Raw genomic sequence first — 54,481 nt, 5'->3', positions numbered from 1 at the left:
GCCGACCGGAACGCCCTTGTAGGGCACGCCACGCAGCTCGGCCCATGCGGTCAGCGTGGCCATGAGGCCGCCGTAGATGTGGCTCGCGTCGGTGCCCGCGTGGCGGCGGACTTCCTCGAACCAGATCGCGGCGACGGGCCCGGACAGCCGGTCGATCTCGGTCAGCCAGTTGGTGAAGCGCAGGTAGCGCATGCCGCCGCCATCGAAGCGGCCCGGGCGCAGCGAGACGGTCCCGCTGATGATCAGACCGTCGTGGCCGCGGATCGCCCAGCCGGTCGAGGTGCCGAGGTCGAGCGCGAGGATGCAGCGGTTGCGGGGGGCGTCGAGCGGCAGAGATTCAAACCTTGCGCCGTCGCAATTCGGGATCAGAGTCGGCTGAGCCATGATGGGTCTCCTTTGCCGGGGGCCTGTGGTGGTGGAAGACGACGGCGGTCTGGTGCTTGGCGGTACGGGGCCGCCGTCGTCGGATCGGAAAGCACAAGGGAGCGTCACGGCGGCCCGCGAGGCTGGCCCGGACGTATGGGAGGAGTGGCCACCCCAGTGGGGTGGCCCTCCCATACGTAGTATGGGGGTTTGACACCTAACTGTTCCAAGGAGGACAAGTGGCTGAAATCATTGCGGAATAAGACTTCATGAAGTCTTCGGGCATGAGTCAGGGACCTAACTCTTACTTGCCCGTAACCCGTTGATTTCGTTGAGTGCACAGTTGGCGCTGTCATATGAGTCAGGCCTCACTCATATGAGTTAGGTCGTCTTCCAGCCCCTCCGGGTAGACCCAGACGGCGGGGTTTTCGACCTGCAGGCAGAGCCCGGATTGGGGGCATTTGAAGTGGCTGGGCAGGACCGGACGGACCTCGGTGGTGACCTCGCCGGTGGCCGGATCGATCTCCTCGACGGGCGCGCCGAACTGCATGCCTTCCACGCAGAGATAGCCGAACCGCGACCGGGTGACGGGGAAGCCGAACCCCGAGGGGTCGCGCAGGAACTTCACAAAGCCCTTGGTCGCCAGCACGCTGAGGCGCTCGCGGATCGTGTGCTTGCTGCCCAGACCTCCCCGGTTCTCGAAGGTCTCGGCGAACTGCATGGCGGTGTAGAGGCGCTCGCTCGCCGCCTCATCCAGCAGCATACCGAGGATGACGTCGTGCTTGCGGAGCCGTTCGGCATCGAGTTTGGCGCCGACCTCCTTGCGCACCAGGCGCTCGTTCAGCGGGTTCAGCTCGACCCATTCGCCCTTCACCTTGTCGATCAGCTTGCCCGGCAGCGCGGGGCCGTTCCGAAGCTCGATCTCCAGTCTGCGGACGCTGCTGTCCTCGTCGGGTCGGTGCATGAGCAGCCCCGAGGTGTAGAAGCCGCGCAGCGCGCTGGCGCCGGAGAGGGCCAAGAAAGGATCGTCCTTGACCTGATGCTTGGTGGCTTTGCGGGTGTGGTGGGCGAGGATCACGCCCGCGTCCGGATTTACCGCCTCGCGGAGAAGCTCCACCCGGTCCTTCAGGAAGAACATCATGGCGGTGTTGTCGTTCTCGCCCCCGCCCTCGGGGCCGCCGTCGAACAGGTTGCGGATCGGGTCGATGACGATGATGTCGGGCGGCGCGTCGGGGAATGCGGCCCGGATCGCCTCGGCCACACGGGCGACGCCCTCCGCGTCCAGCAGCAGCTTCAGCTTCGGGGTGGCGATGAAGGTGTCGCGCGCGGCCGCGATCACGGCGGCAGGCAGCGCGATCTGCTGCAGGCGCTCGCGCAGGTAGTGATACTGGATCTCCGCCTGCAGATAGAAGATCCGCAGCGGTCGCGGCGGGGTGAAGCCGAGGAACGGCACGCCTGCCGCCATGTGGACGAGCCAGGAGATCAGGAAGTCGCTCTTGCCGACCTTCGGCGCGCCGCCCAGCACCAGGAGCCCGCCCGGGGTCAGCACGCGCGGCCCGATGATGTCCTCGGGCATCGGGCTCGTGTCGTCGAGCAGTGCGCCGAGGCTGAAGGTCGGCAATGGGCTGGCCGAGGCATCGGCGTGGGCCGCGCGCAGGAGCGGCGGGCCGTTGCGCTTCACATGCAGCGCCCAGAGGCGTTCGGACTCGGCCTGTAGCCGATCGAGCGGCCAGGACGGGCGTAGCATGGCGGCGTTGTAGCCGCAGATTGCCTCCCAGCCCGCGAAAGGGTCGAGGCGGCCCTCGTGCACGAGCCGGATGTAATGGCCGATGGCGGCGCTGGCCCCCTGGAACCGGGACCAGTCGTCGACCGCGCCCTCCCTCACCGGCGTGGTGAGCACCGCGTCGATACCGGGCTTCGAGGCGGGCGCGGCAGCGACGCTGGCGAAGCCGACGCCGGGCAGCGGCGGCATCTCGGCGACCTGTTCGGCGAAATCCGCAAGATCCACCTCGACGTCGCGATGCTCGCGGATCTGCACGAGACGTTGATGGCCGTGCTTGTGATAGACCGTGCCAGGCACCCGGATCGGCTGGTGCGCCGAGCGGAAATGCGTGTCGCCGCCGACCTTCACGGCAATATCGCCGCGCAAGCGGCAGAGGGTGGCCAGGTCGTCGCCCTCGGCCGGTTCGGTCAGTTTCCACCAGACATGGAGCTTCGCCGCGCCCTCGGGCGTCCGACCGCCGCTTTCGATGATCAGCGTGGGCGCGCCGAGATGGCGGGTGACATGGTCCAGCTTGGCCGGGATGTCGCCCGCGTCGAGATCGACGACGATGGCCTGCATCTGCAGCACGTCGGCGGCGCGGGCCTCGCCCTGTTCCTCGACCGTGCCGGGGATGACATAGACGGCCGCCCCCTCGCGGTTCGCCCACGCGGCGAAGGTTGCGAGTTTCCCCGGCGCGGTGTCATCGGCGGGGATCCAGATGTTGTGCGGCTTGCCGTCCCGGCCCTGACCCTTGTCGACGAAGCCGCGGAGCGGGATCAGCCCCTCGCACCAGCTGAACACGGTGTCGAGGAAGGCGGCGATCTGCTCGGGGTCGGGGTCGCAGCCGAAGGGGTTCTCGGACGGTGGCCCGTCGTTGAAGTCCGTCCACGGGTTGAAGTGCAGGATGCCGTCGTCGCTCATGCCGGCAGCCCCCAGCAACGCTCGGACCACGGGCAGAAGCGGCATTCGAAGAAGTCGGGCGTGGTGGCGACGCGCGGCAGAAGCTCGCCCGCATCGGTCGCCTGCAAGATCCGCACGCCCCGGTCGGACATGCGCTGCGCGAGGTCGGCATCGAAGGGCACCAGTTCGTGGTGCAGTTCTGCCGTGTCCTTGTTGATCGCAGTGAAGAGCGCCGGCGCGGCCGAGATGCCCGGCACCGTCCCTTCCATGTAGGCCTGGTAGAGCGCGATCTGGGCGGCGTAGACCGGCTTCGACTTGGTCACGCCGTCCTTCACGCAGGCGCGCCAGTTCTTGGCGTTCATCGTCTTGCATTCCCAGAGGGCGGGAACGGCCAGACCGAAGCCTTCGGGGCCCGCAGCGATGATGCCGTCGACATGGCCGCGGATGCGCCCGTTCGCGACGGAGAAGCCGAACTGGCCGCCATCGGGCCGGTTGCCCTTGCGGGTGTAGAGGTCGAAACCCGCGCCGCGCAGCCAGGCGACGGCCAGATCCTCGAGCGCGTGGCCGATGGCGAAGATGCGCAGCGACTGGCCCGAGAAGTCCTGGCCCTCGTCCTTCGGCGTCGCCGTGAACTCGAACTGCAGGGCCCGCTCGCAGGCATGGCCGAGGCGCGAGCCACCGAGGTAGTCGCGGGGCGGCCGCGTGGCCTGATCGGCGGTGAGCGCCCGATCGACGGCGGCGTTGACTTGCTCCGCGAAACTGGGCCGATGATTGTAATCGAGGGTCAAAACGGCACCTCCGGCGTCTGCGCCCGGGCGATGTCGGACATGGCCTCGCGGAAGCCCTCGACGGCTTCCTCGATCAGCGCGCGCACCTGAGCCTCGGTCAGCTCGGCCAGCGGGGTGGCCCAGCCGATCTCGTCCATCAGCAGCGCCACGCGCTTCATGGTGGCGGTGATCGCGGCGCGCTCTTCCTTGGTCAGGTCAACCATGGCGAAACGCTCCCTGGCCAAGCGCGTCCAGAAGGACTGGCAGGGCATCGAGCAGAACCAGACCGAGGGCCGGGGCCGCTTCGACCGGTGCGGATCGAACCAGCCAAAACCACGGGTGGGTTGCCGGCAAACAGCACAGAGCGTTCCACGCGGATGCCACAGTCGCCGCCGGTCCTCGGCCGGGATGGGGGTGGATGCGGACATGGGTCATGCCGCCCTCCGTTCGGGAGAGGCCGCCGTGTCGATCAGCTGGCGGATGGCGCGCTTGTTGAAGCCGAAGGTCATCAGCGCCGAGGCGCGGTAGCGCGTCAGGCCGAAGTCGTGGCGGCACTCGGGCGGCAGGTACTGGAGCTGCTTTTCGGTCGGCGGCTGGCGCAGCCAGGAACGGGTCTTGAAGGCGCTCTCGTCAGTCTCGTGGGTGTTCAGCCAGTCGTCGGCCTGCGCGAGACAGACGGTTCGCTCGCCGACACCCAGCAGGTGGGGACGTTCGCCCTTCGCCCCGCCGATTGCGTACCAGACCCCGTCCAGCCAGAAGATGCCGCCCCAGGCTGCGAAGCCCGTGGCCATCAGCGCGTCGTCCGTGCCGTAGAGGTCGACCCACGCGAAGCTGGACCGCTTCAGCAGGTCGATCTCGGTCATCATGAAGCCCGAGAGCGGCGCGGCGGCCCCGCCTTCGCCCGCATCCAGATCCTCGCGCGGGAACTCCTCGCCGCAGAGCGGACATTCGGTGGCGGCCAGTGGGATCTCTGCCTCGCAGGTCGGGCAGGTCTTGGTCGGCGCTTCGCCGGTTTCGGTCTTGCCGTCGAGATCGACATCTTGTTCCAGCGTGCCGTGGATCAGGCTCGAGGTGCCGAAATCCAGCACGACGCAGTCGGTCTTGACGATGCCTGGATGTTCCTCGGGATCGACGGTGCGCAGACCGCGCCCGACCATCTGGATCATGGTGGACTTGTAGGAGCTGGGCCGCAGCAGCACGACGCAGGAGGTGGGCGGATGGTCCCAGCCCTCGGTCAGCACCGCCACGTTGACGATGACGCGGATGCTGCCCGCCGCATAGTCGGCGAGGATCGCCTTCCGCGTCTCGGCCGCCAGATCGCCGTGGATCAGGGCGGCGGAAACGCCCGCCGCCCTGAAGGCGTCGGTGACGTGTTCGGCGTGCGCGACGGTGGAGCAGAACACCACGGTCTGCCGGTCGCCTGCCTTCTCCTTCCAGTGCCGGATCACCTCGTCGGTGACGGGAGCGCGGTCCATGATGCCCGCCACCTCCGCCATGTCGAAATCCGACATGGTCTTGCGGACCGAGCGCAGTTCCTCCTGCACGCCCACGTCGATGACGAAGGTGCGCGGCGGCACGAGGTGGCCCGAGGCGATCAGCTCGCCCAGCCGAACCTGATCGGCCACGTTGTCGAAGACCTCGCGCAGGCCCTTTCTGTCGCCCCTGTTCGGCGTCGCCGTGACCCCGAAGATGCGGGCGTCGGGATTGGCCTCGCGCACGCGGTCGATGATGCGGCGGTAGCTGTCGGCGACGGCATGGTGCGCCTCGTCGACGACAAGCAGGTCGAGACGCGGCATGTCGGCGAGGTTCGAGGCCCGCGCCAGCGTCGGCACCATGGCGAAGGCGACCTGGCCGCCCCAGGACTTCTCCGTGGCGTCGATCACCGAGGTGGCGACGCCCGGCACCACGCGCTGGAACTTGGCGCGGTTCTGCGCCGTCAACTCGTCGCGATGCGCCAGTACGCAGGCCTTGGCCCCGTCGCCGATCATCTCGCCGGTGACCGCCGAGAGCATGATGGTCTTGCCCGCGCCGGTGGGCGCCACGCCCAGCGTGTTGCCGTGGGAAGCGAGCGCAGCGACGCTGCGCTCGACGAAGGTCTTCTGGCGGGGGCGCAGGCGCATGGCCGGTCTCCCCCTTACTGCGCCCAGCTCGGCCGACCGGCGGCGCCGGGGGCGGACGCGGGCTGGCTGGGCTGGGTGGCCGTGGTGGGCTGCTGCGGGGTGTGGCCCTGCGCCGGGGCGGCGGTGAACTGCGGCGCGACCGTGCCCATCAGCGCGGCGTAGTCCCGATGGTCGGGGGTGACCGCGGCGCGGATCTCGTTCTTGTCCTCGCCGTTGGTGTCGGTGCCGATGTCGATGCGGGCGATGAACTCGACGCCGTCGAGATCGCCGAACCCGTTGATGCGGCGGCGCGCCTGCGCCTCGGGCGAGTTGTCCTTGTCGGACACGCCGCGCGCGGAGTTGAGGATGCCGCGGATCAGGCCGCGCCCCATGTTCGCCCAGTCGGGGCCCTTGGGGCTGTAGAGGCCGATCAGCGACCAGACCTTGCGCCGGGCATAGGGCCCCTCGAGCACCGTGTATTCGGCGTCGAGATAGACGGCGCCGGTGGCGGCGCGGCGCGCCCAGCCGCCGGTCCAGCCCTGCGAGGGGTCGTCGAAGCCGCCGGGGCGGAGCGTCAGACGCACCTTGGCGAGCGTGCCTTTCGGGATGACGTTGGTGTTGGATTGGGCGGAGTTGAAGTCGTTCCAGGGTCCGGACATTGCGCGGCTCCTTTCAGTTGGAGGATGGGACGCGCAGCGGCGTCAGAGGGGAAAAGCCACCCCGGCGACCGGATCGGGACACCGGGCGTGGCGAGAGGCGCTCAGCCATGGCCAGGCTCATGCGCGGGGACGGGTTCGGCTGGGGTCACCGGCGGCCAGGTCAGGCGTTCGGACGCAGGCGCTGCAGGGCGCTGGATCTTCTCCATCAGCCGGCCGAGATGCGGGGCCTCGACCCTGTCGAGGCGGCCCGAGCGGTCCTTGGCCGGAAAGCCCCACGGATTCAGCGTCTGGCAGACGAAGGCGCGCTGCGGCTGACCGCCCGGGTCCGGGATGTCGGCCATGGTGATGACCTGATCGACGATCCCCGGCAGCTCGAGCCCGGTCTTCGAGCCGTCGATCTGCGGCTGGAAGACCTTGCGGTTGAAGTCGTCGAGCCGCTCGTCGAGGATGCCCACGAACCAGACATGCTTGCCGCGCGTGTGCTGCAGGTGGGTCAGCCAGCCGATCATCTCGCGGCCGTGCAGCCCGTAGGCGCCGCGGATGTCGGGCTTGCCGGTTTTCTCGGAGAAGGCGTCAGGCTGGCCGCGGCACCACTGGAAGCAGAGCCGCCCGGCCACGGTGATCGAGTCGATGAAGACGGTCTCGTATTTCCCGATCACCGCCGGATCGCCGTAGCGCCCGCAGACCTCGTCGAAATGCGCCATGCTGTAGGGCTGGTCCTCGCGCAGCGCCGGGTTCGGCCCGCCGATGAACACCGCGAAATCCCGGCATTCCTTCCAGGTGCGGGGCCGGAGCGTGTCGATCTCCAGCCCCTCGACCGCCAGATCGCCGGCCTCGAGATCGAGGAAGAGCGTGGTCGAGGCGTTCAGCGTCCAGAGCAGGCTGGTCTTGCCGATGCCGGACCGGCCGAAGATGACGCCCTTGATGCCCTTGCGCTGCGCGAGCCGCTCATCGGCGCCGATGATGGGAAGGGCCATCACTTGCCCTCCTTCTTCATCACCGCCGTGGCGGCGCGATCTGCGCCGATGCACCCCGCCTCGCGGGCGAGCTTGTAGAGGCGCTTCAGCGCGTCGGCGCGGCGGTAGGCGGCCGTGCTCTCGCGCTCCGCTTCCACGATCGCGAAGGCGATCTCGTCGACGGTCGCCTCGACGACCGGCAGCGGCTCGCGCGGTTCGTCTCCGGGACGCTGCGGGAAGGCGATGGTTTCGGGGAGGTCTTCAAGGGCGTAGCTCGCCTTGCGAAGACGGGTGATGTCGTCCGGCTGGTCCGGCATGGCTGTTCTCCGTGGGATGATGTGATCGAGGAGGCGCATCACGCGGCCTCGCGGACGTCGGGCGCGGGCTCGGCGACGTAGATCGCCAGCAGCGGCGTCCCGTCGGCATGGGCGCCGGCGTCCTCGATCTGATAGTTGCGGTTGGGCTCGCAGACCTCGGTCAGTTCCCAGCGGCGATAGAGCCCCGGAAGACGCCTGAAATCCTCGAGCGACAGATCGGCAGTGCGGTTCATGCGTGTCTGCTTTCGGTTGGAGGGAAGGCGCTCGGGGCGCTCGAATGGGAAAAGCCACCCGCAGGACCGGATCGGGACATCGGTTCAGGGGATTTCCTGAAGGGCGTCGTGCAGCCGGCGCATCGCGCGCTGGTACCGCTTGCGGGCGGCGACCTCGGTCAGGCCGAGTTCGACGGCGACCTCGGCCTGGGAGAAGCCCTCGATCGCCACGCGGATCACCAGCAGGGCATCATCGCCGAGCAGCCTCCGCACGGCACCGTTCAGCCGTGCGTACCCGTCCGCGCCGATGCCGCTTTCGCCGCTGTCCGCCACCTCGTCAGGATCGGCGCTGCGGGCGAGATGCTCGCGCGTGTGGTCGCGCTGGCGCACGCGGATCATGTCGCGCTCGACGTTGCGCAACACCGTGGCCGCGATCCAGTTGACGCGGCCAAGGTCGAGGCCGCGGACCGCCTCGGTGGTGCGCGCAAGGACGTCGGACGCGATCTCGTCGGCGGTGCCGAGCCTGCGCCAGAGCGACCGGCGCCGGATGGCGTCGAGGCCGGGCCAGAGCGCCAGCAACAGCAGCGTCAGGGCGCAGTCGGACGCTGGCCCGTCGCCCTGCGCCGCGCTAACGAGCGTGGAGAGGATCACGTTCTTCTGGCCCTGATCGCCGGGCGTGCGGTGCAGACCGTCCAACAGAGCCGCCGGATCCCGGAACGGTGCGAGGGCGGCCTGCGCACGCCTGACGGCGTCGAAACTGCGCTGGAAGTGAAGGTTCGTGGATGAATGCATGAGGTGATCACGGATCTCGTGCCACGCGAAGGACATCGGACGCCTGCCTTGCGGCCAGGCGTCCGGCGCCTTCTCGTGGCCAGGTCAGGACGTCGCGCGTCTCTGCGATTTCAGGGGGTTGGGTGAATGCGCGCGTCAGCGCGCGGGCGCGGTCGCGTGGTTCAGCGTGCCGCAGCCCCGACAGGTGGCCTGAACCGGGAAGCCCACGAGATACTCGTGCCCCCGCGCGAAGCGCAGGTGCATCCGGCCGTCCCGGCAGACGCCGAGCAGCTTCTCACAGCGCGTGCAGCGCCATTCCGAGTTGGAGGTGGTGGGCTTGGTCTTCGCGGCGCCGGACCAGTTCGTCTGGGCTGCCTGGCGCGGGGGGAAGGGAGTCGGCATGGAAGTGCTCCTCTATGTGGAGCCCTTCCAGTAATCAGCGGTTTGTTAGACCGTCTCCCGCCGCATGTTAGACCGCTGTTAGACGGTCGCTTCCTCGGTTGGCTCGGCCACGGCTTCGGTCGGCTGCGCAGTGAGTAGCAGTCGCCAATATCCGTTCTTCGCACCCTTGCCGATATAGACGTCCCGGATGCTGTCCCAGGTCTCCTTCCGGAACGCCTGCTGGGGGCTTCTGGACTCGAAGCCTTCCATCAGCGCCTTTACCTGAACGTCGGGACTGCCTTTCGCGGCTGCGACCACCAGGCGCTCGAAGATCGTAAGTTGATCGTTCCCAGCGAGGTGAAGGGGCTCCCTGCCGGGAATGAACAGCGTGCCGGACTGCTTGCCTGTCCGAACCACCCGCGGCGACACGCCCCCGCGCGCGAGGGAAAGACCGTCTCGGTACGCGAGTTCTATTCCGTCGCGCGCGAACAGCATTTCCTCGTCAGCCGATGCGAGATGGGACAGCAGCGGCATGACGACGTTCGGCCCAAGATGTGACGGCATCTCCTCGCTCGCGGCGAAGACGATGCCCACCCCAGCGGTGTCCCGCGCGCGCAACATCAGATCCAGTCTCTGCGCCGTTTTCGGATCATTGAGCCGCCGGGCGAAATAGACGGGCACATCTGCCTCATCGATCTGGATCGCGCCGACGAGGGTTAGGTCCGGGTCCAGGATCTGGGCCGCCCGCTTGCTCAGCAGCGGCTTCATCAGGCGCATGAGCGTCTCGTGAAGCCACTGAGCGTTGACCGCGAACATCTCGACATCCGACGCGGGGCGCTTGCCGACATCTTCGCCAAAAGGACCTACAGCCTTTACCATTCCTTGGGTCACTGATGGTTTGACGGCGCCTTCCCCGTCGACGTCGTCGTCCTCGATGAGAACCACATCCTGACGGTCGCGGCGCTCGAGCAGGCCACCTTCGATCAGACGCTTCGGGTCAAGCCCGAGTTCCAGCAGATAACTTCCGCTGACCTCGTCCTCGATGCGGTCGTGAAGTTGAACAAGCTGGGGGAATATCGCACGAAGGTCATCATGCGCGATCTGCCTGAACGCGCTCAGGATTCCCCATTCCTTGAGTAGCGCGAAGCCGAGGCTGCGTTCTTCCGGATCGGGCTTGCTCTGCAGGTTGCAGCTCTTCGTGCCTGCAATGGTGATATTGAGCGTCCGCTGCTTCTCATCGCCGATCAGGTTGTAGGCCACCGCGATCGTGATCCGGCTGAACGCTTCGGCGCGCCGAAAGATGTTCCGCGCCCCGAGATATCGGTCGGCAACCTCCTGGATGTCATCGTCGACCGTCACCTTGAGCTGAAGCTTGCGGCGCCAGGTTCCCAGCCGGATCTCGGCTTCGATGACGCGCGCGAACTCGAACGCGTACCCTTCGATCTCAGGGGGCTGCAGAAGAAGCGAAGAGCGGAAGCGCGAAAGATTATAGCGCTTCCAGGTCAGAGGTTTCTGGGAGATGTCGTGACCTAGCGCAACTTCGGCGAAGGAGTCGCTGACCGACTGGCGCACCACGGGGCTGTCCGCGCAGACCTCGATCTGCCGCATTGAGGGCGTGTAGATCAGCGTCGCCTCGTTCGGCGGTCGGTAGTAGATGGTTCCCCGCCTTCCGTCTTGCCGGTGATCGTAGACGCTCGAAAGCGGGCCACCGTGCCGGACGATCAGCATGATGGACGCAGGGTGCGTATCGGTGGCAGGCAGATCGAGCGCCTTGACCGTGCAGGATATCTCGGGCTTCAGCTCGAGCATGCCCTTGATCTTTGACGCCAGCGCCTTTTCGTCGATGGCCGCCGCGTCGAGGGCTACCTGGTTCTCCAGTTCGACCTCGAAGGCGTCGTAGAGCTTGCCGTGGTCGCGGAACTGTCGGGCGAAGTGAAAGCTCTCCGCATCCTCGAAGGTTTCGCGTTCATGGAGATATGCCCAGATGCTTCTGCAGAGCTCATCTGGCTGCCGGTGAAACTCCTGCGACCGTGTCTCATCGAGTTGTTGCTCGACAATGGTGGTGAGCGAGGTGACGCCCTTTTTCTCGGCGAGGGCCCGGATCCTTCGTGATCGCTGCTCCGCAGGTCGCAGGTCATCGCGGTCGAAATCCGACAGCGTCTCGACAAGTGCTTGCCGAAACGCCTCGACTGCTTCTTCGTCGGCGAGGTCGGGAACGTCCTCGGGCAGCTTGAATTCCGGCTCATTGTCGCCCTCGCGCACGGCAAGGGCAGCTCGGGCGAGGTCGACGCGCGCATCCTCGATCAGCGCCAGAACATGCGGACCGATCGGGGATGCTTTGCGCGCCATGAACTCACCTCAATGAACTACTGCTCTCGAATGATTCAACCTGCGATAATCATGGACAAATCCGTGATCGGCAAGCCCTGATGTTCTCTCCCTGTTCGCATTTCCGCATCCCGTTCCGCTGAGATGTCCCACCTCGGACGGCTGGGTGGCTTTTGATCGGTAGCACACCATCAAACACGGCCACCGAGACATGAACCGCCCCAATCCGCTACCTCCCGACCAGATGACCGCCGCCGAACGCCGGGCCGAACTGTGTGGCCTGCTGGCGCTCGGGCTGGTTCGGCTGCTCGGGCAGGATAGGCGTGAAGTATCTGACAATACTGGAGAACGTTGCCTACACTATCCCGACGACCAATGCCGTCATGCAACTCCAACTCACCGGAGAAACGCATGACGAAGCCTGATCCCATCCCCGCGCGCCTGGCCGCGCTGAAGTCCATGTCCGTCCCCCAGTTGAAGTCGGAGTGGCAGACGATTTTTGCCACGACGGCGCCGAACAACAGCCGAGCGTTCCTTGAGGGCCGGTTGGCCTACCGCATCCAGGAGCTGACGTATGGCGGTCCTGATCGCGAAACCCGGCGCATGCTGGACCTTCTGGCCGACGAGGTCAGCGGCACCCTGACACGCAAGAGCCAGATCGCCGATCCTCGCAATCCCGTGGTCGGCACGAGGTTGATCCGCGAATGGAACGGGGTCGAGCACACGATCACCGTCTTGCGGGACGGGTTCGAGTGGCAGGGGAGACCGTACAAATCCTTGTCCGCGATTGCGCGGGCGATCACCGGAACGCGCTGGAATGGCTACCGCTTCTTCGGGTTGCGCGAACGAAAGCGGGGGAATGATTGATGGATCAACGCGCAAATCCCGTCCGCCGCCAGCGCTGCGCCATCTACACGCGCAAGTCCTCCGAGGAAGGGCTGGAGCAGGAGTTCAACAGCCTGCACGCACAGCGAGAAGCCTGCGAGGCCTATATCGCCAGCCAACGTTCCGAGGGCTGGGTGCTGGTCCGCGATCAGTATGACGACGGCGGCATCTCGGGCGGAACGCTGGAACGGCCCGGCCTCAAGCAGCTTCTGGCCGACATCGAGGACGGCCTGATCAATGTGGTGGTCGTCTACAAAATCGACCGCCTGTCACGGTCGCTGATGGACTTCTCGAAGCTGGTCGAGGTCTTCGATCGCAACGGCGTGACCTTCGTCTCGGTAACGCAGTCCTTCAACACCACCACCTCCATGGGGCGGCTGACGCTGAACATCCTGCTCAGCTTCGCTCAGTTCGAGCGCGAGGTCACAGCCGAGCGCATCCGCGACAAGGTCCGCGCCTCCCGCATGAAGGGCATGTGGATGGGCGGCTACGTCCCGCTCGGGTACGATGTGAAGGACCGCAAGCTCGTGGTGAATGAAGACGAGGCTGCCACCGTGCGGGGCATCTTCGAGAGGTTCGTCGAGGTCGGATCAGCGACCGTGCTGGCCCGCGAACTGCGCCGCAAAGGGCTCCGCAACAAGCAGGGCACGTTGGTCGACAAGGGATATCTCTACAGGGTGCTGATGAACCGCGTCTATCGCGGCGACGCCGTCCACAAGGGCAAGGCCTATCCCGGCGAGCATCAGGCCATCATCGACCAGCAGCTGTGGGATCAGGTCCATGCCATCTTGCGGCAGAACCCGCGAAAGCGCGCCAACAACACCCGCGCGCAGGCGCCTGCGTTGCTCAAGGGGCTGATCTTCACGGCTACGGGCGCCGCCATGACCCCGAGCAGCACGAAGAAGGGCGCGCGGCGATACCGGTATTACGTCTCGATGGACGTCATCAAGAATCGCGAACCCAGCGATGAAGGCATCCCGCGCCGCCTTCCGGCCGACCTCGTGGAAGCGGCCGTGGTGACCGAGTTGCGGCGGGTGATGCGCGCGCCCTCGATCACGGCACAGGTCATCGCCCACTTGGCGCGCGAGGGTCACGCCTTCGCTGAGGCCGACGTGATCTCCACGCTGCAGACGTTCGACGACGTCTGGGGCCAGCTGTTCCCTGCGGAGCAGACTCGGATCGTGCAGTTGCTGGTGCGCCGGGTCACCGTGACATCCGAGGGGCTGGTCATCGATGTCCGGACCGACGGCGTTTCGGGCGTCATGCGCGACATGATGGCGCCACGAAAGAAGGTGGTGACGGAATGATGAAACCCGACGAGTCCATCCAGATCTTCGTGCCGCTCAAGGTCCGCAAGCAGAACGGGCGGCCGAAGATTATGCCGCCCGCCACCTATCTGCCCAGCGAAGACCGGACACAGGATCCGCATATCCTGCGCGCCATCGGCAGGGCGTGGGGCTGGCGGCGGCGCATGGAAGCTGGCGAATTCGACACGGTCACCGATCTGGCGAAAGCCGTCGGGCTGGCCGAACGCCATGTCAGTCGACAGCTGCGGCTCGCCTATCTCGCGCCGGGGGTCCTCAAGCGCCTCGTCTACAAGCGTGAGGTGCCCGCCGTGACCCTGTTGAAACTGACCGATGTCGCGGCCCTGCCATGGCATGAACAGCTGGAGCGGGTGTTCGACTGAGGCTCAGTGAAAGCTCGCCTGAAACGTCGTCGCGGTCAGCGAGACATGCGCGTCCAGCGGCGGGTGCAGTTCGAACGCCTTCGGCTCGCGTGAGAAATTCCACAGCCGGAACAGGCGCCATTCCGACCGGCGCTCCTCGGCCACGGCCAGTTCGTTGCGGGTGATGTGGAAGGGCGTGCGCTCCCACCCGTTCGTCGTTTTGACCTCGATCAGCCGGGGGAGCCCGTCCGGGGCGAAACTCGCGATGTCGTAGCCCGCCCCGTCGCCATCCTCCTCCGACACCCAGCGCACCTTGCGCGCCAGATCGTCACGTCCTGCCGTCCGCAAGGCCGCGCGCTCATGCGCCAGCACGCGCTCCTCGCCCGCGCGGCCGAGGGCCCGGTTGCGCTCGTCCCGGCCCGCCACGTCGAACTTGCGGGCGATGTGCAGCATCTGGTCCAGCTCCTGTGGCGGCGGCTGGTTCGACAGCGTCGGCGGCGGCCCAATCCAGATATGCGCCGCCTCGCGTAGGCCAGCGGCGGTTTGCAGCCCCGGTTGGCGCCCGAGCCAGGCCGGGTTCAGCGCCAGCCACCGCGCCACGGCATCAACCAGCGTCATCTGAAAATTGAACGCGGGCTTGTAGCCGGGGATCCAGTCCTCGCCGAGGCCCTTCAGCACCGCGCTGATGTTCTGGTGCTTGAACTCGACGGACCCCTCGGACCGGTCGTTCAGTAGCGGGAGGAGCGCGCGCCGATGCTCGGCCTTGCTGTAGCGGTGCGCGGAGATGTCGTCGGCGAGCATCGCGAAGTAATCCGCGACGATCAGGTCGTTTTCCTCGTCTGTCCACGGCCCGTTCGACATTTCGCCAGGCTATGGGCGCGAAGTGTGTTTGTCATCAGAGACTTCCGGCAGGGCCTTGGCTCGCTTCGGACGCTTCCGCCGGACTTGGGGATCGGCCGCCACGGAGCCGTCCTTCTGGCCGCCTTGCGCCTTCGTGTCCGTCTCCGTCACCGGAATATTTCGCGAACGGGGCGAACCCATTAACGCGGCAACCCATTGGAAATGCAAGGATGATTTACGCCGTCCCGCCGCCATCGAGGGGCGTTCGAAGAGAGACACGGGCCATTCGGAGACCCATTCTTCGGCAAGCGCCCAGTCTCCGAAGGGCGGATGGCCCTGCCAACGCCCTTTGAAACAAAAAGAAAAAAGGCCCCAATCGGGGCCTTTGGACGGATTCAGTATCTGAATGTGGCGGAGGAGGTGGGATTCGAACCCACGGTACGCTTTCACGCACGCCGGTTTTCAAGACCGGTGCCTTCGACCGCTCGGCCACTCCTCCAGCAGTCGCTACCTCCTAGGTCAAGGATTGTGATTCTGAAAGACGCGCCGTGTGGGCAACAGTCTGGCGATCTCGCGCGAGGACTGTGTCAAACCAGTTTTCAGAACCGGCAGAACCCGCTATCTTCGCTCACAAATCAAACGGGTCCGCGTCCGCATGGCGGCGACGGCCCGATAAACCGAGGCGCCTTGCGGCGTCCATTGAGTGCGGACAGAGCAGAACATGACCCGAACGCCCACGATTCCGTCGCGTGCCAAGCTTTCCCTTGCCGCATGCACATTTCTCGCCCTGGCCGCATGCGGCGAAGAGTTTCAGCCCTTCGGCAATGCGGGCACCCGCAACGCCACCCAGGACGGGCCGGCGCCGATCGGCGCGACACGGCTGGTCGAGCGTGACATCGAGGCGCCCGATGTCTTCGACCTGACCGAAGAAGGTCTGTGGGATGGCCGCCCATCGCTGGGCGGGGTCTGGATCGCGCACCCGACCGCCAACGACCCCGAGCGGGTGATCATCCGCAACGAAGAAAACGGGCGCTTCGTGATCGGCGCCCTGTTCCGGCGCGAACATGACAATCCGGGCCCGGCACTGATGATCTCGTCGGATGCCGCCGCCGCGCTCAACATCCTTGCGGGCGATCCGACGCAGGTTCAGGTTACGGCCCTCAGGCGCGAAGAGGTGGCCGACCCGATCGTCACGCCCGCGGCAGGGGCAGAGATGACGCTGGCGGCGGCGGAAGGCACCTCCGTAGCGGCATCCGCGATCACAGCGAGCCCGCTTGGCGATCCGATCGCGGCGGCTGCAGCCGCTATTTCCGAGGCCGAGATCGCCGCCGGCATCGCCTCCGCCGGACCGGCTCCTGTCGCGCCGTCAGCCCCCGCCAGCACTGCCCCCGCCGCGCCTGCGGCCGTGGCGGCGTCAGCTCCCGCCCCGGGCGGCTCGACGCTCGACCGCGCCTATGTCCAGATCGGGATCTTTTCCGTACAGGAAAACGCCAACAACACCGGACAGGCCTTGCGCAACGCCGGTCTAGTGCCGACAATCTACGACCAGAGCACGAATGGTCGCCGCTTCTGGCGCGTGGTCGTCGGGCCGGCCCAGACAAGCGCGGATCGCGACGCCATGCTGCGCACGGTACGCGGTCTTGGCTTTGCCGATGCCTACGCGGTCACGAGGTGACACCCAAGACACGGGAACCGGAATGCAAGCTGCCCCCAGACCTTTGATCCTCACCGCCGTCGCCATGCTGGCGGCGGCCTGCCTTGTCCTGATTGCGCCCGTGGTCCGGGCGCAAGGCTTCGAGACCGAGGCGACAGCCGCTTATGTCATCGACCACGGCACCGGCCAGGTGCTGTTCTCGCACAATGCCGAGGTGCCCTTGCCGCCCGCCTCGATGTCGAAACTGATGCCGCTTCTGATGACCTTCGAAGCGATCGAGGAGGGCCGCCTGACGCTGGAGACGCGGCTGCCGGTCAGCGCCCATGCGATGAGTTTCGGCGGCTCGACCATGTTTCTCAACACCACTGACCGCCCCACCGTCGAGGAGCTGATCCGCGGCGTGATCATCGTATCGGGCAATGACGCCTCCGTTGTTCTGGCCGAAGCGCTCAGCCCAGATGGCACCGAGGCCGGATGGGCGCGGATCGCGACAGCGCGTGCGCGCGAATTGGGCATGACACAGACGACGCTGATGAACGCCTCGGGTTGGCCCGCCGCAGGACATGTGATGAGCATGCGCGATCTGGGCATCCTGGCCGAGCGGATCATAACCGAACACCCCGAGATGTATGCCTATTTCGCCGAGACGGAATTCGATTACGAAAACCGCTCGCCTGCCAACCGGTTCAACCGCAACCCGCTGCTGGCACTGGGGATCGGTGCCGACGGGCTCAAGACCGGCCACACCTCCGAGGCGGGATATGGGCTGGTCGGCTCGGCCACGCAGGGCAACCGGCGCGTCACCTTCGTCATAACCGGTCTGGCCAGCGGCGAGGCCCGCGCCCGCGAAGCCGAACGCATCGTGACATGGGGCCTGCGTCAGTTCGTTGAACGGCAAGTGGTCACAGGCGGCACCGAACTGGCCCGCGCGCCTGTATTTCTTGGGGCCGCGACCGATGTGGGGCTTGCGCCCGCCGAGGATCTGACGCTGCTCCTGCCTGCGACGGGCGCGCCGGGCCTGACGGCCGAGGTTACCTATACCGGCCCCTTCATGGCCCCGATCGCGACGGGTGACCAATTGGGCGAGCTGGTGGTGCGCATGGGCGCGGGCGTCGATGCCGTCGAACATCGCATCCCGATGCTGGCCACAGAGGATGTGGCGCAGGGTGGCATCGGCACCCGGCTGGGCGCGGCGACACGCGATGTACTGCACCGGCTGATTGGCCCGCCCCCCACGCTCGTGGGCGGGTGATGCCCTCCGACGGGACGGGCAAGGCCGGGCTGTTCGTCAGCCTCGAGGGGATCGACGGCTCGGGCAAATCTACGCAGGCCCGCAGGCTGGCCGAGGCCCTGCGCGCGCAAGGGCGCGATCCGGTCCTGACGCGCGAGCCCGGTGGCGCGCCCGGCGCCGAGGACATCCGCCGCCTGCTGGTAGAGGGCGATCCGGACCGCTGGTCGCCCGAGACCGAGATCTTGCTCTTCACCGCCGCCCGCCGCGACCATCTCGAACGCACGATCCGGCCCGCGCTGGCGGCGGGCCGTGATGTGATCACCGATCGCTTCGCGGATTCGACCCGCGTCTATCAGGGCGCGACGCGGGGCGATTTGCGCGGTCTGGTCGATGACGTCCACGCCCTTGTCATCGGGATCGAGCCCGACCTGACCCTGATCCTCGATATGGACCCGGAGGCGGCACTGACCCGCGGGCTTGCCCGCCGCTCGGGCGAGGACCGGTTCGAAGAGTTCGGCCTGCCCTTCCAACACAAGCTGCGCGACGGATTTCGCGCACTGGCCGAGAAAGCGCCGGACCGCTGCGTGCTGATCGACGCGGGCCGCGACGCGGATGCCATCGCCGCAGATATCGCCGCCGCCGTGGCGAAACATCTGGTGTGAACCGAAAACCTGCGGGGTTTCGGCAGGGACATCCGCAGCTGTCCCGGGCGGAAAACTCGAGTTTTCCGCCCCCCACCCCGCATGCTAGGACAGCGACCATGACCGAGGACGCCCTGCCAGACCCCGACCGCCTCGAGGGCGCCCCGCATCCGCGCGAAACCGCGCGCATTTTCGGCCAAACCGAGGCCGAGGCGACCTTCCTTGCGGCCCTCACCTCGGGCCGCCTGCCCCATGGCTGGCTGCTGACCGGGCCCGAAGGCGTGGGCAAAGCGACCTTCGCGTGGCGCGCGGCGCGCTACCTTCTTGCCACCCCGCCAGATCACGCAGACAGTCTCTTCGGCGCACCACCGCCCCCCGACAGCCTCGACATCGTGCCCGAACACCCGGTCGCGGCGCGGCTCAGGGCGCTCAGCGACCCGGGCCTGTGCCTGATCCGGCGCGGGCCGCGTCCCGATGGCAAGGCGCTGTCTGACGTGATCCGCGTCGACGAGGTGCGCCGGGTGAAATCCTTTTTCCATATGACCGCCAGCGGCGACGGGCGGCGCGTGGTGATCGTGGACTGCGCCGACGAGCTGAACGCCTCGGCCGCCAATGCGCTTCTCAAGGAACTGGAGGAACCGCCGCGCGATGCCGTCTTGTTCTTGATCTCGCACCGCCCATCGGGCCTTTTGCCGACGATCCGCTCGCGCTGCCGCACCTTGCGTTTCCACAGCCTCGGGGCCGAGGACTTGCAGGCGGCACTGGCGCAGGCGGGCCATCTTGTGCAGGACAATGCGCAGGGTCTGGCGGAACTGGCGGGCGGATCGGTGGGCGAGGCCGTGCGGCTCTTGTCCCATGACGGGCTGGGGCTGTACCGCGACCTGCTCGATCTGCTGGGCAGCCTGCCCCGGCTCGACCGGCCGCTTGCGCTGCGGCTGGCCGAGGCGACGGCGGGCAAGACCGGTGGGGCGCAGTTCGATCTGACGCTGTCCCTGCTCGACCGGGCGCTGGCGCGACTGGCGCGGCTTGGCACCAATGGCATTGCCTTGCCCGAGATCGTGCCGGGCGAGGCAAGGGTGCTGGCCCGCCTTGCGCCTTCGCCGCAAGCCGGGCGGGCGTGGGCCGATCTGTCCGCGACGCTGACCGCGCGGGCGCGGCGCGGGCGGGCGGTCAACCTTGACCCTGCCGCGCTCACGTTCGATATGTTCCTCGACCTTGATCGGACCGCCGCACAGCTTCCCGCGGCCTGACCCCCGCGAAAGCCGCCATGCCCGACACCGCCCTGCCCCAGATCGTCGACAGCCATTGCCATCTGGATTTCGACAGCCTCTCGGGCGAATTGCCCGAGGTGATGGCGCGCGCGCAGGCTGCCGGTGTCACCCGCATGGTGACGATCTGCACGCGGCTGAAGAATATCGCCGCGGTCCGCACCATCGCCGAGGCGCACACCCCCGTCTTCTGGGCCGCAGGCACGCACCCGATGAGCGCCGCCGAGGAACCCATGGCTACGGTCGCGGAGCTTATTGCGCTGGCGCGCCATCCGAAGTTCGTCGGCATCGGCGAGACCGGCCTCGACTACCACTACACCGCCGAGACCAAGGCCGTGCAGCAAGAAAGCCTGCGCCTCCACATCGAGGCGGCGCGCGCGACCTCCCTTCCCCTCATCATCCACGCCCGCGACGCAGATGACGACATGGCCCGCATCCTGACCGAGGAATACCGCGCCGGCCCCTACACCTGCGTCATGCACTGCTTTTCGTCGGGCGCCGACCTCGCCCGCGCGGCGCTCGATCTGGGATTCTACCTGTCGATGTCCGGCATCGCGGCCTTCCCGCGTTCGCAGGCGTTGCGCGACATCTTCGCCGCCGCCTCCCTCGACCGCATTCTCTTGGAAACCGACAGCCCCTACCTCGCCCCGCCCCCCCATCGCGGCAAGCGCAACGAACCCGCCTACACCGCCCATACGGCCCGCTTGGGCGCGGAGGTCTTCGGCCTCGACTACGCGGACTTCGCGCGCCAGACCTCCGCCAATTTCGACCGGCTGTTCTGGAAGGCCGCGGCCTGGGCAGAGGCCGCATAAGACATGGCGCAACTGATCTTCACCATCCTCGGTTGCGGTTCCTCGGGCGGCGTGCCGCGCCTTGGCGGTCATTGGGGGGATTGCGATCCCTTGAACCCGAAAAACACCCGCCGCCGCTGTTCGCTGCTCATCCGGCGGCGCGAGGGTGATGGCGAGACCGCCGTGCTGATCGACGCCTCACCCGACCTGCGCGCACAACTGCTCGACGCAGGCATCGGGCGGCTTGACGCCGTGGTCTTCACCCACGCCCACGCCGACCATACCCACGGCCTCGACGATCTGCGGATGATCGTCTTCAACATGCGCCAGCGCCTGCCCGTCTGGGCCGATGGCCCGACGCAGAACGACCTCATCTCGCGCTTTGGCTATGCCTTCGTGCAGCCGCCCAATTCTGACTACCCGCCGATCCTCGACCTCAATGCCATCAGGGGCGACGTGACGATCGAGGGCCCCGGCGGGCCGATCACGCTGACGCCCTTCGAGGTAGAACACGGCAATATCGACGCCTTGGGCTTCCGAATCGGCGATCTGGCCTACCTGCCCGACGTCTCTGACATTCCCGAGACCGTCTGGCCCAAGCTCGAAGGACTCGATTGCTGGATCCTCGACGCGCTGCGCCGCACGCCGCACCCCAGCCATGCCCATCTCGCCCGCTCGCTGGATTGGATTGCGCGCGCAAAGCCCCGGAAGGCTGTGCTGACCAACATGCACATCGACCTCGACTATGCAACTGTCGCCGCCGAAACTCCTGACAACGTCACGCCCGCCCATGACGGCCTGACCCTGACCTACGAGGTCTGAGGGCTTGCTCGAGATCCTCGCCATCGTCGTGCCCGTCTTCTTGGTCGTGGGTGCGGGCTACCTTGCCGTCTGGCGCAAGCTCTTCGCCGACAGCGCGGTCGACGGGCTGATGGTCTTCACCCAGAAATTCGCCATCCCCTGCCTGCTCTTCTCGGCCATCGCCACACTGGATCTGAGCGCGGATTTCGACGCGGCACTTCTGGCCAGCTACTACACCGGCTCCACCGTCAGCTTCTTTGCAGGGCTTCTGGGCGCGCGGCTGATCTTCAACCGGCCGATGGTCGACAGCGTGGTGATCGGGTTTTGCTGCCTCTTCGCCAATTCGGTCCTGCTGGGTCTGGCCATCGGCGAACGCGCCTATGGCGTCGAAAGCCTTGGGCCCAATTACGCGATCATCGCGCTGCATGCGCCGTTTTGCTACCTGCTGGGCATCGTCACGATGGAGATCGTGCGCGCCGAAGCAGGCGGGCTCCAGCTTGCCCGCACTGTCACCGGCGCAATCTTCAGCAATGCGCTGATGATCGGCATCGGTTTGGGCTTCGTGGTGAATTTCTCCGGCCTGCCGATCCCCGAGGTCGTCGATGACGCGCTGGCACTGATGATCCGCGCAGCACTGCCCGCCGCGCTGTTCGGGCTGGGCGGCGTGCTTTACCGCTACAAGCCCGAAGGCGACGCGGGCATCATCGCCATGATCTGCGCGGTGTCGCTGATCGTGCACCCGGCCATCGCCTGGACCCTGGGCAGCACCGTCGGTGGCTTGTCTGAGGGACAGATGCGCGCCGCCGTCGTCACCGCCGCCATGGCGCCGGGGGTCAACACCTATATCTTCGCCGACATGTACGGCGCGGCGCGGCGGGTCGTGGCCTCGTCGATCCTGATCGCCACGGCGCTCACGGTGGTGAGCGCCTCGGCGTGGATCTGGCTGCTGGGATAGGGCACGCGCGGATCAAGCCGCGCGCAGGACCAGTTCCTCGGCGTGCGACAGGATCGGCAAGGCAGCACGCAAACCGGCGTGATCGGCTGCCGACGGCATGGGCGGATGGTTCATCGTCAGCGCCTGTCCGGCCATGTCTTCGAGATGGCGCAAAGCATCGGGGCCGGTCTGCATCGTCTCGCAGGCCACATTCTCGGCCAGAACGACCTCGTGGCAGTCGAACATCAGATGGATGTAAGTGACCATCTCACAACTGTCGTCGACCACCACATCGCGGCCGTTCACGAAGCTTTTGGCGCTGGCCAGAACGGCATCGGCATCGAACAGCAACTCGGCCTGCCAGCCCGCGACGCGAACACGGTGGCCCTGCCCGAGGCGCAGGGGGCGGATATTATCCATCACCCCGGTGTCGAAACGCACCGGTGCTGCGGCACCCTTGGCCTCGACCTTTGTCAGACCGACCCAGACCAGAACGGCATGCCGCCCGTCGGCGGTCAGCACGCGATCACCGGACGACAGGCGCTCGACCGCCACATAACCCATGGGCGTGGCGACGCGGGTGCCGGCTACAAAGCCGATGGCCTCAACCGGGCGCACGAGCCCTGCATCCATCGGCCCGGAACCGATCCGGGCAAGCGTGGCGGGAAGGTCGTCGAAATCCTCGTGGCGCATCGGTGCAGACATGGCAGTTCCCCTGATGGCAGCGTCTTGACTGACACAGGGTTAACGCGAGTCTCCGGCAGGATTGCGGGGCGATTGGGGCTTCTTTACGGCCCCGTTCGCGGCCTGCCCCAATCTTGACACGTCCTGCACATGGCGTCGCCATGAGGGGCGGGTCAGACGCCCTCGACCACCAAGATCACGCTGTCGGCGGTGCGACGGCGGATGTCGGCGACCTCCTGATAGGCGGGATCGTTATAGGCCGCGAGCGCCGCCGCATAGCTCGGGAACTCGATCACCACATGGCGGTTGAGGGTCTCGCCCTCCATCACCTGCGATTGCCCGCCGCGCACGACGAACTGTCCGCCCAGCCCCAGAAGGATCGGCGTGTCACGCGTCACATATTCCTTGTAGGCCTCGGGATCGTTCACGGTGATATGGCCGATGATGTAACCTTTGGGCATCGCTGTCGTCCTTATTCGGGGTCTTTCGGCAACCTCTTATCGCCTCGGCCACCGCTTGTCTGCCCAAAGCGCCAAGGGCGCGGCTTGTCTGATGCAGGCACATGGCATAAGTCCCGACCTCGCCACATCTGCCCCCGCCGCGAGGCCATTGCCCTGCAAAGACCAGCCGACCCAAAGGCCACCGAGGCCGCCACCGCGCGCCACCTCCTGGGGCGGCTCTGGCGCGAGCATGTGCGCGGCCACCTGCCCCGGCTCTTGCTGGCCGCAGCCCTGATGTCGGTCGAGGGAGCGACGCTGGGCGTGCTGGCCTATATGGTCCAGCCGCTCTTCGACGACATGTTCGGGGCGGGCAGCATGGAGGGTGTGGGATGGATCGCCATCGCCATTGCCGTGATCTTCGTGGCGCGCGCCGTGGCGGGATTTGCGCAGCGGCTGATCATCGTGTCGATCGGCCTCAAGGTCACGACCGCGCTGCAGTCGCGGCTGGTCACCCACCTGCTGTCACTCGACCTGAGCTATTTCCGCGACAATCCGCCCGGCGCGCTGATCGAACGGGTGCGCGGGGACACGCTGGCGCTTCAGGGGCTGGCGTCGTCCACCGTGATGTCGCTGGGGCGCGATACGATCACGCTTGCGTCGCTCTTGACGGTGATGCTGGTCAACGACTGGATTTGGACGCTCTTGGCGCTGGTGGGCCTGCCGCTGCTGATCTTGCCGATCATCGCGGTGCAAGGCTATATCCGCACCACGACCAACGCCAGCCGAGAGGCGGCAGCGCGCCTGTCGACCCAGCTCGACGAGATGTTCCACGGCATCCAGTCGATCAAGCTCAACCGGCTGGAAACGCACGAGACCTCGCGTTTCGGCGCCGAGGTGCAGCGTTATTTGCGACAGGCCCTGCGCGCGCAACGCGGACTGGCCGCCAACCCTGCGATGATCGATGTGATCACGGCGGCAGGCTTTGTCGCCGTGCTCTATTATGGCGGAGCGCAGATCATCGCGGGCGACAAGACGGTGGGGCAATTCATGTCCTTCTTCACCGCGCTGGCGCTGCTCTTCGACCCGCTGCGCCGGCTGTCCAACATCGCCGGCCAGATCCAGGCCGGGATCGCCTCGCTCGACCGGCTCTATGCCGTGCTTGAGGCGCGGCCGACGATCCTGCCGCCTGCCGCGCCCCGGCCGGTGCAGCCCGGCGATATCCGATTCGACGAGGTGCGCTTTGCCTATGGTCATCTGCCCGTTCTGGCGGGTCTCAGCCTGACCGCCGCGGAGGGGCAGACCACCGCCCTCGTGGGACCGTCAGGGGCGGGCAAGACGACCGTCTTCGGCCTGTTGACGCGGCTGGTCGACCCCTCGGCCGGCACAATCAGCATCGGTGGCACGGACGTGCGCCATCTTGGCCTCGACGGCCTGCGCGACGCTATTGCCGTGGTGGGGCAGGAAACCGCGCTGTTCGACACCACCATTGCCGAAAACATCCGTCTGGGACGTCTCGACGCCACAGAGGCCGAGGTGCGCGCAGCGGCCGAGGCGGCCTCGGTGCTGGAGTTTGCCGAAGCCCTGCCCGAGGGGCTGGACACCGGCGTCGGCCCGCGCGGATCGGCCCTGTCGGGCGGGCAACGCCAGCGCGTGGCGATTGCCCGCGCGATGCTGAAATCGGCGCCCATCTTGCTTCTGGACGAACCGACCTCGGCGCTTGACGCCCGCTCGGAACAGCTGGTGCAGGACGCGCTGGCGCGGCTGTCGCAAGGGCGCACGACCTTGGTGATCGCACATCGCCTGTCGACGATCCGGGACGCCGACAAGATCGTGGTGCTGGACCGGGGCAGCGCGATCGAGGAAGGCACCCACGCCGAGTTGATGGCAGCCAATGGCGCCTACGCACGGCTTCACGATCTGCAATCAGCGGGTGTGACCACCACGCTCTAGGCAGACGGCGCCGGTGATCCATACACCGACGCCGCGCCTGACATCAGACCCGCGCGCGAACGGGCGAGCGATGCGCGCCCAAGCCCTCGATCGACATCTCGACGACATCGCCGTTCTGCAGGTAGCGCGGTGGCTTTTTCCCCATGCCCACGCCCGGCGGGGTGCCCGTCACGATCAGATCTCCGGCTTCGAGCAGCGCGAACCGGCTGAGGTACTCGACGATATGTGCGACACCGAAGATCATCGTTGCGGTGGTGCCAGTCTGCATCACCTCACCGTTCACCGACAGCTCCATCCCCAGCGCCTGCGGATCGGGGACCTCGTCGCGGGTGACCAGCCAAGGGCCGCAAGGGCAGAAAGACGGATAGCTCTTGCCCTTCATCCACTGCCCGCCGCGTTCCAGCTGCCAGACGCGCTCGGACACGTCATTGGCGGCGACATAGCCAAAGACATGGTCCATCGCCGTGCCCGGCGCGATATCCAGCGCAGGCGTGCCGATGACGATGCCCAGTTCGACCTCCCAGTCGATCTTGGACATGTTGGGCGATGTCAGGATCGGGTCGGTCGGACCGCACAACGTGCTTCCGGGCTTGCTGAAGATGATGGGCTCGGACGGCACCGGCATGCCCGCCTCGGCAGCATGGTCGGAGTAATTCAGCCCGATGCACCAGATGTTGCGCGGCCGCGCAAAGGGCGCGCCGATGCGCTGCCCTTCCACCGCCAGCGCAGGCAAGCCGGACAGGTCCACACCAGCCAGACGTTCGGTCAGGGTTTCGATCGTATCCGGGCCGATATCGGCCACGATCCCCGAGATGTCGCGCGCCGTTCCGGCCGCATCCAGCACCGCGGGGCGTTCCGCCCCGACATCGCCTATCCGCATGAATTTCATTCTGTCCTCCCTCCGTGACATGATCGGGGGCGACTAATCATGTTCGACGCGCGCTGTCACGGGGATAAGGGGGCCGAGGCAGGCCTATAGCCTGCCATACAGACCTGATTGGTGCGGTCGAGAAGACTCGAACTTCCACGGGAGTTACCCCACAGCGACCTCAACGCTGCGCGTCTACCAATTCCGCCACGACCGCACGTGATCAGGTAGTGGCAGGCGTTTAGCCGAGGGCAGCGCCCTTGTGAAGAGGGCGCGACGGGAAATTTTCATGGCAGCGTCATAGCGGGGCCGGATGCCATCCTGCGCCTTGTGCGAAAAAGAAAACCGGGCCCCGCGACAGGGCCCGGCGGTGATCGCGCCGATGCGCGGCGCTTATTGGGTGACGTTGAACATCGGCAGCGCGTTTTGCGGCACCGGCACGGGGACAGGCACTGGGACCTGCTGAGCGGCAGGCACTGGCGTGGGCATCGCGGGCGCGCCCTGCAACTGCATCGTAGCCGCGCGCAAAAGCTGCGTCCGCTCGGGCTGGCCGGGCATGAAGGCGGGCTGGGCGCCCTGCTCAAGCGCGCTCAGGCTGGTGTTGTACCATTGCATCGCCAGATCGGGGCGCGTCGTGGTGCCAAAGCCTTCGCGCAGGTGATGGCCAAGCAATTCGCCGTAGGCGGGCTCGCCCATGGCGGTCAACGCCAGCGCGGATCCAACGGCCATGCGCATGTTGTCCTGCGCGTAGCCCACCGACAGGCAGACCCGTGCCGTGGCCGACAGATCGGCGGGCGGCATGCCCGAGCCCAGCGCGATGGTTGTCACCTGCGGCGTCAGCTGCGTGGGTCCGGTCAACGAGGCCTGATCGATCTGGCTGCTGAAAAGCTGCGCGAACTGGCCGCACTGGTCCGTGATCTGCGCCGGGCTGAGCCCGTTGATGTTCTGCATCAGCTGCTCGCCCTGCGCCATGGCGTAGGTTCGGGCGACGCAGAACTGTTCGCTGAGCGTGAAATCGGGGTCGCGCATCGTCGCCAGCGTGACATAGCCGCCATTGGTCGAGGTCTGCAGCATCACGCCGTTACAGGTGTTGGCCAGCGATGCGGTCGGCGCGGAATTGGCGAACAGATTGGGCACAGCGGGTGCAGCGGCCAGAACGCCCGGCGCAGGTGCGACCGGCGCGATCTGCGGCTGCGGGTTGACGATCACGGTGGTTGCGGGCGGCTGTGGGGCGAATTGCGGCGCGGCGGCCGGCAGCGGGCGGCCTTCGCGGCTGTCACGGTAGGCGAAGAGCAGCGGCTGGCCCGACATGCCCGTCTGCTGCGCACCCCCGTTCTGGCCCCAATAATAGGCATCCATCAGGTATTCGAACTGGTAGTTGGAAAACTCGCGCCCGTTGACCGGATAGCCCATGGCGCGCTGGTAGCGTTCGATCGCGGCGCGGGTACCATTGCCGATCTGACCGTCGACGGAGCCCGCGTTGAAGCCGAAATAGTTGAGCGCAAGCTGCGTCTCGCGGCCCTGCTGGGTTGCAGGAATGCCGGGGCGCACGACGCGCGGGGCTGTCCCGGTCACCGGACGGGTATTGCGGTTGCCCTGCGCGAGAGCATGGCCGATGACACCGCCGATCAGCGCACCGCCGAGGAATTCAGCGGCATCTGCTTCGGCGCGCTCGGCAGGAACAAGGGCAATCGCCGCGATCAGGCTGGCCGAGGTAAGGAATTTAGCGAACATCTTTGGTCCCTCCAGATGAATTTTGACCCGGAATTGTACGGCAGGGGTCGTTGGCTGGCTAAAGACTAGCACAGGGTCGCGCGATGCTAAGTCCAAAAATCCTTGCCCTGCGGAAAACCCTACCCCGCCGCAGGGCGCGCACGCCGCCCCCGCACGATCCGCAGGGCAATAGCCAGGGCGATCCCCACGATCACGACCGCACCCAGCGAGGGACGATCCCCAAAGATCAGTGTGTTGAGCGTGCGACCGGGCAAGAGCGTGAAGGTGCCCGCCACGATCAGGGCCTGCCAATAGAGCCCGCGCATCCAGCCCGAATGGGCCGCGACATCGCCTGCGCGGGCCGCGGACACGCCCCGCCACAGACCATAAAGCACCAGCACCGACAGCGCGTGGATCGGACCGAAGCCAAAGGCCAGCGGCAAGATCGCCGCCTCGAGCCAGAAGGCGCTGGCCGCGGTCAGGGCCATCGCAGTGACCCAGATGTAGCCCGCCACCTTGTGCCGGACGTCGCGGCGGCGACGGGTGAGCGCCACAGGGCCCAGCAGCAGCGCGAGCAGCGCGGGCCATAGATGCAGGTGCAGGGCGGTTGGCAGGGCGGCGAGATCGGGCAGGGTCATCGGGCAGGTCCTTTCGTGGGGCGCGCACCGTCTTGTGGGCGGGGCATGGCTTTGGCAGGGTCTTCACCAATCCGCGCGCCGCCTTTCCAGCGCGCCTTCGCAAGGAGCGGATGAACTTCGTGACTGACCGCCCGCCGCAGTCCGCGCTTCGTGACCTGCGGGCCCATCTGGTCCGCCCCACGACCCTGGCCGCATTGGCGGGCGCCGTGGCCGTGCTGGTGCTGGCCGGTCCCTTCGGCACGCTCGACCGCCTCTCGCTTGGGGCGCGGGCGGGCTATTGGGGCGCCGTGGTGTTCAGCACCTATGCCATGGGCGCAGCCATCGACATCATGTTCAGGCCGCGTCTTGCCGGCCGGGGCCGGGCGTTGCGCGTGGCCGCCGTGACGTTGGCGACGGCGGTGGCGGTCACGGGGGTCGTGGCTGGTCTGAACCGTCTGCTCCTGGGCGCGTGGCCCGACACCGGCGGGATGATCTGGACCCTTGCAGCGATCTTCGCCGTGGCCGTCATCGCCACCTTGCTCCTGCAGGTTCAGGCGGAGTCCGGGCCTGCCACGCAAAACGCATCCGACGCCCCGCCACCCTTGCTGGACCGGGTGCCGCTCGACCGGCGCGGGGCGCTCGTGGCGCTGTCGGTCGAGGATCACTACGTCCGCATCCGCACCACGCGGGGCGAGACGATGCTGCTCATGCGCCTTGGCGACGCGATCCGCGAGGCCGCGCCCACGCCGGGCCTGCAGGTGCACCGCTCGCATTGGGTGGCGCTGGCGGCCGTCAGGGCCGTGCGCCGCGACGGCGACCGCGCGATCCTTGAAATGACGGTGGGGGGTGACATTCCCGCCTCGCGCTCGCATATCCCGGCGCTGAGAGAGGCGGGCCTCCTGCCCCGCTGAAGAGAGGGCAACATGGTGGAATGGATCACCTCGGACCGGCCGGTGGGCTATGCCGAGGCCGTCGCCTGGATGGAGGCGCGTGCGGATGCCATCGCGCAAGGCACGGCGGACGAGGCGATCTGGCTGCTCGAACACCCCGCCCTCTATACCGCGGGCACCTCGGCCCGGCCCGAAGACCTGACCGATCCCGACCGTTTCCCGGTGCATGTCACGCGCCGTGGCGGGCAATACACCTATCACGGTCCGGGCCAGCGCGTCGTCTATGTCATGCTCGACCTCAACCGGCGCGGCCGCGACGTGCGCGCCTTTGTCACCACGCTGGAGACATGGGTGATCGCCACGCTGGCCCAATTCAACGTCGCGGGAGAGGTGCGGGCGGGCCGCGTCGGCGTATGGGTGGCGAGGCCCGACAAGCCACCCCTGCCCGATGGTACCCCGCGCGAGGACAAGATCGCGGCCATCGGCGTGCGGCTGCGCAAATGGATCAGTTTTCACGGGCTGTCGATCAACCTCGACCCGGACCTCGGCCATTTCGACGGCATCGTGCCTTGCGGGATCACCGGGCATGGCGTGACGAGCCTTGTCGATCTGGGCCTTCCGGTGACGATGGATGACCTCGACCTTGCCCTCCGGGCGTCCTTTGCGACGGCCTTTTGCGACCTGAAGCCGGGTTAGGACGGCCCTGTCCGACCGCTGTGGCCTTGCCGCCACAAGCCTGGGTTTTCGCGCTTCACTATCGATAGCCCGTGCCCCTTGGTTTGGAAGAGCGATAGCCTGTCCACGATGCAATCCGCATCCTCAGTCACGGACCACCCACATGACGACGCCGAACCGTCCTTTCCGGGCGCTCTCCATTGCTGCGCCTGCGTTCGCAACCCTTGCGCTCGTTGCCTTTCTTGCGCTGCCCGCCACAGCGCAGCAAAATCTGCATCAAGATGATTGGACCTTTAATCTGTTCAACGACTCGTCCATCGCGCTGCAGGCCTTCCAGATTCAGGAGATGTCGGGCGCCTTCAGCCACAACTGGTTGGCGCGCGGCATGGCCCCCGGCGAAGGCTTGACGCTGGAATTCAGCGACCCGCTGGACACACGCTGCGAGATCCTGACCCGCGTGGTCTTCCGCAATGGCGCCGTGCTGGACGGCTACATCGATTATTGCGGCACCGCGATCGTTCAGGTCACCAACGAAGGCCTGTTCTTCGAATAGGCGGGCGCGCGCCGAGCGCAGGCGCGATCCTTCCGAAACCCCTACGGCGCGCCTATCTGCACTGCCTGTCCCGGCACGCCGCCGGGACAGGGGCGCGGGTACGAGATGTCATCACCAACCATTTTGCCGTCGCGGGTGCGGCCGCATCTACCGCAGGGCCTGACGGAACTGCTCGACGAGGTCGACGCCCTGACCGAAAACGAGGATCACCCCTCGTTGCACAGCGTCATGGGCGCCTTTGGCCCGGCCGGCGCGCTGCCGGTGATGATGCTCGTGGCGCTTGTCATCGTCTCGCCCTTGTCGGGCATCCCGCTATTGTCCAGCCTTGGCGGCCTGACCATTGCCGGCATCGCGCTGCAACTGGTGCTGGGCAGGGACCGGCTATGGCTGCCCGGCTGGCTCGGCCGCCGATCCATTCCGCGAGATCGCCTGTCGGCGGCGCTGGTCCGATTGCGCCCGGCGGCGGAATTTCTCGACCGGCACAGCCGCCCTCGATTGCGGATGATGACAGCCCCGCCGGTCTCGCAACTGGTGCTTGTGCTATGTGGGCTTGCGGGACTGTCGATGCCCTTTCTCGAGATCCTGCCCTTCACGTCATCGCTGCTGGCGATGGCGGTCACCTGCCTCGGGTTTTCGTTGCTGACGCGCGACGGGCTCTGGGCCGCGCTGGCGATGATGCCGATGGGCGGGGCGGGCTGGCTTCTGGTCACCCTGATAGGCTGAACCGGCCCGTCCCGCCTCCATTCGGACCACGCCTTGATCTGAGACAATTTCCCTCACCCAAAGTCGCGGCTGATTGACGCGAGCGCGATTGAACCGCTGGTGCGAGGATCGTAGAACGTCACAATATGGCATGCCGGCTGTTTTAGACCGGACGGCACTGACGCGCGACAGACAGGAGCACCACATGGCAGACGCCACGCTACAGGGGCATGACCACGACCGACCGGGTTTCTTCACCCGGTGGTTCATGTCCACCAACCACAAGGACATCGGCATTCTCTACCTGTTTACGGCAGGTGTGGTGGGCCTCGTATCTGTCATTTTCACCGTCTATATGCGGATGGAACTGATGGAACCGGGCGTGCAATACATGTGCGCCGAGGGCGCGCGCCTGACCGCAGCCGCGGTCGAGGATTGCACCCCCGACGGGCATTTGTGGAACGTGATGATCACGGGCCACGGCGTCTTGATGATGTTCTTTGTTGTGATCCCAGCGCTCTTTGGCGGCTTCGGCAACTACTTCATGCCGCTGATGATCGGCGCGCCGGATATGGCGTTTCCGCGTCTGAACAACCTGTCTTACTGGCTTTACGTCGCGGGCACATGTCTCGCCTTCTGCGCGGTGTTCATCGACGGCGGCGCAGGCCCGGGCTGGACCTTCTACCCGCCGTTGTCGTGGCAGGACGCACCGACCTCGCGCGCGGTCGATTTCGCGATCTTCGCCGTGCACGTCTCGGGTGCATCCTCGATCCTCGGCTCGATCAACATCATCACGACCTTCCTCAACATGCGCGCGCCGGGCATGACGCTGCACAAGGTGCCGCTGTTTGCCTGGTCGATCTTCGTCACTGCATGGCTGCTGCTGCTGTCGCTGCCGGTTCTGGCAGGTGCCATCACCATGCTGCTGACCGACCGCAATTTCGGCACGACCTTCTTCGACGTGTCGGGCGGCGGTGACCCGGTTCTGTTCCAGCACATCTTCTGGTTCTTCGGCCACCCCGAGGTCTACATCGTGATCCTGCCGGCCTTCGGCATCATCAGCCACGTGGTCTCGACCTTCTCGAAAAAGCCGATCTTTGGCTATCTGCCGATGGTCTACGCACTGGTCGCCATCGGCGGTCTGGGCTTTGTCGTCTGGGCGCACCACATGTACACCGTGGGCATGACCCTGACGCAGCAGGCCTATTTCATGGTGGCGACGATGGTGATCGCGGTGCCGACCGGCATCAAGATCTTCAGCTGGATCGCCACGATGTGGCAGGGCTCGATCAGCTTCAAGACCCCGATGCTGTTTGCCGTGGGCTTCATCTTCCTGTTCACGCTGGGTGGCACGACGGGCATCATCTTGTCCCAGGCGGGCGTCGACCGCGCCTATCACGACACCTATTACGTCGTGGCGCACTTCCACTACGTCATGAGCCTTGGTGCCGTGTTCGGGATCTTCGCGGGCGTCTATTACTGGATCGGCAAGATGTCCGGCCGCCAGTACCCCGAGTTCCTCGGCAAGGTGCATTTCTGGACCTTCTTCCTCGGCACCAATCTGACCTTCTTCCCGCAGCACTTCCTGGGCCGTCAGGGGATGCCGCGCCGCTACATCGACTACCCGGATGCCTTCGCGCTCTGGAACTATGTCAGCTCGATCGGCGCCTTCATCTCCTTTGGCTCGTTCCTCTTGTTCATCGGCATCGTGTTCTACACGCTGCGCGCCGGCAAGAAGCTGGAAGAGAACGCCTATTGGGGCGAACACGCCGACACGCTGGAATGGACCCTTCCCAACCCGCCGCCGGAGCACACCTTCGAGGAGCTTCCGACGCGCGAGATGTGGGACCGTCAGCCGCATCACTGACGGAAACTCAGATCAGAAAGGGCGCCCCAAAAGGGCGCCCTTTATTTCTCCCATCATGCCCTGTCGCGCCGCCTCCATGCCAATCCTCCCCATCCTCGCAAGCCTGTTGTTGGGAAGCGTCTTCATCGCGGCGCTGATCCTTGGGGCCGATGGCGCGCTTATGCGGCTGACCGGCGGTGGCATCGACACGACCTTCGTCGATACCCATGCGCTGGCCACGTTCGACCTCTGGATGACCCGCATGGCCGTCCTGTCCCCTATCGCGGCGGGGCTGCTTGCGGTTGCGCTTTGGCTCGGGCGGCCCGCACTACGGCAAGCCGCCTCCATGGCCGCGATCATATGGGCCTTGGGCATCGCGGTGGCGCTCTATCCCAGGTCAATCCTGATCCCTGCCCCGTTACCGCGACGCACGATCGACGATCCCGCTGCCGTTGACACATGGGCCTTGGTGACGACCACAAGCGAGATCGTCTTCATGATCGCCTCTGTCGCGCTCCTTGGCTGCGCCGCCCGTGCCGTCGTCTCGCGCCTCAGACCAAGGCCCGATTGACGCAGCCCCTTGCTCTCGTTCGAAACCGCCGCACACTCTCCCTTCATGCCGATCACCTGTCCCGCCCCGACCCAGACCGATCATGCCAGCGCCGGACGCGGCGCGCCCCGGCTGCACCTGATCTTGACCCCGCACAAATCCCTGACACCAGAAGGTTTTGTCTGGTTCATCGGGCTGACGGCGGCGCTGATCTCGGTGCCGCTTTTCTCCATCCTTGGAACGGCTGTGTTCTGGGCATTGCTGCCCTTCCTGGCCACAGCGATCCTGGGCGTGTGGATCGCGCTCAAGCGCAGCTGGCGCGACAACGACATCTCTGAAGAACTGCTGATCTGGGACGACCTGATCCGGTTGGAACGTCAGGAACCAAGACGCCCATCCCGCGACTGGGAGGCCAACCCCTATTGGGTGCGCGTGACACTGCACGCCCGCGGTGGGCCGGTACCACAATACCTGACACTGCAGGGCGGCGACCGCGAGGTGGAGCTGGGCGCCTTTCTGACGCCGCCTGAACGCGTCGGTCTGAAGGACACTTTGGACCGCGCGCTGCGCGCCCCTTGATACTGAAAAAGGGGCGCGCCTCTCGTGGCGCGCCCAACGGTCTTGTGTCAGCGGATCACTCGGCCGCTTCGACCGCCACCTGCCGACGCTCTAGCGCCATGCCAATCCCGGCGTCCTTGAGGGCCGAGTTGAAGGCCTTGGTGTCGATGCCCGAGGCCTGGGCCAGCACCATCAGATCGGCCAGAAGATCGGGCACCAGATCGATGTCGATCTCGCGCAGCAAACGGCCGAGATCGAATTTCCGCTTTGGATCGATCGCCAGCTCGAGGAAGGGCCGCCGTTCGGCCGGCACCTCGTTCAGCGCACTGCCCGACGCCAGCGGCAGGCTCGACTGGGTCTGGCTTTCGATGGTCTTGCCGTCGCGGAAATAGGTCGCGCGGTTCTGCGGGGTCAGCAACACATTGGCCGGACGGTCAAGCTGGCGGATGATCTTGATCTCCTTGCCGGCCGTCTCGATCAGCGCCGGAAGCCGCAGCGTGACGTAGCCCCGCGCCTCATAGTCGGCGGGGTCCGCCGTGCCGTCGCCGATGGGTGGCGGGAACGGATCGGAAGGCAGCACCGCAACCTTGGCCGTGGCATGGGCCGGGATCTTGAGCAGCGGGCTGAGACGGAAGGACTTGGCCGCAGGCCCTCCCAGAAGGGAATAGGTGAAGTCGTTGTTGTCGCCCGCGATGTCGACGATCACCAGCGTGTTGCCCGATAACGTGCGCGTCGGGTCAGTGATGGAGGAGGTGACGAAGTCGAGCCGGAAACTCAGCGCCACATCTTCGAGATTGGTGATCGACAGGAAGTAACCCTGCAACACGGTGTCGGCCGGCGGCACCGGCGATTGCGGCTTAAAGATCAGTTCGAAATGAGAAACGTTCATCGGTCTTGCTCCGAGGTTGAGTTGGGAAATGCAAGTGTCGTGAAGCGAAGACCACAGTCAGGTTGTTTTCGGATTCGCGACAGTAGGGTTTTCCTGCCTTTGCCCGGCATCCTGTCGCGCCCCGTGGCTGTCGCGGGCGCATTCGAGGAATCGGCCAGCCTTTTCCGGAAAGCGGCAAGACCCCTCGGGCGCGGCGCGCCAGAGTGAGGGCGTCAAGCACCGGGCAACGCCGCGAAAATTCGGACCCATGGACCTGATCGACACGGCCCTGCGCGGGGGTGCCGTCGCGCTGCCGATGCTGCTGGCGGGCCTGATGTGGCGCGCGCCGATCGCCCGCGAGGGGCGGCTGTCGGTCATTGCCGTCGCGGTGACGGCACCGGCCTTTTGTTGGTGCACGGGCCACAGGCTGCTGCCCTGCCGGACCCGGTGGCGGTGCAGCGGATGCTTGCGGCCTGTGCCATTCCGCTGGCCGGGTCTGGCCGCTCCTCTTGAAGCTTGGCCACAGCGCGCGGATGGGCCGCACCGGTCTGGAAATTGCCCAAGAAACCGGCTTCGTTTCGCTCGGGCCGTTCAATCGCGCCTTCCGTGCGCAGACCGGACAAAGCCCTACCGAATTGCGCCGCGCCGTTCTGGAGGATGTGGGTCGGGCCGAATTGCGCAGTCTCACGCCGATCCGCGCTAACCTGCACTGATTTCGGAATTCGGCGGGCTCGGGCGTTGTGCCGGGCCATCTGGGGGGCAATCGACACCCCTGAACGGAGAGACTCGATGCGTTCCCTGATCCTAGCCTCTGCGCTGTCGCTCGCCATCGTGCCCGCGTCGGCCCAGACGGTTCCGACCGTGCCGTCGCAGTTTCCCGCGCCCGGCATCTTCTGCGGGTTCGTGACCCTGCGCACATCGGCGGCCCCTGTCAGCCGCGATGCGCGCGGGTGAGCCGATCACAGGGGGCTGCGTCAGCCCAGACGCCCCTTGATCATCGCACCCACTGCGCCAAAATCCATCTGCCCGGTGTAGCGCGCCTTGAGCGCCGCCATCACGCGACCCATGTCGCGCAGCCCTTCCGCTCCGGTTTCGGCGATGGCGCGGGTCACGGCCACCTCGACCTCCTCCGCCGACAGCTGGCGCGGCAGGTATTCCTCGATCACGCCGATTTCAGCGCGCTCCTTTTCCGCCAGTTCCAGCCGTCCGCCTTCCTCGTAGGCGCGCGCGCTTTCCTGCCGCTGCTTGACCATCTTGCCCAGAATGGCCAGCACACCCGCCTCGTCCACGCCCTCGGGCCGGCCTTCGCCGCGCAGCGCGATGTCTTGATCCTTGATCGCGGCATTGATCAGGCGCAGCGTGCTCAGCCGCGCGGCATCCTTGTCGCGCATCGCGGTCTTGAGGCCCGCGCCGATCCGTTCTCTCAGATCCATGCCCATGGCATCCCCCATGATATGTCCAAGCGCACCAGATAGGGCAGACGGGGCGCGGCAACAACACCAAGCTGCTGCGCCTTGACCCGCCCCCCTGCCCCCCTTAGACCACGCCAAGTTTGCCCGGACCCTAGAACGGAGCTGCCGCCATGCCCGCAAAACCCACCGCCTGTCTCGCGCTTGCCGATGGCACGCTGTTTTTCGGGCACGGCTTCGGCGCCACCGGCATGCGCACGGCGGAACTTTGCTTCAACACCGCGATGACCGGCTATCAGGAGATCATGACCGACCCGTCCTATGCGGGGCAGATCGTGACCTTCACCTTCCCCCATATCGGCAATACCGGCGTCACACCCGAGGATGACGAGACCGCCGATCCGGTCGCGGCTGGCATGATCGTGAAATGGGACCCTACCGAGCCGTCGAACTGGCGCGCCACCGGCCATCTGGTCGGCTGGCTGGAAAAGACCGGGCGGATCGGCATGGGCGGCATCGACACGCGGCGACTGACCCGCGCGATCCGCCAGCAGGGCGCGCCGCATGTGGCGCTGGCCCATGACCCGGACGGGAATTTCGACATCGAGGCCCTGGTCAAGGCCGCGCGCGGCTTTCCGGGCCTTGTGGGTCTGGATCTGGCCCGCGATGTGACTTGCGCGCAAAGCTACCGCTGGGATGAGAAACGCTGGGCCTGGCCCGAGGGCTACACCCGCCGCGAGGGGCCCGCGCCCAAGGTCGTGGCACTGGATTACGGCGCCAAGCGCAACATCCTGCGTTGCCTTGCCAGCGTCGGCTGCGATGTCACCGTGATGCCCGCGACCACCACCGCCGAGGAGGTTCTGGCGCAAAACCCCGACGGCGTGTTCTTGTCGAACGGCCCGGGCGATCCGGCGGCGACGGGCGCTTATGCCGTGCCGATGATCCAGGGCGTGCTGGAGGCCGGGCTGCCGATCTTCGGCATTTGTCTGGGCCACCAGATGCTGGCGCTGGCGCTGGGGGCGCGGACGGTCAAGATGAACCACGGCCATCATGGCGCGAACCATCCTGTCAAGGATCTGGAAACCGGCAAGGTCGAGATCACCTCGATGAATCACGGCTTCACCGTCGACAGTCAGACCCTGCCAAAGGGCGTGATCGAAACCCATGTCAGCCTGTTCGACGGGTCCAATTGCGGGATCCGCATGGCCAACCGCCCGGTGTTCTCGGTGCAATACCACCCCGAGGCAAGCCCCGGGCCGCAAGACAGTTTCTACCTCTTCGAACGCTTCGCCGAGGCAATCCGGCAGCGCGCCACCGCCTGAGCGCCGCAGCGCAGCGTTAACCAAGCCTTAATCCCTCTGCCTGATGATCGCCCTGACGCGTGGCGGCCTGTCGCCTTGCGCTGTGAGGGATGAGGATGGACCGCGATCTGACGCCCGATACCGCTGCCCTGTTTCGCTTTCCGCCCGTCGCGGCTCCGGCCGCCTTTCCCGACTCCGACGCCCGGGCGATGGCCCTCTTGTCGCGGGCGCGCCTTGGTGAGCGGTTGCGCAGACCGCGGCCCGGTGCCGCCGCGCTCGAGGCCTTGCTGCTGGCGCGCGGCGCAATCACGCTTACCGAACTGGCCTCCGCGCGCGAGGCACGGCGGGCCAGCGATGCGTCGATCGGGGAGATCTTGCTGGCCCGTGGCGCGATCAGCGACATTGACCTGATCTCGGCCTTGGCCGAGTGTCACGGCTACGGTCTGTCGGACCTTGCAAACCGCCCGCCCGATCCCACCCTCGGCCGCTATCTGCCCGCCGCGACAGCACTGGCGCTTGAGGTGGTCCCGACCGAACGGATCGGAAATATCCTGGTGCTGGCCACCTGCCGCCCCGACCGGGCCGAGGCGATCCGCGCCGCCTTGCCGTCCGGGATGCGCATGATCCTGACGCTGTCGCCGCGCGCCCAGATCACCATGGCGCAGATCGCGCTTTACGGCGAAACCCTTGCCCGGTTGGCCGAAGGGCAGGCCCCTCTCAACGACAGTTGCCGCGGTTGGCGTCCACGCGTCGCCGTGCGCAGCCTTGTGCTGTCGGCCCTGTCCCTTGCCGCGCTGGCGATCTTTCTGCCAGTGGCGGCGATCGGCCTTGTCTTCGGGCTTTCGCTGCTGATCTTCGGGGGGAACATGGCGCTGAAGGCCACGGCCTTTGCCTCGGCGTTGCGCCGCGACCGGCAAAAAGACGCCGGCGAGGACCAGCGCCCGACCCCGACCCTTTTGCGACCGCCGATGGTGACGCTGATCGCGCCACTGTATCAGGAGCGCGATATCGCCGCGACGCTGGTCAAACGGCTGGGCGAACTGGACTATCCGCCCGAACGGCTCGACGTGCTGCTGGCGGTCGAGGCCGATGACGCAACCACCCGCGCCGCGCTGGCCGCGACCCATCTGCCGCCCTGGATCAGGGTCATCACGGTGCCCGATGGGCAGCCGCGCACCAAACCGCGGGCGCTGAATTTCGCGCTGAACTTCGCCCGCGGCGACATCATCGGCATCTACGATGCCGAAGACCGCCCCGACCCCGACCAGATCACCCGCATCACCGAACGCTTCGCCAATCGCCCGCCCGAGGTGGCCTGTCTGCAAGGCAGGCTCGATTACTACAATGCGCGCCACAACGTCTTGTCGCGGCTGTTCGCCATCGAATACGCGAATTGGTTCCGCGTGCTGCTGCCCGGTGTGCAGCGACTGGGCCTTGTGGTGCCGTTGGGCGGCACGACGCTGTTTCTGCGCCACAAAGTGCTGGTCGAGGTGGGCGGCTGGGATGCCCATAACGTGACCGAGGATGCCGAACTGGGCCTGCGGCTCGCGCGGCGCGGCTACCGCACCGAGATCATCGACACCACCACCTTTGAGGAGGCGAACGCCGCCGTCTTGCCATGGATCCGCCAACGCGCCCGCTGGCAAAAGGGCTACCTGATGACGTGGGCCATGGCGATGCGCGCGCCGCGCGCACTGTGGCGCGATCTGGGGCCGGTGCGATTTGCCGCCCTTCAGGTTCAGATGCTCTTTGCGGTGGCCGGGTTTCTTGTCGCGCCGCTTTTGTGGTCACTGATGGTCAAGCCCTTCGGGGTCGCCCATCCGCTGGATGCGCTGGTCGGGCCGATGGGCTACGGGATCATGGCAACGGCCTTTGTGGGCAGCATCGTCTTGTCGGTCGCGCTGTCGATCCACGCCACACGGGCGGCGCATCTGCGCCATCTCAGGCCATGGATCATGTTGTCGGAACTCTATTTCCTGCTGGCCACGATCTCGGCGGCGCGGGCGGCGGCCGAAATGCTGATGCGTCCCTTTTGGTGGGCCAAGACCACCCATGGGGGCTTTGGCGGGGTCGCAAGCGACCCGGCCGCGGATGCTGCGGTCAGGCCTGAACCTTCTGCGCCTCTTCCTTGAGGCGAACCACGAAGGCGATGGACAGGTGATCCTTCAGCGCTTGTGCCGCGCGCGCGCCATCGCGGGCGGCGATGGCCTCCACGATCTCGGCATGCTCGGCCAGCGCCTTTTCCCCCCGACCCTGCGCCGCCAAGGAGGTGCGTGCCATCAGCGCCATAGAACGGTAGACCAGATCCAGCTGCTGCACGAGGAACCGGTTGTGACTGGCCAGATGGATCTGGTGGTGAAACCGCCGGTTGGCGCGCGCCAGCGCCTGCGGATCGTTCAACAGCGCGCGATCAGCCTCGACCATGCCACGCAGAACTTCGACCTCTTCCACCGCCGCGTGCTGCGCGGCCAGCCGCGCGGCCAGCCCTTCGAGCTCCTGCCGAACGGCGTAAAGCTCGGCCATCTGCGCATGATCGAGAGAGGCCACAATCAAGGACCGGCCGTCGCGTGTCAGCAGGCTTTGCGTCTCAAGCCGCTGCAGCGCCTCGCGGATCGGCGTGCGACTGACCCCGAAGCGGTCGGCCAGTTCCGATTCCACCAACCGGTCGCCCGGTCGATACACCCCCTGATCGATGGCATCGAGGATCAGGGCATAGGCATCCTTGTGCGGATCGGGCGCGGGTCGCATGGCCATCGGGTGCGGTATCCTTTCGTATGCCGCAAAACGCTAGGCGGTGCCGCGGCCTCTGTCCAGACTTGCGGCGCAGGGCGCGGCATCCTAGGCCTTGGGTCATGACGCGCGCGCCCCTTTCCCCCGACTTCGCCCCCGAGTTTTCCCATGTCGAGACCTGGGTCTTCGACCTCGACAACACGCTTTACCCGCCAGAGACGCGGCTGTTCGATCAGATCAACACCCGCATGACCGATTGGGTGATGCGGGTTGCAGGCGTGGAGCGCGCGGCGGCCGACCAGTTGCGCCACCGCTACTGGCGTGACCATGGCACCACACTGGCAGGCCTGATGCGCTATCACGACATCGACCCGGCCCCTTATTTGGAGGAGGTGCACGAGATAGATTTCTCCGTCCTGTCGCCCGACCCCGCGCTTGCCGCGGCCATCGCCGGGCTGCCGGGACGTAAGATCGTCTACACAAACGGCACCCGTCCCTATGCCGAGCGTGTGATCGCCCATCGTGGTCTCGCCGACCTGTTCGACGCGGTCTACGGGGTGGAACACGCAGGCCTGATCCCCAAGCCCGAGCGCGCGGCCTTTGAGGCGGTGTTTGCCGCCGACGGGCTGACGCATGCCCGCGCCGCGATGTTCGAGGATGATCCGCGCAACCTTGCCGTGCCCTTTGCCATGGGTCTGCGCACCGTGCTGGTCGCCCCCGAACCCGAGCCCGCGGATTTCATCGAACACCACACCGACGATCTGGCGGGCTTTCTGGCCCGGCTGGTCTAGCCCCCGAAAATTCGTACGAATTTTCGGACTCCAAGATTTTTCGTACGAAAAATCTGCTTGGGACAGCCTGTCGCGTCGCAGGCCCCCGTGACGCACCCTACATTCATCTCATGAGCCAAATCATGCGCACAGACATCTTCATTTCCGGCGGCGGTGTCGCGGGGTTGACCGCCGCTGCCGCCTTCGGACAGGCGGGGTTCTCCGTCATCTGCGCTGACCCTGCGCCGCCGATCACCGATGCCGCGACCGAAGGGGCCGACCTGCGCACCACGGCCTTCTTGCAACCCTCGCGGCAATTTCTCGAGCGTGTGGGCCTGTGGGATCGGCTGGCACCCCATGCCATGCCGCTCCAGATCATGCGCATCGTCGATGCAGGCGGGGAGGTTTCCGAGCCTCGCGTCGCCCATGACTTCAATGCCGCCGACATCTCGGATCTGCCCTTTGGCTGGAACCTGCCCAACTGGCTTTTGCGGCGCGAAATCGTGGCGCATCTGGCGACCCTGCCCAATGTCGATTTCCGCCCCGGCACCGCCACGGCGCAGGTCATGACCCGCGAGGCCGAGGGCCGCGTGACCCTCAGCGACGGCAGCCGCATCACCGCGAAATTGGTGATCGGCGCCGATGGCCGCACCAGCCCCGTCCGCGAGGCGGCGGGGATCAGCGTGACGACCATGCGCTACGGGCAAAAAGCGCTGGCTTTCGCCGTGACCCACCCGATCCCGCATGAGAATGTCTCGACCGAGATCCACCGCTCGGGCGGGCCCTTCACGCTGGTGCCCCTGCCCGACCACGACGGGCGCCCGTGTTCCGCCGTGGTCTGGATGGAACGCGGCCCCGAGGCGCAGCGGCTGGCCGCCCTGCCCGAGGCAGAGTTCAATGCCGAGATGACGGAACGCTCCGCCCATCTGTTCGGACCTCTCACGCTTGTGACGCGCCGCACGCTCTGGCCGATCATCAGCCAGATCGCCACGCGGATGGAGGCCGAGCGCGTGGCGCTGGTGGCCGAGGCCGCCCATGTCGTGCCGCCCATTGGCGCGCAGGGGCTGAACATGAGCCTCAAGGACCTGCGCGTGCTGCTGGATCTGGTGGAGGCAAACCGGGTGGACCCCGGCGCGCGAGACCTGCTGCGCCGCTACCACCGCGCCCGGCATGCCGAGGTTCTTGCCCGCGTGACCGGGGTGGATGCGCTCAACCGCGCGTCGATGGCCGAGGCACAAGGCTTGCGCGACCTGCGGATGCGGGCCTTGAACGCGATCTATTCGGTCACGCCCGTGCGCCGCGTGATGATGCGGGCGGGGCTGGGCGCGACGGGCTGAGGGATCAGCCCAGCGGGCCGGGGCGGCGTTCCTCGGACAAAAGCACGTTGGCCTCCACCTGCCCCACGCCCGGCAGGGTCATGATCCGGCGACGCAGCACACGTTCGAAATCGGGCAGGTCGCGGGCGACGACGCGCAGGCGGAAATCGTAGAGGCCAAGCACATGTTCGACCGTCTGCACCTCGGGGATGGCGGCGACCGCGCGTTCGAAATCCTGCAGGCTGACGCGGCCCTTGAGCGCCAGTTTCACGCCCAGAAACACCGTCACGCCAAAGCCGAGCGCCTCGAGGTCGAGATCCAGACGACGCGCACAAAGCACACCCGCCTCGCTCAAGCGCTTGATGCGCCGCCAGCAGGCCGGCTGCGACAGACCCACGCGGCGGCCCAGTTCCGAGGCCTTCAACGTCGCATCGTGCTGTAGCGCGCGCAAAATGGCGCGGTCGGCGGCGTCGAGGTCGATCACACCGCTCACAGGGGCACCGTCTGCTGGTTCTTGACGGTTGCCACATGCATCAAGGCCTCGATATCGGCGATATGCGGCAGGGTCAGGATGCGGTCGCGGTAGATCTCCTGATAATGAGACATCGACCGCGCGATGACCGCAAGGCGCGCATCTACCCGGCCAAGGAATGTCTGGATTTCAATGACTTCCGGGACGTCGCGGGCGGCGGACAGGAATTCGTCGAAGGCGCGCGGGTTGGTCTTGTCCAGCGTGATGCGCAAGGACACCTCGACCGTGTAGCCCAGCGCAGGCCAGTGGATCGCGTAACCTTGACCGCGCAGCACGCCCTGCGTCTGCAAGCGATCCAACCGTTTGTAGCATGTGGCAAGCGGCATGCCTACGGCTTGCGCCAGGGCGGTGACGGGTTGAGCCGGGTCGGACTGGAGGTGGCGCAGCAAGCGCCTGTCGCTGTCGTCGAGCATGCATATTTCCAGAAAGATGAATAAGACGCATGATTTTCTATCATTAAGGTGTTCTTTTGGCAATTGCGATGCAGCAGACCCGAGAAAGAGCGGGCAGTTTGCGCGTCAGAGACGACTCACGCCAGACGAGGAGAGAGACATGCGCGTTTACTATGACCGCGATTGCGATGTGAACCTGATCAAGGACAAGAAGGTCGCCATTCTGGGCTATGGCAGCCAGGGCCATGCCCATGCGCTGAACCTGCGCGACAGCGGCGCCAAGAACGTGGTCGTGGCGCTGCGGCCCGGTTCGGCCAGCGCCGCCAAGGCCGAGGGCGAGGGCCTGAAGGTCATGGGGATTGCCGAGGCCGCCGCCTGGTGCGACCTGATCATGTTCACCATGCCCGACGAATTGCAGGCCGACACCTACCGCAAATACGTGCATGACAACCTGCGCGACGGGGCAGCCATTGCCTTTGCCCACGGCTTGAACGTGCATTTCGGCCTGATCGAGCCCAAGGCGGGCGTTGATGTCATCATGATGGCGCCCAAAGGCCCCGGCCACACCGTGCGCGGCGAATACACCAAAGGCGGCGGCGTGCCCTGCCTTGTGGCGGTGCACAATGATGCGAGCGGCAAGGCGCTGGAGATCGGGCTGTCCTATTGCTCGGCCATCGGCGGCGGGCGGTCTGGCATCATCGAGACCAACTTCAAGGAAGAATGCGAGACCGACCTTTTCGGCGAACAGGCGGTTCTGTGCGGCGGTCTGGTGGAACTGATCCGCATGGGCTTCGAGACGCTGGTGGAAGCCGGCTACGCGCCCGAGATGGCCTATTTCGAATGCCTGCACGAGGTGAAGCTGATCGTCGACCTGATCTATGAGGGCGGCATCGCCAACATGAACTACTCGATCTCGAACACTGCCGAGTATGGCGAATATGTCTCGGGCCCGCGCATCCTGCCCTACGATGAGACCAAGGCGCGGATGAAGGCCGTGCTGGAAGACATCCAGCAGGGCCGGTTCGTGCGCGACTGGATGGCCGAATGCTCCGTCGGCCAGCCGTCGTTCAAGGCGATCCGCCGCAACAATGACGCGCACCAGATCGAACAGGTCGGCGCGACGCTACGCGGCATGATGCCCTGGATCACCGCCGGCAAGATGGTCGACAAGTCCAAGAACTGACGCTTTCACCGAGGTGAAGGCCGAACGGCCCCGGGGAGGAGGACCCCGGGGCCGTTTTTCATGGTCAGCAGGGACGCGCCAGCACCAGAACCCAGGTCTCGCCGCTGCCTGCGAAGCCGAATTGTGTCACTTCCGGATTGAGGATGTTGGCGCGTTGCTGGGGGTTGGTCATCCATTGACCGATGGTCGAGCGGATATCGGACGTACCATTTGCCACGTTCTCGACCGAGGCGCAGGCGCTGTAGCCCGCGCGCTGCAAGCGGTCGGCCAGCGCCGTCCCGCTCGCCCCGATCTGACCCCGCCGGTTGGCATCGCCAAGATCGGCGGCCTGAACTTCGGCTGCCGCCTGAAGCTCGGGCGAATGGAGGAGCGGCCGGATGATGCCGCCGCCTGCCCGCTGAAACGACAGTTGTGTGCCCGCCGAGGCGAGATCGACGGTTCCGCCCGCCGAGATACGTTCCGTGCCCGCCCGTGGGGCACATGCGGCCAGGATCGACATCAGGACAAGCGCAAGAATACGGGGGGTCATGGGGGTGCCTCTGGTCTGCTCTTGTGTCGTTTTACACAGGATGAAGGGCGGCGAGGCGCCATACAAGAGGTGATTGTCCGGCGCTGGTCGCAGCATGGACAGCCTGTGGATGGAATTGTGGGTAAAGAAGAAAAAGGAAATCCATGAGGCCAATACCGGGTTTCAGGCCAATATTTTATCTGAAATGTGCTACTCAGCCCGCGCCAAATCTTCGGCAAGACGCCGCTGATCGGCCAGCACAGAGGGCAGATCGAGCGTGGTGATCCGCCCATCCGCGACCACACGGCGCCCCTCCACGATCAGATCGCGGATCTGGGTCGGCCCGGCCAGCAGCAGCGCGGCAGGGTCCCACGACCCGGCAGACGTGACCCCGCCGACATCCCAGATCGCCAGATCTGCGCGGTAGCCGGGCACGATCTGCCCGATCTCGGCCCCGCGTCCAAGCACTTCGGCGCCGCCCCGTGTGGCGATCCGCAACGCTTCGCGCGGGGACATGGCGCCGGGGCCGGAGGCGACGCGCTGCAGCAACATCGCCATCCGCGCCTCGGCAACCAGATTGCCCGCATCGTTCGAGGCCGAGCCGTCGACGCCCAACCCCACCGGCACGCCTGCGTCCCGCATCGCCCGCACAGGGGCTATCCCCGAGGCAAGCCGGCAATTGGAACAGGGGCAATGCGCCACCCCGGTGCGGGTGCGCGCGAACAAGGCGATTTCGGATTGGTCCAGCTTGACGCAATGGGCATGCCAGACATCCGGGCCGGTCCAGCCCAGATCCTCCGCATATTGACCCGGACGGCAGCCGAATTTTTCCAAGGAATAAGCGATATCCTCGTCATTCTCGGCCAGATGCGTGTGCAGCATGACACCCTTGTCGCGCGCCAGAAGCGCCGCGTCGCGCATCAACTCACGGCTGACGGAAAAGGGCGAACAGGGTGCCACAGCCACGCGGATCATCGCCTGCGGGCGCGGATCGTGAAAGGCGTCGATCACCCGCAGGCAATCGCTCAGGATCGCCGCCTCATCCTCGACCAGGCTGTCGGGCGGCAGCCCGCCCTTGGACTGGCCGATCGACATCGCCCCGCGCGTCGCATGCAGGCGCAGCCCGATCTGATCGGCAGCCTCGATCGTGTCATCAAGCCGCGACCCGTTGGGATAGAGATAGAGGTGATCGGACGACATCGTGCAGCCCGACAGTGCAAGTTCCGCCAGCCCTGTCAGGGCCGACACCCGGATATGTTCGGGCGTGAACCGCGCCCAGATCGGGTAAAGCGTGGTCAGCCAGCCGAACAGTGCTGCGTCCTGCGCGCCCGGAACCGCGCGGGTCAGGGTCTGGTAGAGATGGTGATGGGTGTTCACCAGCCCCGGCGTCACCACGCAGCCCGCGCAGTCGAGCACCTCACCCGAGGTTGCAAGCCCTTGACCCACCGCCACAATCGCCCCGTCGCGGATCAAGATGTCAGCGTCTGCAAGCTCGGCGCCCGCGTCGTCCATCGTGACGACCGCGCGTGCCTTGCGCAACAGCAGCTCACGCATCAGGCACGTGTTTCAAGACCGACAATGCAGCCGCATGGATCTGCGCATTGGCCGCCGCCAGCGCCCGCCCGCCCGCATGCACTGGGCCGCCCCGCCAGTCGGTGACGATACCGCCCGCGGCCTCGATGACCGCGATGGGGGCGCAGATGTCGTAGGCGGCAAGGCCCGCCTCGATCACCAGATCGACCTGCCCCGCCGCGACCAGAGCATAGGCGTAGCAATCCATGCCGTAGCGCGTCAGCCGCACCCGGTCGCGCACCGCCTCGAACCCGGCACGCTCGGGCGCGGTGCCGACCTCGGGGAAGGTGGAAAACAGGGTCGCATCAGTCAGTTGGGCGGTGCCGCGCGTGGACAGTGCCACCGTTGCGCGCGGTCCCGCGACCTGCGCACGACCGAACCCGCCTTCGAAGCGTTCGCCGATATGGGGCTGGTCGATCAGGCCATAGATCGGCCCGGTGGCATCGCAGAGCGCAATCAGCACGCCCCATGTCGGCGTGCCGGACATGAAGGCGCGGGTGCCGTCGATCGGGTCGATCACCCAAGTAAGGCCCGTGGTACCGGGCTTCGCACCCTCTTCTTCGCCCAAGATGGCGTCGTCGGGCCGCAAGTGCGCCAAAACCGCACGCATCGCGGCCTCCGACGCGCGGTCGGCCTCGGTCACGGGGTCGAAACGGCCAACACCCTTGTCATCCGTGACAAGGCTCGCACTGCGGAAAAAGGGAAGGATCACGCTCCGCGCGGCATCCGCCATCGCATGGGCGCAAGCGACCAGCGCATCGGCGGGCAGATCGGCGGAGCCGCCGGACAGGGGGTCGCGCATGGCGGGCCTCGTGGCTAATGCGGGTCTGGGCCGCATCGCCCGAGGTGGCACGAACCCCTGTCCGGGGTCAAGCGGTGGCCCCGGTCAGGCCGCCGCGTCCGACAGCACGCGCGCCAGTTCGAACAGGCGGCGGCGCTGGTTTTCGGGGATCGCATAGTAGGAGCGCACCAGTTCCAGCGCCTCCTTGTCGGCGAGGATGTCGCCAGGCAGCCCGTGCGAGGCCTCGGCGATCTGCGCCTCATCTTCGGCACCGGTCATGCCCTCGAAGAAATAGGCGACCGGCACGGCCAGCGCCTCGGCGATGTCCCACAAGCGCGAGGCGCTGATGCGGTTCATCCCGGTTTCGTATTTCTGAATTTGCTGAAACTTGATGCCGACCTTTTCGGCCAGTTGCTGCTGGGTCATTCCGACCATCCAGCGGCGATGCCGAACGCGTTTTCCGACGTGGACGTCTACCGGGTGCTTCACGAGCCCCTCCTTTGCTAGCCAAAACAGGTTTCGCCGCCCGCGCCGGTCATCACGGGAAGCTCGCGCCACAGATTTCCCGCAGCGCGCAACAGATAGCGCGACCTCGAACGGGATCAATCCTTTGGAGAGTTCAGGCGACCACACTCATCTTAGAAGGCAGCAGCCCCGCCAAAGGACAGGCCCGGCGCGAGTTCACGTCACCCTAGTCGCCTTTAGCGTGTCCCACAACAGGGCGTTTGCGCACAGGCAGTCTGGTGGCGCGCCCTCAAGATCGCTAGGTTCTTGCGACCAGACAGGAGGATCGTATGCAGGCCTTTCGCGTGACGGAACCAGGACAGGACCCGCGACTGACACAGATCGACCGGACCGAGCCCGGGCCGGGGCAGATCCGCGTCAAGATCGCGGCCTGCGGCCTGAATTTCGCCGACCTGCTGATGATCAAGGGGCAGTATCAAGACACCCCCGCGGCGCCCTTCACGCTGGGGATGGAGGTGGCGGGCGTGGTGGAGGCGCTTGGGCCGGGCGTCACCACCTTGGCGCCGGGAACGCGAGTGGCGGTTTTCGCGGGCCATGGCGGGTTGGCCGAATACGGCGTCTTCGAGGCCGCGCGCGCGCTGCCCATTCCCGACGCGATGCCCTTTGCCGAGGCGGCGGGATTTCTGGTCGCCTATGGCACGTCCCATCTGGCGCTGACCCATCGCGCCGCGCTCAAGCCCGGCGAAAGGTTGCTGGTTCTGGGGGCGGCCGGCGGCGTGGGGCTGACGGCGGTGGAGCTTGGCGCCATCCTCGGGGCGGAGGTGATCGCTGTCGCGCGCGGGGCGGACAAGCTTGCGGTGGCGCAGGCCGCAGGCGCGCGGCACGTCATCGACAGCGACACCGCCGATCTGAGGGGCGCACTCAAGGCGCTTGGCGGGGTCGATGTGGTCTATGACGCGGTCGGCGGCGCGGGCTTCGACGCGGCCTTGCGCGCAACCCGGCCGGACGGGCGCATCCTGTCCATCGGCTTTGCCAGCGGTGAGGTGCCGCAGATCGCGGCCAACCTGCTTTTGGTCAAGAACATCAGCGTGATGGGGTTCTACTGGGGTGGCTATCTGCGCTTTGCCCCCGAGCTTCTGACCACCTCTCTGGCCGCGCTGCTGGCGCTGTACGAACAAGGCCGCATCAAGCCGCACGTCAGCGCAACCTACCCGCTTGCTCAAGCCGCCGAGGCGCTGGACCTGCTGCGCAGCCGCAAGAGCACCGGCAAGGTCGTCGTGACGCTTTAGGCCACCGCGACGGAAAAGGCAGGCCAGTTGCCTGCGATTTGTGGCAAATCTGCCTTTTTCATGCCCGATCCCTGCCCGATCCGCCCCGCACTCCGGCCCTGTTTCGGAACTAGAAACAATGCGTTGAGGGTGTCCCTCGCAGCGACCGCTCAAGCCGGAAACAGGCGCGGGTGCGAGGGCAAGAACGCAGGAAAGGCCGCCGGACATCCGGCGGACAGGCAAGATGCCGAACGGTTATCTGGTCAGCCTTGGCGCCAACGGGGCGCTTGACGACGGGGATGTGATCTCCGGCGCGCTGATCACGTTTACCACATCCAGCACGCTCGGCGCAGGCTCCTGGTCCTGGAGCGGCACCTGGAGCAGCAGCACCTTCACCAATGCGCAAGAACCGGGCGTCTATTACCTCGCCACGGACGGAAACGTCTATTTCGTGCCGGATTTCGGGCCGGTCGCCACGCTGACCACGGCCGCGACGATCACAACGCCGGTCTATGAACCCGGCGACGGGGTGATCGAAGGAACCGACAGCGGCGACCTGATCGACGGCAGCTATGCGGATGATGGCGGCGATGCGGTCAGCACGGGCGCCGACACGGTCCGCGGGTTTGACGGCGATGATACGATCTCGGCGGGCGGCGGCAATGACCTGATCTTCGGCGATGGCGGCGACGATTCGATCCTGGGCGGGGACGGCGCCGACACGATCTGGGGCGACACCGGCACGTCAGCCGCCCCGGTCACGGGCGTGCTGCGCTGGAACACGGCGCAAAACGACAATCAAGACGTATCGGGCGGCATCACCCTGACCAGCGGCCCGATCGACGCGACGGTCAGCTTCAGCAATCTCGGCAACAACAACCCGACCTATCTGATCGAGACGACAGACAGCGTCTATGTCGGCGCGGGAGAGCCCTTCGGCACCAATTCCTCGCTCTATCTCTTCGGCAATGGCGATGCCGCGACCTCGCGCACGGAAATCCGCTTCGACGCCAATGACCCCGCCTATGCGGGCGCGGTCGGGACTGTCAGCTTCCGCATCAATGATTTCGACTGGGGCAGCGGGAACCACCGCGACACGGTCACCATCCGCGCCTTCGACGCCAACGGGAATGCGATCAGCTACACCCTGACCTATGGCGCCAACGCCCCCACGACCGGCGCCAACCAGACGATCAGTTCCGCCAATATCGCCACCAGCCCCGCCGCACTGAACGGCTCGCTTCTGGTCCAGATCCCCGGCCCTGTCGACCGGATCGAGATCGACTATTCCAACGGGTTGAACGGCACACAGGCGATCTGGATCAGCGACATCGCCTTTACCGCCCTGCCCGCCGAAGCAGGCGACGACACCATCGACGGCGGCACCGGCAATGATCTGATCTATGGCGAGGGTGGGAACGACTCGATCCTCGGCGGGGGCGGCGCGGACACGGTCGAGGGTGGCGCGGGCAACGACACCATCCGCGGCGGCGATGGAAATGACCTGCTTGCGGGCGGCACGGGCGCGGACGTGATCTTCGGCGATGCCGGCAATGACACCATCATGGTCGGACAGGGCGACAGCGTCACCGGCGGTGATGGCGATGACCTCTTCATCCTGACCGACACCGGCGATGGCCCGGCCAACATGACCATCACCGGCGGCGAGGGTGGCGAGACACTGGGCGACGTGCTGGACCTGAACGGCCTGAACGCCGGGCCCGTCACCTATACCAGCACGACACCGGGCAATCTGGCGGGGTTCGTCACGCTTCTGGACGGGTCTGTCCTGACGTTTTCCGAGATCGAGGATGTGATCTGCTTCACCCCCGGCACCCGCATCCTGACGCCAGCGGGCGAACGCCCGATCGAGACGCTGCGCCCCGGCGATCTGGTCGTCACCCGCGACGACGGCCCGCAACCGATCCGCTGGATCGGCGCCCGGACGGGGCCGGGCACGGGCAAGAACGCGCCGATCCGCATCGCGGCCGGCGGCCCGTTCCACGCCACCCGTCCGCTGCTCGTGTCGCCGCAGCATCGCGTGTTGGTCCAAGGCTACCGCGCCCAACTGATCTGGGGTGAGGATGAGGTTCTGGTCGCCGCCCGCCATCTGGTCGATCACGACACGGTCCGCGTCGCGCCGCAGACGGCCGTGACCTACATTCACATGGTCTTTGACCGGCACCAGATCGTCTATGCCGAGGGCGCGGCGGTAGAGAGCCTGCATCTGGGGGACGAAGGGCTCAGGGCGCTCAGCCCCGCAGGCTGCGCCGATCTGTTTGCCACCTGCCCCGGTTTTCGCGCCGACCCCTGTGCTTTTGGCCCCACCGCGCGGGTTTGCGCCCGCAGCTATGAGGCGCGGCTGCTGGCAGCCTAAAGGCTGCGGAAACTCGACCGGGTCAGATCGACCAGCGCGTCAAGCGGGCGGCTTCGGTTCAGATCCGAGCGGTAGAGGTTGATCTTGATCTGCGGCAACGCGGGCAAGGCGCCGCCATGGGCCACGCGTTCCACATAAGGGGGCTCTGTCCCTTCGATGCAGGCATGCAGCGCCAGATCGGCGCTGACGGACGCCTCCACCGTGCGGATCGAATCAGATTCCACCGCCATTTCCCAAGGGATGCCAGCCCGGTCCAAGGCTGCCTGCACCGAATTGCGGAAAATGCAGGCATGCTCGAAGGCCAGACGCAGCGGGCGCTGCTTCCACATCTGCCCGCCCTCGGCCCCGACCCAGACCAGTGGCCGGATGATCAGCGTCTCGCCGCCCGCGTCGCAGTCGGCCTCGGTCGTCAAGATCGCGTCGACCTCGCCGCGGGCGAACATGCGCTTTAGCCGCGCGGTGTAGGAGGAGACCAACTGCACCTTGACCCTTGGGAAATCGGCCGCCAGCCGGTGCAACACGCGCGGGATCGACGGGTAGACGATGTCATGGGGCACCCCGAGCGTCAGTTCGCCCTCGTAGTCGGATGCGGTCAGGCGCGTCAGCACCTCGTCGTTCAGCTCCAGCATGCGACGCGCATAGCCCAACGTCTGCTCGCCCGCGCCGGTCAGGATCAGGCGGCGCGTCGAGCGGTCGAACAGGCCAACGCCCAGCATCTCCTCCAGCCGCTTGAGCTGCATCGACACAGCCGATTGCGTCAGGTTCAGATAGCCGCTTGCCTTGGTGACGCCCCCGGCATCGGCGACGGCGACAAAGGCACGAAGGGCAGTCAGGTCGAGGTTGCGCGGCACATCACACCATGTGATCTGAAACTGTGGATACATTCAGGTTCAAGATGCACAGGCCCGCCCGCATGGCAACTCCAGAAATCCAGTGACCGGGGCTGACAAGGCGACTGCACGCAAAGCGGCCACGCCGACATCCGCGCCACCAAGGGCAACATATGGCAGATATCCGCACGATGATTGGAAAAAACTATCGCATCGCAGACGGCGGAAAAAACGCAGCTTCCTTGAAATGCACGTCATCTTCGCCGATATTGCCGGGTAAGGATGGATCCGAAGGCGCAATGCTGCCGCGCGGATCCGGCCGCTTGTCTTCTTAGGAGGGATACATGGCAGACTATCAGACGATCCGGGCCGGCGTTTCTGGCGCCCGCGCAGTCGAGATCGATCAGGGCCTTCGCGCCCATATGAACAAGGTCTATGCCACCATGTCGGGTGGCATGCTGATCACGGCGGCCGCCGCATGGGCGATCGCCAACCTCGCAGTAACCGCTGACCCGACCGGCGCCACCGTGGCGCTGCGCGAAGGCCAGTACCTGACCGGCTTGGGCGAAGTGCTTTACACCACGCCGCTGCGCTGGGTGGTGATGTTTGCACCGCTGGCCTTCATCTTGTTCGGTTGGGGCGCGCTGATGAGCCGGGCCTCGGCTTCGGCGGTCAGCCTTGGCTTCTTCGTCTTCGCGGCCGTCATGGGCGTGTCGATGAGCTCGATCTTTCTTGTCTTCACGTCCTTCTCGATCGTGCAGACCTTCCTTGTGACCGCCGTCGCCTTCGGCGCGCTCAGCCTTTACGGCTACACCACCAAGCGCGACCTTTCGGGCATGGGCACCTTCTTGATGATGGGCGTGATCGGCCTGATCGTGGCCATGATCATCAACATCTTCCTGCAATCGCCGGCCATGATGTTCGCGATCTCGGCGATCGGTGTTCTGCTGTTCGCAGGTCTGACCGCCTTCTACACGCAAGACATCAAGTCGACCTATGTGGCGCATGCGGCACATGGCGATCAGGAGTGGCTCGACAAGGCCGCCATCGATGGCGCGCTGAGCCTCTACATCGCCTTCCTGAACATGTTCCAGTTCCTGCTGATGTTCATGGGTCAGCGCGAATAAGCGCGGCAGCAAGACCGATTACGAAGGGCCGGGAACCACCCCGGCCCTTTTGCTTTTGCGGCAACCGCCCTGCCCCAAGCCGACCGATCCGGCCCCGACTGCCACGTTCGGGGATTTGAGGTGTTGACTCGGACGGGCGCGCGGGTAAAAGGCGCAGTCTCAAGAGACATATCGCGGCGTGCCCGGCGCGCTGCCCCGACCGACCTGCAGGAGCCCGACCCATGGCGAAGCCGACCACCATCAAGATCCGCCTGAACTCGACCGCCGGGACGGGCCATTTCTACGTGACCAAGAAAAACGCCCGCACCATGACCGACAAGATGACCGTACGAAAGTACGATCCGGTGGTGCGCAAGCATGTCGAATACAAGGAAGGCAAGATCAAGTAATCCGCCTTTCATATCCGACCTGAGGGCCGCGCCGGGAACACCGACGCGGCCCTTTTTCGTTTTTCGCGTCTGTTCGACGCAACAGGAGGCCCCCACCATGGTCGACACGATCACCATACGGCCCACGACACAGCACGACCTCGGCGCCGTCGACGCGCTGCTCGCCGCCAGCTATCCCGCATTGCTCAAGCGCGACTATGCGCCTTCGGTGCTGGTCACGGCCCTGCCGCTGATCTCGCGGGCCAATCCGGCGCTGCTGCGCTCGGGCACCTATTTCATCGCCGAGGATGCCGAGGGGCAGGCCTTGGCAGCGGGCGGCTGGACACGCAGCGCCCCGCAAGGCGGCGTGGGCCTGCCCGAGATCGGGCATGTCCGCCATGTCGCGACCCAC

58 protein-coding genes and 2 tRNA genes (2 of these 60 cut by a window edge) are annotated in these 54,481 nt (G+C 66.3%); 30 read left to right on the top strand and 30 right to left on the bottom strand.

Annotation, left to right across the window (positions count from 1 at the left end; all coding sequences use genetic code 11):
* From C7455_RS09060 to C7455_RS09010, 12 genes are all read right to left on the bottom strand, one after another.
* Window positions 1–384, bottom strand: the 5' portion of a protein-coding gene (locus tag C7455_RS09060; protein WP_245904271.1) for a hypothetical protein. The gene continues 156 nt to the left of window position 1, outside the view; the window shows 384 of its 540 coding nt (coding positions 1–384); the start codon lies at window positions 382–384; its stop codon lies off the left edge, out of view.
* A gap of 340 nt (window positions 385–724) precedes the next feature.
* A complete protein-coding gene (locus tag C7455_RS09055) occupies window positions 725–3,046 on the bottom strand; it encodes an AAA family ATPase (RefSeq protein WP_245904270.1) in 2,322 nt (773 codons plus the stop codon).
* Window positions 3,043–3,813, bottom strand: a complete 771-nt coding sequence (locus C7455_RS09050; protein WP_109667469.1) for a PD-(D/E)XK nuclease family protein — start codon at window positions 3,811–3,813, stop codon at window positions 3,043–3,045. Before C7455_RS09050 ends, C7455_RS09055 begins: the two co-directional genes overlap by 4 nt.
* Entirely contained in the window at window positions 3,810–4,016 is a 207-nt protein-coding gene (locus C7455_RS09045) for a DUF6511 domain-containing protein (RefSeq protein WP_109667468.1), read from the bottom strand. Before C7455_RS09045 ends, C7455_RS09050 begins: the two co-directional genes overlap by 4 nt.
* A gap of 207 nt (window positions 4,017–4,223) precedes the next feature.
* The gene (locus C7455_RS09040; RefSeq protein WP_109667466.1) at window positions 4,224–5,912 is read right to left on the bottom strand and encodes a DEAD/DEAH box helicase; all 1,689 of its coding nucleotides are present in this window, start codon (window positions 5,910–5,912) and stop codon (window positions 4,224–4,226) included.
* Window positions 5,913–5,926: 14 nt separating this feature from the next.
* Window positions 5,927–6,550, bottom strand: a complete 624-nt coding sequence (locus C7455_RS09035) for a hypothetical protein (protein WP_109667465.1) — start codon at window positions 6,548–6,550, stop codon at window positions 5,927–5,929.
* 101 nt (window positions 6,551–6,651) lie between these two features.
* On the bottom strand, window positions 6,652–7,527 hold the full coding sequence (locus C7455_RS09030) for an ATP-binding protein (protein ID WP_109667463.1): 876 nt from the start codon (window positions 7,525–7,527) through the stop codon (window positions 6,652–6,654).
* Window positions 7,527–7,823 (bottom strand): hypothetical protein, encoded by a 297-nt coding sequence (locus C7455_RS09025; RefSeq protein WP_109667462.1) that lies wholly within the window; start codon window positions 7,821–7,823, stop codon window positions 7,527–7,529. Before C7455_RS09025 ends, C7455_RS09030 begins: the two co-directional genes overlap by 1 nt.
* A 38-nt stretch (window positions 7,824–7,861) precedes the next feature.
* Complete coding sequence (locus C7455_RS09020) at window positions 7,862–8,056, bottom strand: hypothetical protein (RefSeq protein ID WP_018303655.1); 195 nt, start codon at window positions 8,054–8,056, stop codon at window positions 7,862–7,864.
* Window positions 8,057–8,140: 84 nt separating this feature from the next.
* A complete protein-coding gene (locus tag C7455_RS09015) occupies window positions 8,141–8,863 on the bottom strand; it encodes an RNA polymerase sigma factor (RefSeq protein WP_109667460.1) in 723 nt (240 codons plus the stop codon).
* Window positions 8,864–8,962: 99 nt separating this feature from the next.
* Window positions 8,963–9,208: a hypothetical protein gene (locus C7455_RS19880; RefSeq protein WP_146199967.1), complete on the bottom strand. Its 246-nt coding sequence runs from the start codon at window positions 9,206–9,208 to the stop codon at window positions 8,963–8,965.
* Between the two features lie 78 nt (window positions 9,209–9,286).
* Window positions 9,287–11,536, bottom strand: coding sequence for a hypothetical protein (locus C7455_RS09010; RefSeq protein WP_109667459.1), 2,250 nt, complete (start codon window positions 11,534–11,536; stop codon window positions 9,287–9,289).
* A 390-nt stretch (window positions 11,537–11,926) separates the two neighbouring features.
* Between C7455_RS09010 and C7455_RS09000 the strand changes: the two genes are divergently transcribed.
* The 3 genes from C7455_RS09000 to C7455_RS08990 are packed head-to-tail and all read left to right on the top strand — an operon-like array spanning window position 11,927 to window position 14,087.
* Complete coding sequence (locus C7455_RS09000; protein WP_055663508.1) at window positions 11,927–12,382, top strand: DUF2924 domain-containing protein; 456 nt, start codon at window positions 11,927–11,929, stop codon at window positions 12,380–12,382.
* A complete protein-coding gene (locus C7455_RS08995; protein ID WP_109667457.1) occupies window positions 12,382–13,707 on the top strand; it encodes a recombinase family protein in 1,326 nt (441 codons plus the stop codon). The genes C7455_RS09000 and C7455_RS08995 overlap by 1 nt, the downstream gene beginning before the upstream one ends.
* Window positions 13,704–14,087, top strand: coding sequence for a hypothetical protein (locus C7455_RS08990; RefSeq protein WP_109667456.1), 384 nt, complete (start codon window positions 13,704–13,706; stop codon window positions 14,085–14,087). Before C7455_RS08995 ends, C7455_RS08990 begins: the two co-directional genes overlap by 4 nt.
* 3 nt (window positions 14,088–14,090) lie before the next feature.
* Here the strand turns inward: C7455_RS08990 and C7455_RS08985 are convergent, their stop codons facing one another.
* Together C7455_RS08985 and C7455_RS08980 are read right to left on the bottom strand one after the other, a co-directional pair.
* Entirely contained in the window at window positions 14,091–14,927 is an 837-nt protein-coding gene (locus tag C7455_RS08985) for a protein NO VEIN domain-containing protein (protein WP_109667454.1), read from the bottom strand.
* Between the two features lie 388 nt (window positions 14,928–15,315).
* Window positions 15,316–15,405, bottom strand: a tRNA-Ser gene (locus C7455_RS08980).
* 222 nt (window positions 15,406–15,627) lie between these two features.
* Between C7455_RS08980 and C7455_RS08975 the strand changes: the two genes are divergently transcribed.
* The 7 genes from C7455_RS08975 to C7455_RS08945 all read left to right on the top strand — a co-directional run bounded on the left by C7455_RS08975 (window position 15,628) and on the right by C7455_RS08945 (window position 22,247).
* Entirely contained in the window at window positions 15,628–16,581 is a 954-nt protein-coding gene (locus tag C7455_RS08975) for an SPOR domain-containing protein (protein ID WP_109667453.1), read from the top strand.
* Between the two features lie 43 nt (window positions 16,582–16,624).
* Window positions 16,625–17,812 carry a D-alanyl-D-alanine carboxypeptidase family protein gene (locus tag C7455_RS08970; protein WP_425450636.1) on the top strand — a complete coding sequence of 396 codons (1,188 nt, stop codon included), beginning with the start codon at window positions 16,625–16,627 and terminating at the stop codon, window positions 17,810–17,812.
* Complete coding sequence (gene tmk, locus C7455_RS08965; RefSeq protein WP_109667451.1) at window positions 17,812–18,453, top strand: dTMP kinase; 642 nt, start codon at window positions 17,812–17,814, stop codon at window positions 18,451–18,453. Before C7455_RS08970 ends, tmk begins: the two co-directional genes overlap by 1 nt.
* Window positions 18,454–18,551: 98 nt before the next feature.
* Entirely contained in the window at window positions 18,552–19,682 is a 1,131-nt protein-coding gene (locus C7455_RS08960) for a DNA polymerase III subunit delta' (protein WP_109667450.1), read from the top strand.
* Between the two features lie 17 nt (window positions 19,683–19,699).
* The gene (locus C7455_RS08955) at window positions 19,700–20,512 is read left to right on the top strand and encodes a TatD family hydrolase (RefSeq protein WP_109667448.1); all 813 of its coding nucleotides are present in this window, start codon (window positions 19,700–19,702) and stop codon (window positions 20,510–20,512) included.
* A 3-nt stretch (window positions 20,513–20,515) separates the two neighbouring features.
* The gene (locus tag C7455_RS08950) at window positions 20,516–21,313 is read left to right on the top strand and encodes an MBL fold metallo-hydrolase (RefSeq protein WP_109667447.1); all 798 of its coding nucleotides are present in this window, start codon (window positions 20,516–20,518) and stop codon (window positions 21,311–21,313) included.
* 4 nt (window positions 21,314–21,317) lie between these two features.
* Window positions 21,318–22,247: an AEC family transporter gene (locus C7455_RS08945; protein ID WP_109667445.1), complete on the top strand. Its 930-nt coding sequence runs from the start codon at window positions 21,318–21,320 to the stop codon at window positions 22,245–22,247.
* Window positions 22,248–22,259: 12 nt separating this feature from the next.
* Here C7455_RS08945 and C7455_RS08940 read toward each other — a convergent pair whose 3' ends face one another.
* Both C7455_RS08940 and C7455_RS08935 read right to left on the bottom strand, forming a co-directional pair.
* Window positions 22,260–22,931 carry a Hint domain-containing protein gene (locus tag C7455_RS08940; protein WP_109667443.1) on the bottom strand — a complete coding sequence of 224 codons (672 nt, stop codon included), beginning with the start codon at window positions 22,929–22,931 and terminating at the stop codon, window positions 22,260–22,262.
* Between the two features lie 152 nt (window positions 22,932–23,083).
* Window positions 23,084–23,371 carry a DUF1330 domain-containing protein gene (locus tag C7455_RS08935; protein WP_109667442.1) on the bottom strand — a complete coding sequence of 96 codons (288 nt, stop codon included), beginning with the start codon at window positions 23,369–23,371 and terminating at the stop codon, window positions 23,084–23,086.
* Between the two features lie 84 nt (window positions 23,372–23,455).
* Here C7455_RS08935 and C7455_RS08930 point away from each other — a divergent pair, with 84 nt between their 5' ends.
* Window positions 23,456–25,300, top strand: coding sequence for an ABC transporter ATP-binding protein (locus tag C7455_RS08930; protein ID WP_342767627.1), 1,845 nt, complete (start codon window positions 23,456–23,458; stop codon window positions 25,298–25,300).
* 43 nt (window positions 25,301–25,343) lie between these two features.
* Here C7455_RS08930 and C7455_RS08925 read toward each other — a convergent pair whose 3' ends face one another.
* The 4 genes from C7455_RS08925 to C7455_RS08910 form a co-directional block, all read right to left on the bottom strand.
* Window positions 25,344–26,189, bottom strand: coding sequence for a fumarylacetoacetate hydrolase family protein (locus C7455_RS08925; protein WP_109667440.1), 846 nt, complete (start codon window positions 26,187–26,189; stop codon window positions 25,344–25,346).
* Between the two features lie 109 nt (window positions 26,190–26,298).
* Window positions 26,299–26,385 (bottom strand) — tRNA-Leu (locus tag C7455_RS08920).
* A gap of 176 nt (window positions 26,386–26,561) precedes the next feature.
* A complete protein-coding gene (locus C7455_RS08915) occupies window positions 26,562–27,902 on the bottom strand; it encodes a peptidoglycan-binding domain-containing protein (RefSeq protein WP_109667438.1) in 1,341 nt (446 codons plus the stop codon).
* A gap of 119 nt (window positions 27,903–28,021) precedes the next feature.
* The gene (locus tag C7455_RS08910; protein ID WP_109667437.1) at window positions 28,022–28,519 is read right to left on the bottom strand and encodes a DUF2306 domain-containing protein; all 498 of its coding nucleotides are present in this window, start codon (window positions 28,517–28,519) and stop codon (window positions 28,022–28,024) included.
* A 110-nt stretch (window positions 28,520–28,629) separates the two neighbouring features.
* Here C7455_RS08910 and C7455_RS08905 point away from each other — a divergent pair, with 110 nt between their 5' ends.
* The 7 genes from C7455_RS08905 to C7455_RS08875 all read left to right on the top strand — a co-directional run bounded on the left by C7455_RS08905 (window position 28,630) and on the right by C7455_RS08875 (window position 34,293).
* Window positions 28,630–29,409: a LytTR family DNA-binding domain-containing protein gene (locus C7455_RS08905; protein ID WP_146199966.1), complete on the top strand. Its 780-nt coding sequence runs from the start codon at window positions 28,630–28,632 to the stop codon at window positions 29,407–29,409.
* A gap of 12 nt (window positions 29,410–29,421) precedes the next feature.
* Window positions 29,422–30,084, top strand: coding sequence for a lipoyl(octanoyl) transferase LipB (gene lipB, locus C7455_RS08900; RefSeq protein ID WP_109667434.1), 663 nt, complete (start codon window positions 29,422–29,424; stop codon window positions 30,082–30,084).
* A gap of 142 nt (window positions 30,085–30,226) precedes the next feature.
* Complete coding sequence (locus C7455_RS08895) at window positions 30,227–30,616, top strand: hypothetical protein (RefSeq protein ID WP_109667432.1); 390 nt, start codon at window positions 30,227–30,229, stop codon at window positions 30,614–30,616.
* Between the two features lie 135 nt (window positions 30,617–30,751).
* Entirely contained in the window at window positions 30,752–31,339 is a 588-nt protein-coding gene (locus C7455_RS08890; protein ID WP_245904269.1) for an exopolysaccharide biosynthesis protein, read from the top strand.
* A gap of 184 nt (window positions 31,340–31,523) precedes the next feature.
* Window positions 31,524–33,185: a cytochrome c oxidase subunit I gene (gene ctaD / locus C7455_RS08885; RefSeq protein WP_109667429.1), complete on the top strand. Its 1,662-nt coding sequence runs from the start codon at window positions 31,524–31,526 to the stop codon at window positions 33,183–33,185.
* Window positions 33,186–33,261: 76 nt separating this feature from the next.
* Window positions 33,262–33,735 (top strand): hypothetical protein, encoded by a 474-nt coding sequence (locus C7455_RS08880; RefSeq protein WP_109667428.1) that lies wholly within the window; start codon window positions 33,262–33,264, stop codon window positions 33,733–33,735.
* 45 nt (window positions 33,736–33,780) lie between these two features.
* A complete protein-coding gene (locus C7455_RS08875; RefSeq protein ID WP_109667426.1) occupies window positions 33,781–34,293 on the top strand; it encodes a DUF2244 domain-containing protein in 513 nt (170 codons plus the stop codon).
* 55 nt (window positions 34,294–34,348) lie between these two features.
* Here the strand turns inward: C7455_RS08875 and C7455_RS08870 are convergent, their stop codons facing one another.
* Complete coding sequence (locus tag C7455_RS08870; RefSeq protein WP_109667425.1) at window positions 34,349–35,161, bottom strand: hypothetical protein; 813 nt, start codon at window positions 35,159–35,161, stop codon at window positions 34,349–34,351.
* Between the two features lie 512 nt (window positions 35,162–35,673).
* Here C7455_RS08870 and C7455_RS08865 point away from each other — a divergent pair.
* Together C7455_RS08865 and C7455_RS20120 are read left to right on the top strand one after the other, a co-directional pair.
* Complete coding sequence (locus tag C7455_RS08865; RefSeq protein WP_109667579.1) at window positions 35,674–35,853, top strand: helix-turn-helix domain-containing protein; 180 nt, start codon at window positions 35,674–35,676, stop codon at window positions 35,851–35,853.
* Window positions 35,854–35,929: 76 nt separating this feature from the next.
* A complete protein-coding gene (locus C7455_RS20120) occupies window positions 35,930–36,094 on the top strand; it encodes a hypothetical protein (RefSeq protein WP_170119037.1) in 165 nt (54 codons plus the stop codon).
* Between the two features lie 20 nt (window positions 36,095–36,114).
* On the opposite strand, the gene C7455_RS08860 is transcribed toward C7455_RS20120, so the two are convergent.
* A complete protein-coding gene (locus tag C7455_RS08860; protein WP_109667578.1) occupies window positions 36,115–36,573 on the bottom strand; it encodes a GatB/YqeY domain-containing protein in 459 nt (152 codons plus the stop codon).
* Between the two features lie 149 nt (window positions 36,574–36,722).
* Between C7455_RS08860 and carA the strand changes: the two genes are divergently transcribed.
* Together carA and C7455_RS08850 are read left to right on the top strand one after the other, a co-directional pair.
* Complete coding sequence (gene carA / locus C7455_RS08855) at window positions 36,723–37,871, top strand: glutamine-hydrolyzing carbamoyl-phosphate synthase small subunit (RefSeq protein ID WP_109667424.1); 1,149 nt, start codon at window positions 36,723–36,725, stop codon at window positions 37,869–37,871.
* Between the two features lie 95 nt (window positions 37,872–37,966).
* Window positions 37,967–39,982: a glycosyltransferase family 2 protein gene (locus C7455_RS08850; protein WP_170119036.1), complete on the top strand. Its 2,016-nt coding sequence runs from the start codon at window positions 37,967–37,969 to the stop codon at window positions 39,980–39,982.
* Here C7455_RS08850 and C7455_RS08845 read toward each other — a convergent pair.
* Window positions 39,951–40,598 (bottom strand): GntR family transcriptional regulator, encoded by a 648-nt coding sequence (locus tag C7455_RS08845; protein WP_109667576.1) that lies wholly within the window; start codon window positions 40,596–40,598, stop codon window positions 39,951–39,953. The two genes, C7455_RS08850 and C7455_RS08845, sit on opposite strands and share 32 nt — an antisense overlap.
* A gap of 104 nt (window positions 40,599–40,702) precedes the next feature.
* Between C7455_RS08845 and C7455_RS08840 the strand changes: the two genes are divergently transcribed.
* The gene (locus C7455_RS08840; protein ID WP_109667421.1) at window positions 40,703–41,371 is read left to right on the top strand and encodes a pyrimidine 5'-nucleotidase; all 669 of its coding nucleotides are present in this window, start codon (window positions 40,703–40,705) and stop codon (window positions 41,369–41,371) included.
* A 122-nt stretch (window positions 41,372–41,493) separates the two neighbouring features.
* Window positions 41,494–42,687 carry a UbiH/UbiF family hydroxylase gene (locus tag C7455_RS08835; protein WP_425450635.1) on the top strand — a complete coding sequence of 398 codons (1,194 nt, stop codon included), beginning with the start codon at window positions 41,494–41,496 and terminating at the stop codon, window positions 42,685–42,687.
* A 4-nt stretch (window positions 42,688–42,691) separates the two neighbouring features.
* Here the strand turns inward: C7455_RS08835 and C7455_RS08830 are convergent, their stop codons facing one another.
* Both C7455_RS08830 and C7455_RS08825 read right to left on the bottom strand, forming a co-directional pair.
* On the bottom strand, window positions 42,692–43,150 hold the full coding sequence (locus C7455_RS08830) for an Lrp/AsnC family transcriptional regulator (protein ID WP_109667575.1): 459 nt from the start codon (window positions 43,148–43,150) through the stop codon (window positions 42,692–42,694).
* Between the two features lie 5 nt (window positions 43,151–43,155).
* Window positions 43,156–43,611 carry an Lrp/AsnC family transcriptional regulator gene (locus C7455_RS08825; RefSeq protein WP_109667418.1) on the bottom strand — a complete coding sequence of 152 codons (456 nt, stop codon included), beginning with the start codon at window positions 43,609–43,611 and terminating at the stop codon, window positions 43,156–43,158.
* A gap of 139 nt (window positions 43,612–43,750) precedes the next feature.
* Between C7455_RS08825 and ilvC the strand changes: the two genes are divergently transcribed.
* Entirely contained in the window at window positions 43,751–44,773 is a 1,023-nt protein-coding gene (ilvC, locus tag C7455_RS08820) for a ketol-acid reductoisomerase (RefSeq protein WP_109667416.1), read from the top strand.
* A 64-nt stretch (window positions 44,774–44,837) separates the two neighbouring features.
* Here the strand turns inward: ilvC and C7455_RS08815 are convergent, their stop codons facing one another.
* From C7455_RS08815 to C7455_RS08800, 4 genes are all read right to left on the bottom strand, one after another.
* Entirely contained in the window at window positions 44,838–45,302 is a 465-nt protein-coding gene (locus C7455_RS08815) for a CAP domain-containing protein (protein WP_170119035.1), read from the bottom strand.
* Between the two features lie 189 nt (window positions 45,303–45,491).
* Window positions 45,492–46,835, bottom strand: a complete 1,344-nt coding sequence (locus tag C7455_RS08810; protein WP_109667413.1) for an 8-oxoguanine deaminase — start codon at window positions 46,833–46,835, stop codon at window positions 45,492–45,494.
* Window positions 46,828–47,655 carry a histidinol-phosphatase gene (gene hisN / locus C7455_RS08805; protein ID WP_109667411.1) on the bottom strand — a complete coding sequence of 276 codons (828 nt, stop codon included), beginning with the start codon at window positions 47,653–47,655 and terminating at the stop codon, window positions 46,828–46,830. The genes C7455_RS08810 and hisN overlap by 8 nt, the downstream gene beginning before the upstream one ends.
* Before the next feature lie 84 nt (window positions 47,656–47,739).
* The gene (locus C7455_RS08800) at window positions 47,740–48,123 is read right to left on the bottom strand and encodes a helix-turn-helix domain-containing protein (RefSeq protein ID WP_109667410.1); all 384 of its coding nucleotides are present in this window, start codon (window positions 48,121–48,123) and stop codon (window positions 47,740–47,742) included.
* A 305-nt stretch (window positions 48,124–48,428) separates the two neighbouring features.
* Between C7455_RS08800 and C7455_RS08795 the strand changes: the two genes are divergently transcribed.
* The gene (locus tag C7455_RS08795; protein WP_109667409.1) at window positions 48,429–49,388 is read left to right on the top strand and encodes an NADPH:quinone oxidoreductase family protein; all 960 of its coding nucleotides are present in this window, start codon (window positions 48,429–48,431) and stop codon (window positions 49,386–49,388) included.
* A 223-nt stretch (window positions 49,389–49,611) separates the two neighbouring features.
* Window positions 49,612–51,744 (top strand): Hint domain-containing protein, encoded by a 2,133-nt coding sequence (locus C7455_RS08790; protein WP_109667407.1) that lies wholly within the window; start codon window positions 49,612–49,614, stop codon window positions 51,742–51,744.
* Here C7455_RS08790 and C7455_RS08785 read toward each other — a convergent pair.
* A complete protein-coding gene (locus C7455_RS08785; protein WP_109667573.1) occupies window positions 51,741–52,595 on the bottom strand; it encodes a LysR family transcriptional regulator in 855 nt (284 codons plus the stop codon). The two genes, C7455_RS08790 and C7455_RS08785, sit on opposite strands and share 4 nt — an antisense overlap.
* 323 nt (window positions 52,596–52,918) lie before the next feature.
* On the opposite strand from C7455_RS08785, the gene C7455_RS08780 reads away from it, so the two are divergent.
* The 3 genes from C7455_RS08780 to C7455_RS08770 all read left to right on the top strand — a co-directional run.
* The gene (locus tag C7455_RS08780; protein WP_109667406.1) at window positions 52,919–53,701 is read left to right on the top strand and encodes a Bax inhibitor-1/YccA family protein; all 783 of its coding nucleotides are present in this window, start codon (window positions 52,919–52,921) and stop codon (window positions 53,699–53,701) included.
* 221 nt (window positions 53,702–53,922) lie between these two features.
* Window positions 53,923–54,090 (top strand): 50S ribosomal protein L33, encoded by a 168-nt coding sequence (gene rpmG / locus C7455_RS08775; protein ID WP_109667404.1) that lies wholly within the window; start codon window positions 53,923–53,925, stop codon window positions 54,088–54,090.
* 97 nt (window positions 54,091–54,187) lie between these two features.
* Window positions 54,188–54,481: the 5' portion of a GNAT family N-acetyltransferase gene (locus C7455_RS08770; RefSeq protein ID WP_109667403.1), read on the top strand. 213 nt of this gene lie beyond the right edge of the window; only the first 294 of its 507 coding nucleotides appear in the window; its start codon is at window positions 54,188–54,190; its stop codon lies beyond the right edge, outside the window.

The organism is Roseicyclus mahoneyensis (genome assembly GCF_003148775.1).
Taxonomy (GTDB): Bacteria; Pseudomonadota; Alphaproteobacteria; order Rhodobacterales; family Rhodobacteraceae; genus Roseicyclus; species Roseicyclus mahoneyensis.
The sequence above is the reverse complement of the archived record's forward strand: the minus strand, read 5'-3'. Positions and strand labels throughout refer to the sequence as shown.

What these genes read in the sequence shown, in the direction of transcription:
- C7455_RS09055 (WP_245904270.1), bottom strand. Translation starts at nt 3,046, where the DNA reads ATGAGCGACGACGGCATCCTGCACTTCAACCCGTGGACGGACTTCAAC.
- C7455_RS09045 (WP_109667468.1), bottom strand. Translation starts at nt 4,016, where the DNA reads ATGGTTGACCTGACCAAGGAAGAGCGCGCCGCGATCACCGCCACCATG.
- C7455_RS09040 (WP_109667466.1), bottom strand. Translation starts at nt 5,912, where the DNA reads ATGCGCCTGCGCCCCCGCCAGAAGACCTTCGTCGAGCGCAGCGTCGCT.
- C7455_RS09035 (WP_109667465.1), bottom strand. Translation starts at nt 6,550, where the DNA reads ATGTCCGGACCCTGGAACGACTTCAACTCCGCCCAATCCAACACCAAC.
- C7455_RS09030 (WP_109667463.1), bottom strand. Translation starts at nt 7,527, where the DNA reads ATGGCCCTTCCCATCATCGGCGCCGATGAGCGGCTCGCGCAGCGCAAG.
- C7455_RS09025 (WP_109667462.1), bottom strand. Translation starts at nt 7,823, where the DNA reads ATGCCGGACCAGCCGGACGACATCACCCGTCTTCGCAAGGCGAGCTAC.
- C7455_RS09020 (WP_018303655.1), bottom strand. Translation starts at nt 8,056, where the DNA reads ATGAACCGCACTGCCGATCTGTCGCTCGAGGATTTCAGGCGTCTTCCG.
- C7455_RS09015 (WP_109667460.1), bottom strand. Translation starts at nt 8,863, where the DNA reads ATGTCCTTCGCGTGGCACGAGATCCGTGATCACCTCATGCATTCATCC.
- C7455_RS19880 (WP_146199967.1), bottom strand. Translation starts at nt 9,208, where the DNA reads ATGCCGACTCCCTTCCCCCCGCGCCAGGCAGCCCAGACGAACTGGTCC.
- C7455_RS09010 (WP_109667459.1), bottom strand. Translation starts at nt 11,536, where the DNA reads ATGGCGCGCAAAGCATCCCCGATCGGTCCGCATGTTCTGGCGCTGATC.
- C7455_RS09000 (WP_055663508.1), top strand. Translation starts at nt 11,927, where the DNA reads ATGACGAAGCCTGATCCCATCCCCGCGCGCCTGGCCGCGCTGAAGTCC.
- C7455_RS08995 (WP_109667457.1), top strand. Translation starts at nt 12,382, where the DNA reads ATGGATCAACGCGCAAATCCCGTCCGCCGCCAGCGCTGCGCCATCTAC.
- C7455_RS08990 (WP_109667456.1), top strand. Translation starts at nt 13,704, where the DNA reads ATGATGAAACCCGACGAGTCCATCCAGATCTTCGTGCCGCTCAAGGTC.
- C7455_RS08985 (WP_109667454.1), bottom strand. Translation starts at nt 14,927, where the DNA reads ATGTCGAACGGGCCGTGGACAGACGAGGAAAACGACCTGATCGTCGCG.
- C7455_RS08975 (WP_109667453.1), top strand. Translation starts at nt 15,628, where the DNA reads ATGACCCGAACGCCCACGATTCCGTCGCGTGCCAAGCTTTCCCTTGCC.
- tmk (WP_109667451.1), top strand. Translation starts at nt 17,812, where the DNA reads ATGCCCTCCGACGGGACGGGCAAGGCCGGGCTGTTCGTCAGCCTCGAG.
- C7455_RS08960 (WP_109667450.1), top strand. Translation starts at nt 18,552, where the DNA reads ATGACCGAGGACGCCCTGCCAGACCCCGACCGCCTCGAGGGCGCCCCG.
- C7455_RS08955 (WP_109667448.1), top strand. Translation starts at nt 19,700, where the DNA reads ATGCCCGACACCGCCCTGCCCCAGATCGTCGACAGCCATTGCCATCTG.
- C7455_RS08950 (WP_109667447.1), top strand. Translation starts at nt 20,516, where the DNA reads ATGGCGCAACTGATCTTCACCATCCTCGGTTGCGGTTCCTCGGGCGGC.
- C7455_RS08940 (WP_109667443.1), bottom strand. Translation starts at nt 22,931, where the DNA reads ATGTCTGCACCGATGCGCCACGAGGATTTCGACGACCTTCCCGCCACG.
- C7455_RS08935 (WP_109667442.1), bottom strand. Translation starts at nt 23,371, where the DNA reads ATGCCCAAAGGTTACATCATCGGCCATATCACCGTGAACGATCCCGAG.
- C7455_RS08925 (WP_109667440.1), bottom strand. Translation starts at nt 26,189, where the DNA reads ATGAAATTCATGCGGATAGGCGATGTCGGGGCGGAACGCCCCGCGGTG.
- C7455_RS08915 (WP_109667438.1), bottom strand. Translation starts at nt 27,902, where the DNA reads ATGTTCGCTAAATTCCTTACCTCGGCCAGCCTGATCGCGGCGATTGCC.
- C7455_RS08910 (WP_109667437.1), bottom strand. Translation starts at nt 28,519, where the DNA reads ATGACCCTGCCCGATCTCGCCGCCCTGCCAACCGCCCTGCACCTGCAT.
- C7455_RS08905 (WP_146199966.1), top strand. Translation starts at nt 28,630, where the DNA reads ATGAACTTCGTGACTGACCGCCCGCCGCAGTCCGCGCTTCGTGACCTG.
- lipB (WP_109667434.1), top strand. Translation starts at nt 29,422, where the DNA reads ATGGTGGAATGGATCACCTCGGACCGGCCGGTGGGCTATGCCGAGGCC.
- C7455_RS08895 (WP_109667432.1), top strand. Translation starts at nt 30,227, where the DNA reads ATGACGACGCCGAACCGTCCTTTCCGGGCGCTCTCCATTGCTGCGCCT.
- ctaD (WP_109667429.1), top strand. Translation starts at nt 31,524, where the DNA reads ATGGCAGACGCCACGCTACAGGGGCATGACCACGACCGACCGGGTTTC.
- C7455_RS08880 (WP_109667428.1), top strand. Translation starts at nt 33,262, where the DNA reads ATGCCAATCCTCCCCATCCTCGCAAGCCTGTTGTTGGGAAGCGTCTTC.
- C7455_RS08875 (WP_109667426.1), top strand. Translation starts at nt 33,781, where the DNA reads ATGCCGATCACCTGTCCCGCCCCGACCCAGACCGATCATGCCAGCGCC.
- C7455_RS08870 (WP_109667425.1), bottom strand. Translation starts at nt 35,161, where the DNA reads ATGAACGTTTCTCATTTCGAACTGATCTTTAAGCCGCAATCGCCGGTG.
- C7455_RS08865 (WP_109667579.1), top strand. Translation starts at nt 35,674, where the DNA reads ATGGGCCGCACCGGTCTGGAAATTGCCCAAGAAACCGGCTTCGTTTCG.
- C7455_RS20120 (WP_170119037.1), top strand. Translation starts at nt 35,930, where the DNA reads ATGCGTTCCCTGATCCTAGCCTCTGCGCTGTCGCTCGCCATCGTGCCC.
- C7455_RS08860 (WP_109667578.1), bottom strand. Translation starts at nt 36,573, where the DNA reads ATGGATCTGAGAGAACGGATCGGCGCGGGCCTCAAGACCGCGATGCGC.
- carA (WP_109667424.1), top strand. Translation starts at nt 36,723, where the DNA reads ATGCCCGCAAAACCCACCGCCTGTCTCGCGCTTGCCGATGGCACGCTG.
- C7455_RS08850 (WP_170119036.1), top strand. Translation starts at nt 37,967, where the DNA reads ATGGACCGCGATCTGACGCCCGATACCGCTGCCCTGTTTCGCTTTCCG.
- C7455_RS08845 (WP_109667576.1), bottom strand. Translation starts at nt 40,598, where the DNA reads ATGCGACCCGCGCCCGATCCGCACAAGGATGCCTATGCCCTGATCCTC.
- C7455_RS08840 (WP_109667421.1), top strand. Translation starts at nt 40,703, where the DNA reads ATGACGCGCGCGCCCCTTTCCCCCGACTTCGCCCCCGAGTTTTCCCAT.
- C7455_RS08835 (WP_425450635.1), top strand. Translation starts at nt 41,494, where the DNA reads ATGCGCACAGACATCTTCATTTCCGGCGGCGGTGTCGCGGGGTTGACC.
- C7455_RS08825 (WP_109667418.1), bottom strand. Translation starts at nt 43,611, where the DNA reads ATGCTCGACGACAGCGACAGGCGCTTGCTGCGCCACCTCCAGTCCGAC.
- ilvC (WP_109667416.1), top strand. Translation starts at nt 43,751, where the DNA reads ATGCGCGTTTACTATGACCGCGATTGCGATGTGAACCTGATCAAGGAC.
- C7455_RS08815 (WP_170119035.1), bottom strand. Translation starts at nt 45,302, where the DNA reads ATGACCCCCCGTATTCTTGCGCTTGTCCTGATGTCGATCCTGGCCGCA.
- C7455_RS08810 (WP_109667413.1), bottom strand. Translation starts at nt 46,835, where the DNA reads ATGCGTGAGCTGCTGTTGCGCAAGGCACGCGCGGTCGTCACGATGGAC.
- hisN (WP_109667411.1), bottom strand. Translation starts at nt 47,655, where the DNA reads ATGCGCGACCCCCTGTCCGGCGGCTCCGCCGATCTGCCCGCCGATGCG.
- C7455_RS08795 (WP_109667409.1), top strand. Translation starts at nt 48,429, where the DNA reads ATGCAGGCCTTTCGCGTGACGGAACCAGGACAGGACCCGCGACTGACA.
- C7455_RS08790 (WP_109667407.1), top strand. Translation starts at nt 49,612, where the DNA reads ATGCCGAACGGTTATCTGGTCAGCCTTGGCGCCAACGGGGCGCTTGAC.
- C7455_RS08780 (WP_109667406.1), top strand. Translation starts at nt 52,919, where the DNA reads ATGGCAGACTATCAGACGATCCGGGCCGGCGTTTCTGGCGCCCGCGCA.
- rpmG (WP_109667404.1), top strand. Translation starts at nt 53,923, where the DNA reads ATGGCGAAGCCGACCACCATCAAGATCCGCCTGAACTCGACCGCCGGG.